This window comes from Shewanella sp. SM21 (assembly GCF_025654335.1).
Classification (GTDB): domain Bacteria; phylum Pseudomonadota; class Gammaproteobacteria; order Enterobacterales; family Shewanellaceae; genus Shewanella; species Shewanella oncorhynchi.
Genome location: NZ_JAKKRL010000012.1, coordinates 57,672 through 115,342, shown reverse-complemented (window position 1 = coordinate 115,342; position 57,671 = coordinate 57,672). Strand labels below are relative to the sequence as shown.

Sequence of the window (57,671 nt, the reverse complement as noted above, 5' to 3'; positions counted from 1 at the left end):
CGCAGAGTTTTTGTGAGCATCTGGCTGAAACCTATGTCCAAGCGGCGGCAGATAAACACTCAGTGAGAATCGTCAAACTAGCTGAGCTGAATTTTGACCCGAATCTGACCTACGGTTATCGTCAACCTCAGCCACTCGAAGCCGATTTGCTAGCGTTTCAAGCGAATATCCAGTGGGCGGAGCATGTGGTGATTATCACACCGATTTGGTGGGGCGGTATTCCTGCTAAGTTTAAAGGCTTAATCGATAGGACATTTTTATCTGGATTTGCATTTCAATATGAGAAAGGTAAATTGATACCCGCTAAGTTGCTGCGCCATAAAACTTCGCGAATTATCATGACTATGGACACGCCGCCTTGGTATTACAAGTGGTTTCAAGGCGCTCCCGCGCTCAAACAGCTTGATACCGCCACCTTAGTATTTAGTGGTTTTAAGCGGGCTAAGTCCAATATGTTGGGGCCAGTGATGAGTGCTAAGAAGCCGCAATTGCAACAATGGCGAGCGTTGGTGCAGCGGCTGGGGAATTTAGGTTTATAGAATCTAGCGAAACAAGGAGTGGGCGTGATTAAACAAGTGGGCAATACTCTTATTCAGCCAAAACACAGAGCGTCTTGCCATTGCGGTGCCGTGGTATTGGAGTTGTCATTGCCTAATGGCATCGAAAATCCACGCCGTTGCGATTGCTCTATCTGTCGTCGTAAAGGGGCCATTGTTGGTTCTGTGCCACTGGCGGGGATTAAGATCCTCAAGGGTGAGGATGTGCTGAAACTCTATGAATTCAATACCAAAACTGCCAAACACTACTTCTGCTCTATCTGCGGTATTTACACCCATCACCAGCGGCGTTCCAATCCGCATGAGTATGGTTACAACATTGGTTGCCTCGAAGGGGTCAATCCATTCGATCTCGAAAATGTGCCCACGAATGATGGCGTTAACCATCCTGCGGATCGTTAGATTATGAACATAGGTCAGTTTGCTGTACTCACAGGGCTGTCGGCGCATACGCTCAGATATTACGAGAAAATTGGCCTACTGCAGTCTGTCGTTCGAAATGGCAGCGGGCATCGTGATTATGCGGCGAAAGAAGCGGAATGGATTGGGTTTATCAATCGCTTAAAAGAAACGGGCATGCCGTTAAAGCAGATATTGACCTATGCCGAGTTGCGTGTCCAAGGCGATGCAACCGCTGGCCAGCGACAGCAGTTGCTCGAGCAACATGCAACACAATTGGCTGAGCGTATTCGCCAAGAGCAGGAGCATTTGGCTGCCCTTAAGCAAAAAATTCACTATTACCAAACTCATTTTTAGTGGCTAAGCTCAGTCGCTAACATTTGTGGTTAAATGCTAAAAAGCTAATATTATTTACTTTTCTATTTGCTTGCGCCTCTAGCCGGCGAGTTAAACAGAGGGTTAGTTTTACTGATCCGCCTTGCCTGTGTCATCCATCAATGAACCATTGACTTAGAGTTAACTCTAAGGTTTAGGCTGCTTGCTGTGATTTAATCCAACAGGAGCTAAAAATGAGTAATCAAAGATATGTGCAGGGCCTCGCTAAACTGACTGAAATCGACGGTGAGGTGGGTGAGAAAGTCATCCGCAGTCTTGCCGATATTTGCCCTGACTTAGGCAAGTACATTATTGAATATCCTTTTGGGGATATTTATCAGCGTGAAGGGCTCGACCTTAAGACGCGGGAGCTAGTGACAGTTGCCGCACTCACGGCGCTAGGGCATTGCCAGCCACAGTTAAACGTACATATTAATGGCGCATTGAATGTGGGTTGTACGCCGCAGGAAATTGTTGAGGTGATATTGCAAATGTCGGTTTATGCTGGCTTTCCTGCTGCACTTAATGGCATGTTTGTCGCTAAAACCGTATTTTCTGAGCGGGAGTTAAGCGTCGTTTAGTTAGTCCTGAGTCAGGTTTATCGATTTGCAAAAGTGACCATAAGGCCGCTTTAATTTCCTCTCAAGTTCATTTTAGTTAGATTTAAACTGGCGATGGGGTGTTGCAGGGCTTTCATTCGACTCTAAACAGAACATTCGACTTTGGCTAGAGATAGCCAAAGTTACCAATGTACCGAGATTGAGTGGCACAGTTGCCATCACTGTGCTTTGCACATTACAGTGGCAAATGTTGCCCGTCTTACTATTTCAATGGAATGTAAAAGAATAATGAATTTAATCGGTTACATTGGTTCGGCTCGCCAATACTTGCGAAAACTCAGCTTACCATCACTGAGTGAAATCCGTTTAGGTGTGGGCAAGTTCTGGCGTTGTCTTATTCAAGGGGTTGCTAAGTTATCCTTTGCGCAAAAGCTGTATCTTATTGCTTTGATATTGGCTTTTAGTCGCGAGTTAATGGGGTTGGTCGCTGTGATTGCCGTAATCGCTATGGCCATCGAGTTTTGGCCTGTGTTCGAGCGGGTTTGGCATAGTTTGGCGGGCAAAGCTGTGTTGTTGCTGTTTTATGCGATGATTGCCAACTTTGCTTTGGGCTGGTCTGGCGCGATAGTTAACGAAGTGGTTGGGGTCTCAGCAAGCGATCTCAATTACACCCATAACTTAGCGATTTTACTCTATATGCCCGCTTGGTTTTTGATGGTAAGCGCGATCGTGCTGTTGGCATTACAGTTGATTATTCCTATCTATTTAATATTGATCTTTTTGCTTAAACCTTTAGGTGTCAAATCGTTACGGCTTACCTCGCATACTTCATTCCGTAAAACGACTTTTTTGATCCGTATCGTGCTAGCGACTGTGGTTTTGTATCACTTGAGCCTGTTAATTGATTTAGAGACTCGCATTGAAACCTCGTTTGGCAACTTTATTACCTCTCCCCAAGAAGCCGCTAAGCATGCGCCTCGCGAGCCTAAATCGGGACGGTTGCCGGATGCGACCGATGTGCTGACGGTACCGATTGTAGAGCTAACTCAGACTGCTCTTGACTCTGAAAGCGATAAATCAAGCAAGGCTGAGAATAGTAATGATGATAGCGAGCTGGAAGAGGAAGATCGCAAAAAGGCCTACGCCTCGGTGCGAACTCAATATCAGTACTTAGTGCGGCAATGGCTAGCTACGTTCGCATTTTCACTTGAAGCCAATGGCCGCTCGCGTTGTAAAAAGCCTGCCGAGTCGAATGTGATTGAATTAAATGATTACGAGATTTTGCTGATCACACCCGATAAGAATGCGGATTATGGTTATCGTTTTGAGGTGGAAAAATGTATCTCGGCCGCGTTTCCGCTAGCGGTTAAGGGTAATTGAGCCAATTAATAAAAAAGCGACCACAAGGTCGCTTTCGTTTTATCGGCTAAATCAGCTTGAACTGACTATCGTGTTATTCAATAATCGCATTATTCAATCAGCAGCTCATCGAAGCTGCTGATTTTGCGGAACTCGCCAGTGCGTTGCTTGCTGTCGCGAACCATTTGGCAGGTCATCATACCCGCAGCGTCGGCAGCCTTTAATTCTTCAATAACATCAGACACAAACAGCACTTGTTTGGGGCTTAAACTGATGGTGTTGAGGATATTGCAGTAAGCCTGCTTATCTAATTTGTTGCCCGTACGGGTGTCGAAATGGCCGTTAAACATTTCAGTTAAATCGCCGCCGTCACTGTGGCCGAACAACAGTTTTTGCGCGTCGACAGAGCCGGATGAAAAACTGTAAATACGTAGATTTTGTGCGCTAAAACGTTTCACTGCTTCAATAAAGTCCGGGAAGATATGGCCCTTAAATTCACCGTGTGCATAGCCTTGCTTCCAAATTAACCCTTGTAAGGTTTTAAGTGGCGTAGCTTTACGGTCTTCGTTGACCCACTGTTGCAGGATCTCAGTTACACGCTCTAAGTCAGCCTCGGGCTCTAGGGCGATATCTTTAGTGTCACAAATACAGTTTTCAACCAATACATTGTGTTGGTTCTGTTCTAAAAAGTCTGGCAAGGCTTTGACAGAATAGGGGAATAGTACATCTTGGATAAAGTTTAGGTCTGTCGTGGTGCCTGCTGTGTCTACGACTATGGCTCTGATACCCATAATGTTTTGATACTCCACAATATGTTGGCTAAAAAATGCAACTCCGATCCTAAGCGTTATTGGTGAAATTGGCTAGTCTATTTCACCCAAACACATGGGCAAATTGTGGGTGATATCACTAAGCGATAAGATTGAAATTTGATTAATCTAGTAATTTTAAAAGCTTATCCACTGATTATCCGAGAAAACACTAATTTGATACTGGATTTCATCTCGTTTATTGCGCACAAGTTTGTGGTAGACATAAGACTATGGTCTTAATAGCTAAGGGAAATTTAGGCTGCTATTGTAGTTAATGTCTCTTTACTCCTTTATACCTTGCATGCTGTGGTTTTCGGGAGACGAGATAGCATATTTCACCTGCGAATAGAGAGACCTTACATGAAATATTTACCCGCACTTGGCTTTGGTATCTTATTAGCTTTATTGAGTTTTATCAGTTTCTCATTAGTCGCGAGCGCGGGTTATATGTTGGACATGTTGAGTGCGGTGCCTCACATCTCGCATAACAGTGTGGAGTATCTTTTGTTAGCGGCTCATGATGCGAGTTTGCTGATATTGCTTGCAGGTTTAGTGCTTTATGCTTACCACAGGATCTTTCCTAAACTTCCCTTCGATTGGTTTACCGCTGTGCTTATCCAAATGCCGCTTGGCTTGGCGGTACTAGTGTTAGATGGTTTTACTGTAAACCTGTTTTCATTCAAAGGTTTTGCTCTAACGTTGACCACTTTAGCCGCTTCATTTGGGGTGTTAAGCCTCTTTTGGTTGCTTCAACGCAGAGCTAAGCGTTTCGAGGCGAGGTTGAGTAAATAAAGCAGAATTTATAGAACATAGCGTAGGCGCAGTGCCGTTTGTTCAACAGGGGATAACGCGAGCCACTGTTCTCGGATTTCCACGGCTTCCTGCGGATAGTCGGTAATGAGCACATCGGCTCCCAGCGCCAACATGCGCAGCATTTGCCGTGGATTATTTACTGTCCATACATGCACTTGCTTACCTCCTTTGTGTGCTCTGGCGATAAATTTTTCGTTAGTAATCGATTGATTGACCGCTAAGAATTGTGTATTCGCCTTAATGGGATCGCCAATGGATTGAGTGACGATAAGGCCAGTGTGAATGGAAGGGTCGAGTCGTTGCACTTCTTCAATGGCTCTTGCTTCGAGCGATGTAATCACCACTTGTTGTGTCATTTTCTCTTGTTGCAATAAGGCGACAACGGCCTGCGCCAAGCTGGGATCGGCTTGATTATATTTAAGCTCAATGTTCAAACCGATTTTGTTGCGTGCCTCATTAAGCATCTCTAGTAGTGTTGGTACAGATTCCCCTGCAAAAGCGGCACTGTGCCAGCTCCCCGCATCAAGTTGTTGCATTTCACTCGCATTGAGGTTGGCAACTCGCCTTGGATCGCCCGCTATGCGCATCAAATCAGCATCGTGCAATACCATTAAGGTGCCATCGGATGCCGTTTGCACATCGATTTCGGCATAGTCCGCCTTTTCTGCAATCGCTAAACGCAAAGCCGCAAGGGTATTTTCTGGTGCCCTAGCTGCGCCAGCACGGTGTGCAGTAATCAGGATGTCATCCCTTTGTGGTTCACTATTGAGGGCATATACCCCTAATCCCAACATGATTAAAAAAGTACCGACTAACACCCCGCTTATTGTATAAAGCGACAGTTCAGACGTTCTTTTTACCGTTTGTCGCCCAAGGCGTTCTAACCCTGCGGGTTTTTCTCCCAGTTGGCGGTATAACAGTAAGATGATAAAGGCTTCCCCAAACATGCCGAGTAAGGACCATGCCGCACTGAGCATAAAAATCAGTGCAGAGACGAGGGCCAAAATGGCTAATTCTGCCGAAAGTGTCAGCGTAACCCTATCGAGTAAGCTATCGGTTCCCCAGGAGATCAGCAGTATTAAGGGATACGCCAAAGCACCTATCCTCAACCACCAACCCGCAGCGTGCCACATAATCGGGCGTTCATTGCCTACGCTTAATTGCCAGCTGCGTTTGAGTGCCGTCAAAGCATCGGTCGTTTCACTCACAATAATCGTCAGTGAAAAGGCCGCTTTGGCCCACAGATATAAGGCAACAAGGACATAGATTATCGCTAAGAACGCCATACTCGTTAAGGCGAGGTACCAGTCTATAGGCTTGAAATACAAGTAGTAATTAATATCGTGTCCCTGTAGAAACACGCTGAAAATCAGATATCCTAACCCGATAAAAGGTACGCTGAGCAGCAGTAAGCAAGCCGCATAAATGCTACCAAGGCGAATAAATACGGGTAAGCGCGCTGTCGCGAAAATCAGCGCCCGCACTGGGCCAATGGGAATATCGTATAAGCCAGATGCTGCGAGAATAGTGACTCCAGCACGTTGGGTAAAAAACACGGTAAAGCTGCTGAATAGAGTAATGACCATAAACAGCAAGCCATAGGGAGACATGGCAAAGGCGATTAAGTCGTAATTGGTAATGGTGACATTGCCCGTTTTGGCAATCAGATGGCGCAGTAGCCAGCCAAAAGACGGGACGACAATACCCGCCGACACTAAGGTGAATAACAGTTCAAATTCAATGAGTTTTCTACCGCAGCGACGAATGGCTTTAAGCGTGTCATGCCAGTAACTGTGTTCAGGATTGAGCATGCAGCTTCCTTAATCGTGCGAGTTAGGACTGTAATTTAGCAGCGTTTCAGGTTTAAGGTTAGCCATCGAATTTATTACCTTGGGTAAGATGATGATTTATGCCTGTCTGTTGCTTTCGGTGGTGTGCTTTGTAAAACAGATAATTACACTCAATAGTGTATGCCATATAGGGGTACGAACCTTTATAATCCTGATGGATGTAGGGATAACAGGTTGATAGGGACAATGAGTAAGTTTTTTTGGGTACTGATGGCATTTTCATTACTGGCAGTGTTGATTGTGCTGAATTCTACGGGAGTGATAATCCATATCCCAACATCTCGAGTTTTGAATAATATTGCACATATTGCCTCCCCTTTGCTGCTGGTGATTTCTATTGTTGTTGCCAATATTGTGGGTATCGGGATCTTTATCTATTTCAAACATTGGGTATATGTGGTTGTGAGCACGCTGATGGTAATACCTTCTATTTTGTTTTTATGGTTGATTTTTAATATGTTTTAGCCCGTTGCTTTTAAAAATGTTGAGAGGTAAGTCATCGATATTTGCAACCGATTGCTAAATCTCCCAAGATGAAATGCAACCATCGTTAATTCGGCGCGAAAAATGAGTGCTAGCTCAAAGGTTTGTGCATTTGTGGTGGATTGGGATGATATTTGCTGAACTTCGGTGGTACAGGATTATCAGAGGATTAAGCAAGCCTCTGATTTTTATGTTAGCCAAGGAGTTATTGATGAGAAATCCCGTACTTTCAAGCCTTGTTCTTGCCCTGTTTTTGGGGGCTCCACTGGCGAATGCCAATATAGAATCGATCGAAAATCTTCAGGGTATTCGTGCATTACAACAGCAAGCGCCGCAGTTATTAAGCTCAGGTTTACCAAATGAGCAGCAATTTTCACTGCTTAAACAAGCTGGTGTGGATGTGGTGATCAATCTTATGCCGGACAGCAGTAAAGATGCCCACCCTGATGAAGGTAAACTCGTGACTCAGGCCGGAATGGACTATGTGTATATTCCCGTGGATTGGCAAAATCCAAAGGTCGAAGATGTGGAAGCCTTCTTTGCGGCTATGGATCAGCATAAGGGGAAAGATGTATTAGTGCATTGTCTCGCTAATTATCGAGCCTCAGCGTTTGCTTATTTATATCAGTTAAAACAAGGCCAAAATCCCAACATGGCACAGACCATGGCGCCATGGAATGATGAGTTAACGATTTACCCTAAATGGCAAGCGTTACTTACGGAAGTGAGTGCTAAATACGGACATTGATCCTTGGCGACACGCCCTATAATGTGATGGCGCTAATTCGAGGAAGAATGGAATAGCGCCAAAACATAATTTTTATTTGAATTCACTTATCGTCCTAATACAGAATTAAATTTTTTGCCGTTTAGCAAACATTGACATTTAAAGGAAAAATATCAGTGGATATAACACCATTTCTTGATAGGCCTGAATCAGTAAAGGGCTGGATAGATAAATGTATTTCTAATCGAGGTCTCGGATATTGGCTTGTTTATGAGGACACTTCACAGAATGATGATATTCAACTCACGACAACTTTATTACCGATAGTGGGTAGTACCAATAACTTTTCGGATCAAGAATTTGATGAGTTTGAAAATAGCCTGTTTAAAAGTGGCTATTGTTACTTCTTGAATATGGATCAAATCGAAGATGTCATTGACAACTACACAATGCAAAAAGCGCAATGGACAGATAGCGAATTACTTGAAGCTATTCTTTTTTATTTTGAGCGAGACGCGTTTATTTGCCTCTAAAGCGTTAATGAGTGATAGGTAAGGTGACGCATGAGCATTACGGAATGGAATAAAGCTTCGATTTATAATGTTGCATCGTCATAATTGTTTAACGCTAGCCGGTATAGTTGACACAATCAACTAATCTCGATATTGTTGATACAGTCAACTATATCGAGAGCCTTCTATGCCTTCATTGTCACTCAGTGAAACCTTGCACAGATTAGTGCAAGCCTACAAAAAGCAATTGCGTAGTGATATTGCTGCACAAAAGATTGATTTACCTGTCACTCATATCCGTGCCTTGAAGGGGGTTTGTCGTAATCCTGAATCGACGGCCCAGTCTATCGCCCTGCGTATGCAGCGGGATAAAGCACAAATTACCCGTGTTCTTAATGAGCTACAGCAGAGTGGGTTGATCACTAAAATCGATAACCCTAAGGATGGCCGCAGTCAGTTGCTGCGACCCACGGCTGAGGGGGAAAAGATCATGACTCAGATCAATGCCTCAGAACGTAAAACCGTGGCGCGCATGACGCAGGCGCTCAGTTCAGACGAAGTCGATACTTTTATTAAACTTGCCAATAGGATCAGTAAAAGTGTGGATGATGCCGCTGCCGCCAAAAGTGAAACTGATTGCCTTACTCAAAAAAGACCATCTAGTAAGCCAAAAGATACGGCTGGAAAAGGAGCCATTGAGTTGCGCTTAACGGCAGAAAACGCAATAGGAGAAAATCATAATGAATAAACCTGCACCACGTGAGCTAGAAGTGATCCGCTCGACTTATATCACTCCGCATATGTTACGCATCACCTTAGGCGGTGCGGGATTGGCTGGGTTTCCTGCCGATCAAGAGAGTGCCTATATCAAGTTGTTATTCCCACAAGCGGGTGAGCGTCCATTAATGCGAACTTACACTATCCGTCAGCAACGCGATGATGAAATCGATGTGGATTTTGTGCTGCACGATACCGACGGCCCCGCATCGAGTTGGGCGAAAACGGCGCAGGTGGGCGAACTCATTCAAATTGGCGGACCCGGACTTAAAAAACTGATCAACTTTGAGGCGGATTGGTTTTTACTCGCAGGTGATATGACAGCCTTACCCGCCATTAGCGTGAACTTAGCGCAATTACCAAAGGATGCCGTGGGTTATGCCGTGATTGAAGTATTGAGCGAAGCCGACATTCAACCTCTCGTGCATCCTGAACATGTCGAGCTGCATTGGGTGATCAATCCTGAGGCCGATCCCGAAGGTCGCCCTTTGGTTGAGCGAATAGCCCAATTACCTTGGCTTGCTGGCGAGCCTGCCGTATGGATTGCCTGTGAATTTAATAGTATGCGCGCGTTAAGAAGACACTTTAAGCAAGCGCATGCATTGCCTAAGAGTCATTTTTATACCTCGAGCTATTGGAAAATAGGCTGTAACGAAGGTGAGCATAAGCTGGTAAAGCAAGAAGATGAGCTGTTAGAAAATGGGGCCAGTGTTTAAATTCAGATAAGGTCGCCAAGTTTGATTGAGCGACCTTATCTAACCTTCGCTTATGCCGTTTATGCTGCTGATGCACCTATTATTGATGGATCTATGCTACTGGTGAACTAGCTTGCCATTCTTCACTACATCTTTGCAGGGATTGACGCCGTAGCTGTAGGCCAACTGTGCAGGCGTGGCGATATCCCACAGACAAAAATCGGCTTGTTTGCCAACGACTAAACTGCCGACCGTGTCTTCAATTCCGAGTGCTTTGGCGGCATTTAAGGTGAGTCCAGTTAGGGCTTCTTCTGGTGTTAAGCGGAACAAGGTGCAGCCCATATTCAGCATCAACAGGGTTGAGCAAATGGGGGATGAACCTGGGTTGAAATCGCTGGCGAGCACCATAGGTACGCCGTATTGGCGCAGTAAATCGATAGGTGGTTTTTGGGTTTCCCGCAAAAAGTAAAATGCGCCCGGCAGCAGTACGGCGCAGGTGCCACTTTCACTTAAGGCTTTAACGCCTGCTTCATCTAAGTACTCGATATGATCCACAGACTTAGCGCCAAGACGTGCGGCCAGTGCGCTGCCGCCCATATTGGTTAGCTGCTCGGCGTGGAGTTTAATCTCTAAGCCCGCCGTTTTGGCTGCGCTGAGTACCCGTTCGGTTTGCTCAAGGTTAAAGGCGATATTTTCGCAGAATACATCCACTGCATCGGCAAGGTTCTCAGCGATCACTGCGGGCAGCATCTTATTGATAATTAGGTCGACATAGCCGTCGCTATTGTCTTTATACTCAGGCGGAATTGCATGGGCGCCGAGGAAGGTGGTCTTCACATCTACATGGTGATGCTTGCCGAGCTCGCGGGCGACACGCAGAATTTTCAATTCAGTTTCAGTATCTAAGCCATAACCCGATTTGATCTCAACCGTAGTCACCCCTTCTTTGGCGAGCGCGTTTAGGCGCTGGCGGCCCAGTTCAAATAATTCTGCTTCATCCGCCTCGCGGCAGGCTTTAACGGTTGAAATAATGCCGCCACCTGAGCGGGCAATTTCTTCGTAACTCGCGCCTTGTAGGCGTAACTCAAATTCATTGGCGCGATTACCGGCAAAGATTAAGTGGGTGTGGGCATCAATCAATCCTGGAGTGATCCAGCCGCCTTTGCCTCTGTAAACGGGAATGGACAACACATCGAAGGCCGGCAGTTCGCTGCGGGGGCCAAGCCAAGCAATTTTACCATCTTTTACTGCGATGGCCGCATTGGTGATCGCACCATAAGGTGCTGATATGGAAGGGTCCATTGTGGCTAAGTTAACGTCTATCCAAACTTGATCCCAAGACATGTATTCCCCTCGCTGTGCTGGCAGATGTTAACCAAGTGATTAACGGTTTATTAAATTTATGTGAGCTGGCTTGTATTTACTTGTATATACAAGCTAGGATTGTAGCCGCAATTTTGAACGTTTGAAAGAGTGAATAGTACCTAGATTCTAGCGCTCTATATTGAGGAAATGTTTTGGCTACTCCTAAGTTTGCAGAAATTAAGCAATACATTATCTCCTCTATCGAGTCGGGTGAGTGGGAAGAACATGCTCGCGTGCCTTCTGAGAATCAGCTTGCCGATTTGTTTACCTGCAGCCGAATGACGGCGCGACGTGCGCTAACCGAGCTGACGGATAGCGGTGTGCTTGAGCGTTCTCAAGGGCTAGGCACTTTCGTCGCAGGGTGTAAATCCCAGTCGTCTATGTTGGCGATCCGCAATATTGCCGATGAGATAAAAGACCGTGGCCACGGCTATAGCGTACAGCAATGGGCGTTAGAGCAAGTCGCGGCGAGTACGAGTATCGCAATTTCCCTTGGACTTGAGCACGGTGCGACAGTATTCCATTCGATCTTAGTGCATTGCGAGCAGGGCTTACCGTTGCAAGTCGAAGAGCGTTATGTGAATCCCGAGTTGGTGCCCGATTATTTATTGCAGGATTTTACCCAGCAGACACCCCACGAATATTTGTCCCAAGTGGCACCGCTGACCGAGGCGCATCACACGATTGAAGCGATTATCGCCAGTGAAGCATTACAGCAAAGGCTCGAAATCCCCGCCACTGAGCCCTGTTTACAGATTTTACGCCGCACTTGGTCACGCCAAGGCGTCGTGAGTTTCGCAAAATTAGTTCACCCAGGTAGCCGTTTTAAACTCGGCGGCCACTTAACCTTTAGCAAGTAACGTTAGGTGCAGATTTAAATCAGTAACCTTAACAGCTTTACCCTATTAGATTATTTCGACAAATAGATAGATAAAAACACAATAAAAACAATAGTGCTAACCCGTATTAGCGACTTAGCGAATACGAGTTAGCACCACAGGTTGAAAGAGGAAAATTCAATGGATAAGCGCCACGACCCAAGCCGCCGTATTATTGCACCGCATGGCACACAATTAAGCTGTAAGAGTTGGCTCACAGAAGCGCCAATGCGCATGTTAATGAATAACTTACATCCCGATGTCGCCGAGCGCCCAGAAGACTTAGTCGTCTACGGCGGTATCGGCCGCGCCGCCCGCGATTGGGATTGTTATGACAAAATTATCGAAATCTTACAACGCCTCGAAGACGACGAAACCTTATTAGTGCAATCGGGCAAACCTGTGGGCGTATTTCGCACCCATGCTGATGCACCGCGCGTGCTGATTGCTAACTCAAACCTAGTGCCACATTGGGCGAACTGGGAACATTTCAACGAGTTAGACAAGCTAGGTTTAGCCATGTACGGTCAGATGACGGCTGGTTCTTGGATCTATATCGGCACTCAAGGCATAGTCCAAGGCACTTACGAGACCTTTGTGTCGGTCGCAAAACAGCACTTTGAGGGTGTCTCCAAAGGCAAATGGATCCTCACTGGCGGGCTAGGTGGCATGGGCGGCGCGCAAACGCTGGCGGGCACTATGGCTGGCTTCTCGGTGTTAGCCTGTGAAGTCGACGAGACCCGCATCGATTTCCGCCTGCGTACTCGTTATGTTGACAAAAAAGCCACTTCGCTCGATGAAGCATTAGCCATGATTGAAGCGGCGAACCAAGCTGGTAAGCCAGTATCAGTGGGCTTATTAGCGAATGCCGCCGATGTGTTTGCTGAATTAGTTAAACGCGGCGTTACCCCAGATGTGGTGACCGACCAAACCTCTGCACACGACCCATTAAACGGTTATCTGCCGCAGGGGTGGACTATGGCTGAGGTTGCGGCCATGCGTAAAACTGATGAAGCGGGCGTAGTGAAAGCGGCGAAAGCCTCGATGGCGGTGCAAGTACAAGCCATGCTCGACCTGCAAACCGCGGGTGCAGCCACGCTCGATTACGGTAACAACATTCGCCAAATGGCGTTTGAAATGGGTGTTGAAAATGCCTTCGATTTCCCAGGTTTTGTACCTGCTTATATTCGCCCACTGTTCTGTGAAGGCATTGGCCCGTTCCGCTGGGTGGCGTTATCTGGCGATCCCGAAGATATCTACAAAACCGACGCTAAAGTCAAAGAACTGATCCCAGATAATCCACACCTGCACAATTGGTTAGACATGGCGCGCGAGCGTATCGCCTTCCAAGGTCTGCCAGCGCGTATTTGCTGGGTTGGCTTAAAAGATCGCGCTCGCTTGGCGTTAGCTTTCAACGAAATGGTCAAAAATGGCGAGTTGTCGGCGCCCGTGGTAATTGGTCGCGACCACTTAGATTCTGGCTCTGTTGCCAGCCCGAACCGCGAAACCGAATCTATGCTGGACGGCTCAGATGCAGTATCCGATTGGCCATTGCTGAACGCGCTACTCAACACCGCCAGCGGTGCAACTTGGGTATCTTTGCACCACGGCGGCGGCGTCGGCATGGGCTTTAGCCAACATTCGGGTGTGGTCATTGTGTGTGACGGCACAGATGCGGCGGCAAAACGGGTTGGCCGTGTACTGTGGAATGACCCCGCGACAGGCGTGATGCGCCATGCCGATGCGGGCTACGAGATTGCGAAAAACTGCGCCAAGGAGCAGGGCCTCGATTTACCTATGCAAGACTAGCCGATGCTAACGACTCAATAACAATAATAACTAAAAGCTTGGAGCTAAAAATATGAAATCTGTGAATCACTTAGTGTTAACGCCGGGCAGCTTGAGCCTAGCGCAATTGCGCGAAATCAGCCGTCATAAGTTGACACTGGAACTCGCACCTGAGGCCATTACTGATATCAACACCAGTGCGCAAATCGTGCAGAAAGTGTTGGATGAAGGCCGTACCGTTTATGGCATCAACACGGGCTTTGGCTTGTTGGCCAATACCAAGATAGCGCCCGAAGATCTGCAATTGCTGCAACGTTCTATCGTGTTGTCACATGCCGCTGGCACGGGGCAATACATGCAAGATGCCACAGTGCGCTTGATGATGGTGTTAAAAATCAACTCGTTAAGCCGTGGTTTTTCAGGCATTCGTTTAGAAGTGATTAACTTCTTAATCAGCTTAGTGAACGCCGAAGTTTATCCCTGCGTGCCAGAAAAAGGTTCAGTCGGCGCCTCGGGTGACTTAGCGCCACTGGCGCACATGTGTTTGCCTATGCTGGGTGAAGGCGAAATGAGCTATCGAGGCGAGTTAATTTCTGCTGCCGAAGGTTTAGAAATCGCTGGTCTCAAGCCAATCGATTTAGCGGCCAAAGAAGGGCTGGCTTTGCTTAACGGCACACAAGCGTCGACTGCGCTGGCGCTGGAAGGGTTGTTCCATGCCGAAGACTTGTTCGCAGCAAGTTCAGTGATCGGTGCCATGAGCGTCGAAGCCGCTATGGGCAGCCGTAGCCCGTTTGATCCTCGCATCCATGCGGCGCGTGGTCAGAAAGGTCAAATCGATTCGGCCATGGTCTTCCGTCATCTACTGGGTGAAGAGTCTGAGATAAGCTTAAGTCATGCTAACTGTGAAAAGGTGCAAGATCCTTACTCACTGCGCTGTCAGCCACAGGTGCTGGGGGCTTGCTTGACCCAAATTCGTCACGCTGCCGATGTGTTAGGCACAGAGGCCAATGGCGTAACCGATAACCCACTGGTGTTCCAAGATACAGGCGATATCATTTCTGGCGGTAACTTCCACGCCGAACCCGTGGCTATGGCGGCGGATAATCTGGCGATTGCGATTGCTGAACTGGGCTCCATTGCCGAGCGTCGTATTGCACTGCTAATCGATTCTAGCCTGTCGAAACTGCCGCCATTTTTGGTGAAAAACGGCGGCGTCAACTCAGGTTTTATGATCGCTCAAGTCACTGCGGCAGCTTTGGCGTCCGAGAACAAAACCTACGCTCATCCGGCATCAGTTGACAGCTTGCCAACATCGGCTAACCAAGAAGATCACGTCTCTATGGCGACCTTTGCTGCCCGCCGCTTGCGCGATATGAGCGAAAATACCCGTGGTGTACTGGCAATTGAATTGTTAGCGGCGGCTCAGGGTTTAGATTTCCGCGCTCCTTTAGCCCCAAGTGCTGCAGTGGCTAAGGCTAAAGCCGAATTGCGTGAAGTCGTCGCCTATTACGATAAAGACAGATACTTCGCGCCAGATATCGAAGCCGCGACAGATTTGTTGTATACAGCGAGCTTTAACACTTATTTGCCAGCAGGAACGCTAGCCAGCTTTTAGGCGTTTGTTTTAGTTTAATGGCTGAACAGGTGTTTACTCCGCGGGAATAGGCTGCACTGAGGTGCTTTTGTTATCGCGCCCAGATTTTGCACCTCAATGTGCTAAAAATAAGCGTTAAAAGGCAAAATTTAAGGTGCAGGCAGATTGCTTGTGCCTTTTTCTTTGGTTTTTATCTGCTTTTCCTCGATCTTTGTCTTTGCCATTTTGGTGTGTTTAACACCGCAGACTCTGCACTTTTTGCCCTAATCTTTACATTGTCAGTTTTTGTGGCTGTCTATCCCTCTAGAAACCGTTACCTTTGTGTTTTTATCCGCCATCATTATGCATATTTGAATGCATATAATCATTTTTAATAACCATAACCCTATGATGTGGGACAATATGGGGTTGTCATGTTGGACAAATTGTCTTTTACAGTTTATTGGTTTTTAATTCCTATTTTTGTGCTTTTATCATTGATAAATGGTCTTTGATACTTTGTTGTTAATGTTTTTTGGAGTTAAGTTCTGTGGTTGTTTATTTGAGATCTTGATCTCATGTCATTATTTGTTATCTATTTCTTCTTTGGGGATAATCTTAAATTAAGTGTGGTCTTTAGTAGGACTCACTCAATCGGTTGCCATTTTTACCACAGCAACCACTAGACTCATAACGACAAGAGTGTGAGAGGACGCAATGAACAGACGCCAGTTTTTTAGACTGTGTGCTGCCGGAGCTGCCACCTCAGCAATTTCAGCGTTGGGATTGATGTCCGAAAAGGCCTATGCGGCCGTTCGAGAATTCAAACTCATTAGCGCGAAAGAAACCCGCAATAACTGCTGCTATTGCTCAGTGGGTTGCGGATTGCTGATGTACAGCAAAGGAAGTAACGGCAAAAACGCCGAACAAAGTATTTTCCATATCGAAGGGGATGCAGACCATCCAGTCAACCGCGGGGCCTTGTGTCCTAAGGGTGCTGGTCTAGTGGATTATGTGAACAGCCCTAATCGTCTTAAATATCCTGAGTACCGTGCGCCAGGCAGTAATGAATGGACTCGTATCAGCTGGACTGAAGCTTACCAACGCATCGCCCGTCTGATGAAGAATGACCGTGATGCTAACTTGATTGAAAAGAATTCTGCTGGGATGACGGTTAACCGTTGGCTTAGCACTGGGATGATGACCTCGTCGGCGATGCCGAATGAAGGCGGCTATATCACCCAGAAATTTGCACGGGCACTGGGCCTAGTTGCAATCGATACTATTGCGCGTAACTGACACTCTCCAACGGTAGCAAGTCTTGCTCCGACATTTGGACGTGGTGCCATGACCAACCACTGGATCGATATTAAAAACTCTAATTTGATCATTATTATGGGCGGTAATGCTGCAGAGGCTCACCCTGTCGGATTCGGCTGGGTTACAGAAGCTATGCAACATAACAACGCTAAACTTTTGGTGGTCGATCCTCGCTTCACCCGTAGCGCCGCTGTGGCCGATTACTATGCGCCGATCCGCTCGGGCACAGATATCGCCTTCCTGCTCGGGGTGATCCGCTATCTTATTGAAACCAAACAAGTGAACTACGACTATGTGAAGGCTTATACCAATGCCAGTTACATAGTGCGCGAAGACTTCTCCTTTAGTGAAGGTCTGTTCAGTGGTTTCGATGAAGAAACAGATAGCTACAATAAAGAGTCTTGGTATTACGAGTTAGACGAACAGGGTTACGCGAAAATCGATCCTAGCTTCGAACATCCACGCTGTGTGTGGAACTTAATGAAGCAACATGTAGAACGCTATGACTTTGAAACAGTTAGCAATATTACCGGTACGCCGATTGCGGACTATGAGATCGTTTGCCAACAAATTGGTAGCACTCATACCCACGATAGAGCCGCGACCTTTATGTATGCCTTAGGTTGGACTCACCACAGTAAAGGGGCGCAGAACATTCGCTCTATGGCCATGGTGCAGTTGCTGCTGGGTAACATTGGGGTGTTGGGCGGTGGTGTTAACGCTCTGCGCGGACACTCGAACGTGCAAGGCGCGACCGATATGGGTTTATTGTGTCAAAGCTTGCCCGGTTACCTCAAGTTGCCGAACGAAAAAGACATTAATCTTAAAACCTATCTCCACAACTATACCCCTGTCGCTCTGCGTCCGGGTCAAACCAACTATTGGCAAAATTACCCTAAATTCTTTGTTTCGCAAATGAAGAGTTTTTGGGGCGATAACGCCACGGTTGAAAATGACTTTGGTTATGACTGGTTGCCGAAATGGGACAAGCAGTACGATTTTACTAAACACTTAGATATGGCTTTCCACGGCGAAGTGAATGGCTACATTATCCAAGGTGTTAACGCCATTAACTCTATGCCAAACCGTAATAAGGTACTCAAAGCCTTGAGTAATCTTAAGTACATGGTGGTGTTAGATGCCTTGGCAACGGAAACTGCAACCTTCTGGCAAAATGCCGATGGCTTCAATGAAGTCAATCCCGCTGAAATCATGACTGAAGTGTTCCGTTTACCTACGACATGTTTTGCCGAGGAAGAAGGTTCCATCGTCAACTCTGGCCGTTGGATGCAGTGGCATTGGAAGGGAGCTAACCCGCCGGGTGAAGCCAAGCCAGATGCTGAGATTCTCTCTGGCGTCTTAATGGCAATGCGTGAACTGTACAAACAAGAGGGCGGTAAGCTGCCTGAACCAGTGCACGCGATGAGCTGGAATTACCACAATCCTCACTCACCGCACGCTGAAGAAATCGCTCGCGAGCTTAACGGTAAGGATCTCGTGACTCAACGTCAGCTCAGTAGTTTTGCTGAACTGAAAGCCGATGGTAGTACCGCCAGCGCCTGTTGGATTTATGCGGGTTCTTGGACCGAAGAAGGCAACTTGATGGCTCGCCGTGACAACCATGATCCTTCCGGTAAAGGTGTTACTCCGGGTTGGGCATTTGCTTGGCCAGCAAACCGTCGTGTGCTGTATAACCGCGCTTCTTGCGATATCAACGGCAAACCTTGGGATCCAAAACGCACTATCGTCGAGTGGGTTGACGGTAAGTGGCACGGTATCGATGTGGGCGACTTCAATATGAAGTTAACACCACAGGAATCCGCTGGCCCCTTCATCATGCAACCCGAAGGTGTGGGTCGTTTCTTCGCCCTTAAATTATTGGCCGAAGGTCCGTTCCCTGAGCACTACGAGCCGATGGAGTCGCCTATTGGGTTGAACCCGTTACACAAGGTCACCAGTAACCCTGCGGTACGTATGTTACCGGGTGTGAAGGAAACCTTAGGCTCCCATAAGGACTTCCCTTATGTGGCAACTACGTACTGTGTAACTGAACACTTTAACTTCTGGTCTACGCATGCTCGTTTAGCTGCGATTTCTATGCCTGAAACCTTCGTCGAAATCGATGAAATGTTAGCGGCAGAAAAAGGTATCGCCAATGGGGATTGGGTCACTGTCAGCTCTAAACGCGGCAGCATTGAAACCAAAGCCTTAGTGACTAAACGGCTACAGCCGTTAAAGGTAAATGGCCAGTTAGTCCATACCGTCGGGTTACCCCGTCACGGCAGCCATAATGCACTCACTCGTAAGAGTTACTCCTGTAACGTACTCACCACGGAAGTGGGGGATGCAAATACACAGGTGCCTGAGTTCAAAGCATTTTTGGTTAACATCACTAAAGCGGAGGGGATCTGATTATGGCATCACAAGACATTATCCGCCGCTCCGGTACTTCAGCGGTGACGCCTGCGGCAAAGGGGCGTAATTCATCAGAAAAGGTCGCCAAGCTGTTCGACGCCACTAAGTGTAATGGCTGTAAAGCCTGCCAAGTGGCGTGTTCTGAGTGGAATGATTTACGGGAAGAGGTGGGCACCTTCCAAGGCAGTTACCAAAACCCTATGTCGCTATCGGGCCAATGTTGGACCCTGATGGAGTTCCATGAGGTGATGGAAAGCAACAAGCTGCGTTGGCAATTTACCCACTCGGCCTGTATGCACTGTGCTGACCCTGCCTGCTTAACGGCCTGTTCGACCTCGGGCGCGATTATCCAGCACGCCAATGGTGTGGTGGACTTCGATTCGGACAAATGTATCGGCTGCGGTTATTGTGCCAGTGCTTGTCCCTTTGATGTGCCCAAAATAGATCCTAAGGATAACAAGGCCTACAAGTGCACTATGTGCTCTGACCGTTTGGCTGTGGGATTGGAACCTTCCTGCGTTAAGTCCTGTACCACAGGGGCGCTGCGTTTTGGCACCCGTGAGGACATGTTGTTCTACTCGCAAAAACGGGTCGAAGAACTGAAGGAAAAGGGCTTTGCTAAGGCAGGACTGTATAACCCTGAGGGTGTAGGTGGCACGGGTATGATGATGATATTACACGATATCAATCAGCCCGAAAGCTACAACATGCCTGATAACCCGCAGATCCCACTGTCACTCACTCTGTGGCAGGACTGGGTCAAACCTTTAGGTACTATGGGCATTCTTGCCACTGCCGCCGTCGCTTGTCTGCATAAGATCACCGTCGGTCGCAACATAGTCGAAGAAGACCAACCGGGTTATCAACCGCCAGAGGAAGAGGCTAAGCAGGAAGAGGGGGCCGACAAATGAGCAAGCATGATAAGCAAGAAATGATAGTGCGTCACAAGCTGTTCGATCGCATCTGTCATTGGTTCATTGTGGCGGTTGGCCTAGTGACATTTCTCACTGGCTTTTCCTTCTTCTATCCGTCGTTTCAATGGCTTGGGGCGATAGCGGGCACACCGCAATTGGCGAAGTTTATTCATCCCATTGCGGGCTTGATGATGTGCTTACCTCTGATGTTGATGTTGGTGCGTTACTACAAACACAACAAATGGGAAAAGCACGACCTCGCTTGGATGCTCGCCATTAAGGATGTGATGTTCGAGAACGAGGAGAAAATCCCGCCTATCGGCCATTACAACCCTGGGCAAAAGGTATTGTTTCGCGCCTTCGTGCTGACATCTATCACTTTAACGGTGACGGGAATCATCATGTGGCAGCCTTACTTTGCGCCCTATTTCTCAGCCACTGTGGTGGGTTGGGCCATTCTGTTGCACGCCATTTGTGCGCTCATCATGTTGATTTTTGTGATGGTACATTTTTGGATGGCGACATGGGTGGAAGGGTCGGTTAAGGGCATGCTTTACGGCAAAGTCTCTAAGGCTTGGTGCCGCAAACATCACCCTGTGATGTTGGATGAACATTCGGACGTGGAGAAACATTAATGAGTCATACAGCCGAGATACCTCTGGCCCAAGGCAGCGAATCGCCGCTGGAACTTAAACCGTTAAAAGCGGCAGATCCCCAAGCTGTGTATCACAGAAGGGCGCAGCGTTTGCTGTCATTGGCCAAGGACTCGCCGCTGGCTGATTACTTTGAGCTATGTCGCCGTTTGGTCTCTATACAGGCCAGGTTAGCGCAGGAGGCTGACTTCGGTAAGCTTCTCGCTTGGGGGGAAGATGAGGCGACTCCGCTTTCTCTGTTGGGCTCAGAGGCAGATAGCTATTGGCAAGGACTGCTACAGCAACTGTTAAGTGATTTGTTGCCGCAGGTGGATGAATCCATAGCTCGGGTAGTGCGTTTGCTGATGCAGCAATCGCCCGAGCAACTGAGTTCTTGGGGGCGTTCACTACGCCAAGGGCATGTCAGTGAAGTGCCTGCCCGTTTTAGCTTATTCATCTGGGCGGCGATGGGCGTTTATTGGTCGCATTGGGCACCTATGGTCATCAAGCGGATGGAGCCGTGCAAGGTGACGCAGCAGAGTATGTGTCCCGTTTGTGGATGTCATCCGGTGGCGAGTGTGATTGTCGATCAGCCCCGAGCTGGTTTGCGCTACCTGCATTGCAGTCTGTGCGAGAGCGAATGGCATTACATTCGTGCCCATTGCACCAGTTGCGGTCAGGACAAAGAGATGACGATTTGGTCGCTAGATGATGCCAAGGCTCAAGTGCGGATCGAAAGCTGCGATGAATGTCATGGCTATACCAAGATGATGTTCGTCGAAAACTCGCCGTCTATGGATGTGGCGGCAGACGATCTCGCAACCTTGATGTTAGACAGTGAGCTAAATGCTAAGGGCTTTGGTGCAACAACACTGAACCCACTGCTACTGGCCCACGAAACCACGTAAGCCACATAGCTTAAACAAATGCGGGAGGGAGTCGGGTTGCTGATCCCTTCCTGCTTTTTATAAACCAATGGCAATAATATAAACAAAATGACACAGATGATGACCCAAGCACCTGAAACACTACAAGTTCTGTACCGAGCTTTGCCTTCAATGGATAGCCTACTTGCAGAGCCTAGTTTTGTGGTATTGCAGCAGTCCTACGGCAAAGCGGCAGTAAAGGCCGCACTGGATACCCAGTTAAAGGCGGCGCGCAGCTTAATCGGCCGTGAGCACTGTTTGCCGACATGGTGTGGCGAGCTTGCGCAATTGCACAGATGTTTGGTTGATCGACTGTCTAATGATTACAGCCACAGCTTAAAACCTGTATGGAATCTCACTGGCACCATATTGCATACCAACCTTGGCCGAGCGCAGCAGTCAGAAGCGGCAATTCGAGCCGTGACTTCTGTTATGCGCTACCCCACACCGCTGGAATTTGAGCTTGCGGCAGGTGAACGTGGTCACAGGGATAATGCAATCAGTGCTTTAATCCAGCGCTTAACGGGGGCCGAGGCTTGTTGTGTTGTGAATAACAATGCCGCAGCTGTGTTGTTGATGCTGTCAGCGGTGGCTGCGGGGAAAGAAGTCATAGTCTCCCGTGGTGAGTTGGTGGAAATTGGCGGCGCGTTTCGCATCCCTGACATTATGCGCCAAGCGGGTTGCACCTTAGTCGAGGTCGGCAGCACCAATCGGACTCACCTTAAGGATTATGAGCAGGCCATTACTGAAAATACCGCTGCGATAATGAAGGTCCACACCAGTAATTATCATATTAGTGGTTTTACTGCCGCAGTGGAGGAGGCAAGGCTGGGTCAGTTATGCCGTGAGCGTGGCATATCACTCATTTCAGATCTTGGCAGCGGTTCACTGACGGATCTGCGCCGCTTTGGCCTAAAACAAGAACCTACGCCCCAAGCCATGCTAGCCGATGGTGTCGATTTAGTCAGTTTTTCCGGCGACAAACTATTGGGTGGCCCTCAGTCTGGTTTGATCGTTGGCAAACAGTCGCTGATTAAGAAGTTACAGAGTCATCCACTAAAGCGCGCCCTGCGTTGCGATAAGCTGATCTTGGCGGCGTTAGAAGCGACATTGATCCACTATCTTAACCCTGAAACCTTAGACATTGAGCTGCCTATTATGGCGAAATTTGCCCGTAGCCAAGAGACGTTATGGCAGATTGGTCGTCGCTTACAGCAAGCTTTGGTTCCACACTTTGAACCTTGTTATCGCATTGAGTTAGTCGAGTGCCAAACACAGGTCGGCAGTGGCTCGCAGCCCGATACTTTTTTACCCTCAGTGGCGTTGTGTTTTACCGCACTCAATGGCGGCAGTTTAAGCCTATTAGAGCAACATTTTAAGCAGGCGGCACGGCCTATCATAGGTCGCATGAGTCAGGACCAACTCAGATTAGATCTGCGCGGTCTTGATAGTGAAGCCGAACTCCTCGCCGAGTTGAGTACGTTAGGTGTGCAGTTGTGATCATTGTGACTGCGGGTCATGTCGATCATGGCAAGAGTACGCTTATTCGCGCTTTGACTGGGATGAATACCGATCGTCTGCCGGAGGAAAAACGCCGCGGTATGACGATCGATCTCGGCTATGCGTTTATGCCGCTTATGGATGGTTCGCGCCTTGCTTTTATTGATGTGCCTGGGCATGAAAAATTTATCAACAACATGCTGGTGGGCGTGAGTCATGCTCGCCATGCCTTACTCGTGCTGGCCTGTGATGATGGCGTTATGCCACAAACCCGCGAACATCTGCAAATCCTAGCGCTCTTACCGCTTCACAGTTTGACCTTAGTACTGACTAAGCGGGATCTGGTTGGTAGTAGTATGGCTGAGCAGCTTGTCGCCGATGGCTTAACTTTGCTGGCCGAGTATGGCATTGAGGCCAGTGGTGTTTTTCAGGTGTCGGCAAGTGAAACTGCCGACTTAGCATCCAATGGTGTGGCCGCGCTTAAGGCGCATATTCTTGATTTAGCTGAACAGGAGTCTAAGCGGGCTGAGGATGCCAGCAGTTTTAGGATGACGCTCGATCGCGCCTTTAGTGTGAAGGGCGCAGGTTGTGTGGTTACGGGTACAGTGATCAGCGGCAATGTGTGCGTGGGTGATAGTCTTTTTAGCTCAGGGCAAAAGGCCAAACTCAGAGTGCGAGGCATACATTGTCAGGGACAAGAAGCCCAAAGGGCTGTCACGGGTACACGCGTAGCACTCAATTTAACGGGTGTCGATAACCATAGGGAGCCAGAGCGTGGCGATTGGCTGAGCAGTTTGCCTCAAGCCGAGCTCTGTAGCCGCCCTGTAGTGCATATTCGAGCCTTCGATTTTTTAGGCTGTGAGTCATTAGTGCATTGGCAAAATGTCCACTGTCACCATGGCGCCGATCATACTTTAGGTCGAGTTTCCCTGTTAAATGAAGCTGATGAAGAAGGCTTCTGTCTGGCGGAGTTGGTACTCGAAAAGCCACTACTCCTATGCCAAGACGATCGAATTGTCCTGCGACACATTGGGGGTAAACAGACTTTAGGTGCGGGGCGAGTGTTGGCGCTGAAAGTCCCTAATCGTAAGAAACGTACGCCTGAACGAGTCGCGAGATTACTGCAATTAGCACGCTTGGATAATCCTGCCCATGTGGTGGCTTTACTCGGCCAAACTCAGGCGCTAGAGCTTGATGAAATCGCGTGGCGTTGGCAATTAACCGACGAAGGGCTGGCAATGCTGTTAGCCCAAGCGGGTTTAGTCCGTTTTGGGGCATTTGCTGTAGCGACAAGTTTACTTGAGCAAGAAAAACAACAGTTTATTACTTTACTTAGCGAGTTCCATCAACAGCATCCCGACCAACTTGGACTTGGGCGTAATCGCCTGCAGCGCATGAGCCATAGCGCTTTGCCGCCCGAATTAGCCAATAAAGTGCTCGACACGCTTTGCCAAGAAGGTCGCATGGTGCTGCGTGGTGCCTTGTTGCAGCTCGCTGAACACAAAATAGTGCTAGATGCTGAGGCTCAGCATTGTTGGCAGGCGCTTGCGCCTTGGCTGGCACAGCAAACTGCCCCTGTATGGGTCACCGAAATGGGCGAATACCTTGCGCTAGAACCTGCCAAATTAAGGTTGTTGTGTTTCCAGCTGGTGCAGCAGGGGTTTATTACTGCTGTGGTGAAGGACAGATATTTGCTCAGCGAGCAAATCTGTTACTACGCCAGCTTAGTGCGTACTCATATTGCAGAACATGGCAAGCTCGAAACGGCAGAATTTAAAGACATGGTTGGGCTTGGGCGTAAGGTGAGTATTCAACTGCTTGAGTTCTTTGACAGAAGTGGTTTTACCCGTAGGAAGTATCGCAGTAATAGTCGAGAAGTTCGGGATGCCGAGTTGTTTTTTTCCCATGAGAATTGGCGGAAGAACATAGGAGTCGAACCTACCCAGGACTGCTGGCAGCCCTACCCGGATTTGAAATCCGGACGCCTCACCGGAGACGACGTTCTTCCAATAGAAGACTTAGGGATAGTAGAAAATGCGTAAGGATGATTCAAGGCGATTCTTATTTAGTTTATGGGTTTGTGATACAAGTCTTAAATTGTCATCAAACTAATTGTTTTTATTTGGTTTTATAGTTTTAAAGGGGCGCTATGGAATATCATTCACATGAAGTGGTGACAGAAAGAAACGTGATCTTGTTAGAACATGGGCACGCATCTGAGCTGACTGACTACTTAGCTAATGAAGTGCGGGTTGCACTGGTCTATAACGGCATAGCGCATACCGTGATGTTGGCGAGCCCTCAAGATTTAGAAGCCTTCGCTATTGGTTTTACGTTATCTGAACGTATCGTTTCCCATATCAATGATATCAAAGGGGTGGAGCTCGAGTTCACCAGTGAAGGCGTGTTGATCCAAGTGGAAATCAACCAACGATGCTTTATGGAACTCAAGCAACAAAGGCGCAATATGGCGGGGCGCACAGGTTGTGGATTGTGCGGTGTTGCCCAGCTCGAAGAGGCCGTCAAGCCTGTGATGCGGGTGGACTCAGATGCCAGATTCAATATCGAACACTTACAGGTCGCACTTGGGCAAATTCAAGATAATCAACAACATTTTAAGCTGACGGGCGCCACTCATGCGGCCATGGGGCTTAACCATCAAGGACAGATCATCGCCGCCTATGAGGATATAGGCAGGCATATCGCACTAGACAAGCTAATTGGCGCCTTTTCCGCTCACAATGTGGAACGTCCAGTGGCCGTATTGCTCACCAGTCGCGCGAGTTTTGAGATGGTGCAAAAGGCCGCTAGTGCCAATATCCAAATTCTGTTTGCTATGTCCGCCGTGACTTCACTGGCGTTGGAATTAGCAGAGAAAAGCAATATCACGCTTATCGGTTTTTGCCGCAATGGCAGGGCAACGCTCTACACCCACGGTTATCGACTGTTGGGACAGCACTGCGCTAGCTTAGCTAAAGCCATTTAAGCGTGAGGCCACTTGAGATTGAGGTTGTCGAACGACTTCAATCATTCTGGCACACAGGTTATAAGCGCATTGCGCTTATTTTTTATAGTCTCGTTCATTAGGGTAATGACATGACATGGCAACAATTTAAACAAGAATATTTGGTCCGTTTTTGGGCGCCTATGCCAGCGGTTATCGCTGCAGGTATCCTTTCTACTTACTATTTTGGTTTGACCGGAACCTTCTGGGCTGTTACTGGGGAATTCACTCGTTGGGGTGGTCATTTACTGCAGTTTTTAGGTGCAGATCCAGAAACTTGGGGTTATTTCAAAGTGATAGGTCTGCAGGGCTCTCCTCTAGATCGTATCGACGGCATGATGATTATCGGTATGTTTGGTGGTTGTATTGCTGCTGCGCTTTGGGCCAATAACGTCAAACTGCGTATGCCACAGAGCCGTATCCGTATTGCTCAGGCACTGATCGGCGGCATTATTGCTGGCTTTGGTGCCCGTTTAGCTATGGGTTGTAACCTTGCCGCCTTCTTCACGGGTATTCCGCAGTTCTCTTTACATGCTTGGTTCTTTGCTTTGGCGACTGCGGCAGGCTCTTACTTTGGTGCAAGATTTACCTTGCTGCCGATGTTCCGTATTCCGATAAAACTGAAAAAGGTAAATAAAGCGACTTCAATCAAGCAGGACGAAAACCAAGCTAGACGTCGTTTCCGTATCGGTATGTTGGTGTTTGTAGGCATCGTCGGTTGGGGGTTATTGACTATGTTCAATGCGCCAAAACTCGGCATTGCTATGCTCTGTGGTGTTGGTTTTGGTTTATTAATCGAACGGGCCCAAATCTGCTTTACCTCAGCGTTCCGCGATATGTGGATCACTGGTCGTACTCACATGGCGAAGGCGATTATCTTAGGCATGGCGGTCAGTGCGATAGGTATTTACAGCTATGTGCAACTGGGTGTGCCACCTAAGATCATGTGGGCTGGCCCTAATGCGGTGATCGGCGGCTTACTGTTTGGTTTTGGTATTGTACTGGCTGGTGGTTGTGAAACGGGTTGGATGTATCGTGCAGTCGAAGGCCAAGTGCATTTCTGGTGGGTGGGCTTAGGTAACGTGTTGGGTTCAACCTTACTGGCGTATTACTGGGATGATATCGCTCAGCCATTAGCAACGAACTGGGACAAAGTTAATTTACTGACCAGCTTTGGCGATAAAGGCGGATTATTGCTGACCTATGTGCTGCTGGGGCTCTCCTTTGGCGCTATGTTGCTGTGGGAAAAACGTTTCTTTGCTCGCAAGGCGAAGCGTGATGAACAATTGCTAGCGGAGGCGGCGTAATGGCTCAATATATTCCAGATTATCAACTCGATATGGTGGGTGAACCTTGCCCTTATCCCGCAGTGGCTACTCTTGAGGCTATGCCAAAGTTAAAGCCCGGTGAAATTCTCGAGGTGATTAGTGACTGCCCGCAGTCTATTAACAACATTCCCCTCGATGCTAAAAATCATGGTTATAAAGTGCTGGAAATTGAGCAGAATGGTCCGACTATTCGTTATCTGATCCAGCGTTAATCACTGACTTTCGCGATTATGAAAACAAAAAAGCACAAACTTATGTTTGTGCTTTTTACTATTTCCTCAGGAAATACAATTAGCTTCCTCAGTAAAAGTTTCTTTCAGCTAATTGGGCAAATTCAGGATTAGCCTTGGCAATCTACTGGCAGATATTCATCCGGAATACCGTTGCTGCTGCAAACCCAAGTGATATTATTTTGCTCATCAACTTGAGGCGATAGATAGACTTCATAGCCTTGATAATCCCCGAGTGCTTCGCTTCCTATAAAACCGACTATGCCATCTGTGTACAGATTAAATGTCGCAATCTGCTCGTCCGTGAGTCCAAGCACATCCAATTCGGTTGGCCAAGCTTTGTTGGTTTGATAGTAACCGACTAAGATGTCAGTGATCGGTGCCAGTGCTTGATGTTGCTGGTCGATACTGGCAATGGCCAGTGCCGCATCGGGTACATTCAATGCTGCTGGTGTGGCTTCGGTCGTGGTTGGCGCCTCATAACTCGTGGCGGCACCCATCTTCTCTTGATAGTCCTTATACGCTGGCAACGCGACTGCTGCAGCAATACCAATAATCGCAGCGAAGATTATCAATCCACCGCCTGCTGTGCCTAAACGTGGCATAAAGAAGCTGAGTACATAGGCCCATGCACTGCGTGATGGCGGTGCATATTCCACTCCTTGTGCTTTGGCTTGGACTCTCGCCATGCGCTTGGTCAACCAAGGATAGCTGCCATTAAGCTCGTGCAGCGACATCCAAAAACCACTCGACTCACTGGCTTGGCGGATATATTGATCCACATTCATACGTTTCCATTGCTCGACACCAGCGGCTAACACAGCAACGGCATTTGTGGCTGAACGTAAGCTGTTGCAGCAACGTAATCCGTGGAGATCGCAGGTATATTCACAGGCGCGAGAATAAGCCGCACCCACTAAAGGTAACCAAGTGGCGAAGACTAAGAAGGGCGCTTTACCTATATGATTGCGGCGAATATGGCCTAACTCGTGACCGATATAGAAGTTGAGCGCATCTTTATCTGACTCAAGCGCATCCACAATCGATGAAAATAGCACTATATAGTTGCGACCGAGGAAGCGTGTCGCCAGTGCGTTTAACATGCCATCAGCTGCCAATAAGTAAGCGCGTGGTGGCTCGCGCATTTCTAAACGTTCGCAACACGCTAAATATTGTTTATGTAATTCAGGAAATTGCTCTGCATTGATTTCGACAGCCGTGCCTTTTAAGTAGCTGATAAAGGCGGAGTGGCTAAAGAGATAAATAATAAAAAACATCAACACATAGAGCAGCGCCATGCCAAAAGTGCCTATGATCAATGCCGCCCAGACGATCCCAGAAATAATAGCTAACAGAGTGAACAGCGATTTTTCCTTCGAATAGACAATATCTGTCATTTGAATGGGATTCTCGTTCCCTGCGGTAATAACTTGTTCCATGTTGATCCTTTTCCTTGTGAAGAGACAAACGGCGTGAAAATAGTCAATTTTACTCGAAAATTCAACCACTATCGCGTGCAAAGCAAAAAATTAACCGTTTTGTCATTAGTTTAATCAGCTATGCACAAATTGGAGTAAGTCAATTTCGCCAGGATTTTGTGGTTTTTTAGCGCTAAAGAGTCCGATTATGCAGGCGGACACAGATTGGTAAGTGGCTCTTAGTCTCTGGGCATTTTCCTCGCAGCGCACTAGAATTAGGTGTTTTCGCAGCATATCGGCTGAGGGTTAAGTCTTAAGTTAGAACCGAGATAAAAGTAAATCACATCACTATGAGTGCACTTTAAGGCATGGTTCTTCAAGGCAGAGTGCTTTGAGTCAGGCTCGGTTAAGCCTATATAGGGTTAGCTATGGCAAGCGTTGAAACAAACCACAGAAATACAAAGGAATTGAGATGGCTAAGTTAACAAATAAGATGATAAGTAATCGATTGGGTTTCAAATGGTACTGTGCCGCAGGCGTGATGGTTAGCGCGTTAAGTGCGGGAGTAATGGCGGCTAATGCACCTTCTTTTGACTGCACGAAAGTGAATGCTGGCAGCATTGAAGACATGGTCTGTAAGGATGCAGGGCTGAACCAACTTGATAATCAGTTAGCTAAGGTCTATAGCCAAGCGCTTGAAAAAGCGAAGAATGAACAACCTCCTACTTTAAAGGCGATGCAACGTGGTTGGGTGAAAGGCCGTAATGAATGCTGGAAGAGCGACGATAAGCACGCGTGTATTGAATCTAGCTATCAAACCCGCATTGCCGAACTGCAGGCACAATATCGTTTAGTAGAAATGACCGGCCCAGTGTTTTATGCCTGTGACGGCAATCCTGCTAACGAAGTGGTCGTGACTTATTTTAAAACCGAACCTGCCACCCTGATTGCTGAACATGGTGATAGTACTTCATTAATGTTTGTGCAACCCAGCGGCAGCGGCGCTAAGTATCAAGGTCGTAATGAAAGTCTTTGGGAACATCAAGGCGAAGCGAAAGTGGTTTGGGGCTACGAAGCACCAGAAATGACCTGTAAACTGGTGACCAAATAGGATTGATTTAAGGTCGCCATGAAACAAGCTCTAGTGCATATCGCCTTAGTCGTAAGAGATTACGACGAGGCGATTGATTTTTATGTGAATAAATTAAAATTCGAATTAGTCGAAGACACTTATCAAGCCGAGCAAGATAAGCGCTGGGTCGTTGTTGCCCCACCGGGTTCTAAGGGCGCTTCTATCTTGTTAGCGCGGGCGTCTAAACCTGAGCAGTTCGATTTTATCGGTAATCAGGCGGGTGGTCGGGTGTTTTTATTTTTAAATACCAATGACTTTTGGCGTGATTATCGCCGTATGGTCGCCGATGGCGTGGAGTTTGCGCGCGAGCCGCAAGAACAAGACTATGGCACAGTCGCTGTGTTTAAAGATCTCTACGGTAACTTATGGGATTTACTGCAATTGAACCCGAATCATGTCATGGCTAAGCGAATGAGTTAAGATTCAGTATTTCGTATGAATTACCGCGCAAGCTATTTAATGGGGTCAAACACTGGGAATACTCTTTGTGTTTGACCTCTGTTAAGTTCGTTTAAAATTCTCAGTTATTGATCATTTTTATTGGGAATTCACTGTAAATTTCAATTTATTCTTGTGGAACGGATAGATTTTATAATGGATCGGCCAATGCCATTATGTTTTTATTCAAAATTAAATATCTATCGAATAAATTATTCTTTGGTTTTTATAATTACCCATTCACTTTTTTCGTACTTTAGTATTTAACTCACATTTAAATTAATGAGCGTCAGTTTTTGTTGACAGTTTTATACGTCACTTATTTGCATAGGCGATTATTGTCACTTAGCTTCTTTAATGTTCTCTAGCTATAAAAATTTAGTCGTGAATATCATTACGTCTAAAGCAAGCTGGCATTTGAAAATAATATTTAATCTGAGTGACTTACTAAAGGAATCTGATAAGTATGAATTTTTTTAAAATACGTTGCACGGCATTATGGATAGGCCGCGCGTTAAGTGTCTCCGCGATAATAGCGTTACCATCGTTCGCATCTGATATGCCAACCAGTCAGTATCATATTGATGCAGAAGAAATGAAAATGGTAGATATGCCTAGTGTGTTACTGCCATTTAATAATCTGATGTTTTTATATGGCGTAGATGCATCGCAGTTTGATTTAGCTGACTTTATTTACGTCAATGTTCCTGATTTAATCGATAAAGAAGAGGCGATTACGCATTGGGCTGGATATTATAGTATTAACCCCAAAGTCATACTGACTTTGATGGAAATGCAATCTCAGTTAATTTCGTCTCCGACAGCTGAAGCGCTTAACCGACCTTTGGGAACATTATCGGATAAACAGGGTTTTGAGGAACAACTCCAAGATGTATTGGCTCAGCTATCACAACGTTTTTATGCCTATGAAGAGTCTCAATTAAAAGGCCTATACCCGCCAAGTACCTACGCAGTTAACGCATCGAGTTTCGCATTATTGGCTTTGTTAAACGGTCGTAGGATAGAGCAACAGCAAGATGCCGTTATGACGGGTGAGCACGCTTTGGGATTGGACCCATTCATTGAGCAGTTTAGATTATTATTTGGCAATACTGACCGTGAGTTGTTAATGAGTTCAGTTGCTAAAAATCCGCTTGTAGCTGATTCAATTCAGTCGATGCAACAAGTCGTCCCATTGGCGAATATTACCGCGAGTAGTCTGCCACCCAGTAACATGCTGCAAATGCCTTGGCGACAGGGATATTCATGGCAATCCAATGGTGCTCATTCGCATACTGGGTCTGGCTATCCGCTATCATCAATCGATGTATCCTACGATTGGCCACAATGGGGGAGTCCGACTTATTCGGTTGCTTCCGCACATGATGGGACTGTCAATGTGTTGTCTCGCTGCCAAGTACGGGTGACAAATGCTAACGGTTGGGCGACTAACTATTATCATATGGATCAAATTACAGTGCGTAATGGTCAATATGTAAACCAGAATACCGTGATGGGCATTTATGCAAATAATAAAAATGCAGCCTTGTGTGAAGGTGGGAGTTCAACTGGGCCACATTTGCATTTTTCTTTATTAAAGGATGGCCGCCATGTGTCGTTGCAAGATGTACATTTTGGACAATATAGAATCAACATTGGTAGTTATAACTATGACAATAACTGTAGTCGTTTCAATCTGTTTGATGTAAGTAACAATCGTACAATGTGCGCTTGGGCGCCGCTGTATAATGCTGGAAGTCTCTAATCAATGATAGAAAGCCCCTCAATCGAGGGGCTGATATAATGCGAGGAAAACCGTTGCTCGCTAAGCTAGCTGAATCCTCAAATTGTTTGGATATCCCTGTTTAAATTCTTGAATACCGGTGGTTTTTGGCGGGATTGTCAACGTATGGTCGCCGATGGCGTGGAGTTTGCGCGCGAGCCGCAAGAACAAGACTATGGCACAGTCGCTGTGTTTAAAGATCTCTACGGTAACTTATGGGATTTACTGCAATTGAATGATGAACATCCTATGGCTCACAGGTTAGCGTATCGGGAGCCAGGATTAGAAGTTAACCCCTAATCCTAAGGTGTAGCTGGTATCTCTCGTATTGCCTATCACTGTTTTAGTGTCGTTGAAGTCATATTTAAATGACAAATAAATCCGCTGAGTTAGCAGATATTTAAGTCCTACTGTCGAGTTTGAGATGTAATCAATCGAAGGCATATCTGGGAAGGCAATTTGCAGATCGGCATAGGACTCTAAAATGCCACCAAACCAATATTGTTTATAGTTAAGTGAGGCCGCCCAAGCATTTAGTTCTAGTTTAAAGGACTGTTGTTCAAGCCAAAAATGGTTGTAGGTTACGACGAAGTCTAATTTATCGCGCCCAGCACCCCAAAAGCGATAACCAGGACCGAGCCCCGCATAATAACTATGGCTATCGATGCCGAGTTTATCTTCTTCATAAAAATCTTCCTGACGTAACAGCCAATGCTCATTGAGCAGATAGTCTAATGAATAATGTCCTTCGAGGGTGTTGCGCTTCGTCACGTCATCTTCGGTTTCGTAGCGCACTTCGGTCTTGATATTATGTCGCCATTGCAAGGTTTCCGCTGTGATATCGCCTTTGATATGTAGCTTCTGACTATTTTTCTTGTTTTTGGTGACATCAAGTGTGGTTTCTACACTACCGTTAAAATTCCAATCTGAGTTTGCATAGTGCTGCGAGAATCTCAACTCACTCACGGGAGTGTGCTGGTTATTAATTAATACCATGCCATGTTCATTAGAGGCTTGAATACTTATGTCCTGTATGGAACGACTGACACTCCAAGGTCTAGTATCTGTGACTTCGAGGCTGAGAATAGCACTGCGTTGAATGGTAATTTTAGGGGTATAACTGGTGTTGATGATGAGATTTTGATCGTTAAACTCTTTAATTTCACCGCTAATTTTATCGCCATTGAGCAAAAAAACTGTGTCGGCATAACACAAGGGGCTGACACTACAGAGCGTAGCAACAAGGTACAATGCTGGATTGGATATCAGATTATGCATCTTGCTCGTGGGCTCAAAATAAAGGGAGAGTAAGTGTTGTCATTCTACTCGAACACAGGCTCTACAAAGCAATAACATTTGATAAAAGTGTTGATAAGGGATTGAAAACGGGTTCGCAATCCCTTACTTCTTTGCCTGTTAGCGTGAGTTAATTTCGGTTATTTTGAGGTTAATGAGCTGCTTCTGCCATTGGGATTTATCTATGCCTTCGACCCAAATGACGCTGCTTTTACGCTGTTCGCCTTTGCGTAGATAGGTCTCAGGCATGCGGAAAATGGCTTCCCACACTTCGAGTTTTTCGGTTTTGAGCAAAGTACCATTATCGGCGAAGAAGCTAGCTTCAACTTCAACTAAGGTAACGTGTTCATTGCTGGTGCTGGCGAGATCGAAGCTGAGTCCGAGTTTGTCGCCTTTCCATTGACCTTCAGCAAAGCTGACTTTGATCCCATCTTTTGCCGTTGAGCCTAATAGCTCAGGTTGGGTAATCGCAGTGGCGGTCAAGGTGGTGACTGGCGCAGCAACAGTTTGAGTGGTAACTGCGGCACTTGGGACACTGGCAATATTGCTCGATGCACTTGCTACGGCTGCAGTGGCTAAGGCATTGGGCGCTGCTTTGGTTTCAGTGATCACGTATTCCCAGGTAAAGTCGTCTTTGAGTCTGACTTGGGCGCCATTTTCTAGGGTGATATTGGCTACGTCGGCCGCCATAACCGATGATGTTAGCAATAACAATGAGCTAAGTGCGCTAAGGCGTAATGAAGTGTGCATTAATTTTCTGGCTCCGATATCCGTCTGAGTCAATATTCTGCCCTAACATAAACAATTTGCCGCATGTTAGTCACTGTCTAAGTCGTGTTTTGATGAATAAAGTGGATTAATGGCGAGATTTTAACGCTAGTACAGATTGAGCTAGCTGACTGTGGCACTATTAGATAGGTGTACATGAGCGGTATGCTCAATGAATAAAGTAACAGGAGATTAAGATGCAGATGAAACATGGAATTTATGGCTTAGTGATTGGATTGGCATTTAGCACTGTCACTTTGGCTGCTGAAGCACCGAAAGTGGGTTGCGCGGCGAAATTAGATGCCATTAGTGCCGAACTTGCCCAAGCAAAAGCGGCAGGTAATAAGCATAAAGTCGCGGGACTTGAAAAGGCCTATGACGAAGTTTCAACCCATTGCGACGATGATAGCTTATACGCCGAGCGAGTCGCTAAAGTTGAGGCTTTAGAGGAAAAACTCACCGAGCGCCAAAACGAATTGGCCAAAGCCATAGAAGAAGGTCGTTCTATGGATAAAATCAACAAGAAACGCAATAAAGTCGCCGAAGTCGAGGCTGATCTTGCTAAGGCGCGAGCCGAGCTAACGCAATAAATAGCTCAAGCCCAATCGCTAGGAGCTTAGCCCGCGTAACCTATGCTTAAAATAGTGGATTCTGTGCTGGAGTTATAACCGGCACTCAGTATGAAGTGCTCAGTGATTCGATATCTTAACCCAGCTTCTGCGCCCCAACGGGTCGTTTTATCTTCTTCCCATGTGGGTTTGCCATCGACAATTTTGGGTGAAATGTTATTCGTGTAAGACACTGTGCTGATATAGCCACTGCCGCCGGCATAAAAGCTTAAATCTGCCGTTAAGCTGTAGCTTAAGCCTAAGCGGAAGAGGCTTTCTTGGCGATAGGACTGCGCGGGTTCTGGCACGATAATATCGGTTTCACGACTGCGGGCATAGCCTAGGTAATAACCCCATTGTTGGTAATTATTATCGAAATGATAGGGGGCGATTGTAATGCCATAGAGATTATCTGTGGCGGGAATATAATCGAGCATAAGGGCGATATAAGGTGCATTGGCAGTTTCGTCTGATTTATCTGGCCTAACTAATTGCTTAGAAGTGCTATATTCGGCCGCTTGAAGCGGTTGGCATAGGCTCAGGAGTCCAATGCTAAGACAGGCTAGCGTATATGAATGACGACACATGGGATGGTTTCCTTAGGGATAGGGGAAATATTGTTCATTTTCCTGTGTGCGGGGTCAATTCAAAATGCTAAAATCTCTTTTAAAATAAGTATTTGTAAATATTTTGTGTTTTGATTTGAGTGTTTTCTAGGGTGGCATTTAACCGAGGTCAACTCGGCAGTTACCTTTGTATGGGTTTGTTGCGCTAGCGCCTACGTTGGAGTGAAATTGTGGATCAGGAAATAAGGCTCGAAATTTCGGCATGGTTAGCGGGCTTTGGGATTGATAGCCAACCCTCTGATGGAATATCGACCACAGTTATGGTCATTGCTTGCTTACTGTTAGCGAGCATCGCTTATTTTATTGTCCGACGCGTGGTGATTCGTGCGGTGAATATGGTAATCCTGCGCTCTAAGGCGACGTGGGACGATGTATTCATGCGTTATAAGGTGCTTGAAAAGCTGGCCATGCTTGTGCCCGCTATCGTACTTAATCTATTAGTGCCAATCGCGCTGACTGAGCATCCACTGCTAAGCGGGCTAGTCGACCGATTACTGAGTATTTGGTTAGTGGTGCTGATTATCCGCGCTATGTATGCAGGTATGGATGCGGTTGATGAAATTTCAGATGTGAATCTGGTGAGTCGGCGCTTGCCTGTTAAGAGTTTCGTACAGTTAACTAAGCTATTTTTATTCTTTGTTGGGATTATCGTTTCTATCTCAATCTTGGCCGATCAATCACCTGTGTACTTCCTCAGCGGCTTAGGTGTGGCAACGGGTTTTGTGATGTTAGTGTTCCGCGACACTATCTTAGGTTTTGTGGCGGGCATTCAGTTAGCGGCTAACCGTATGGTGAGTAAAGGCGACTGGATCCAGATGGATAAATACGGCGCCGACGGTGCGGTAGAAGAAGTCTCGCTGACCACGGTGAAAGTGCGCAACTGGGACAAAACCATCACTATGATCCCTGCTTATGCCTTAGTGTCGGATGCGTTTCGCAACTGGCGGGGTATGTCTGAGTCGGGCGGTCGCAGGATCAAACGCGCGATCAATATCGATATCAACAGCATAAAGTTTTTGACCGAGGAAGAGCGCGAACGTCTCAGTAAGATCAATTGCTTAAAAGAATATTTCCCCGCAAAAATAAACGAAATTCGTGAGTCGAATGCCAGAGTGTCGGATCTCGATATGAAAGTGAACGGCCGCCATTTGACTAACGTCGGCACTTTCCGCGCTTATCTGCAGGAATACCTACAGCGTCACGATAAAGTCCACAAGGATATGACCTTAATGGTTCGCCAATTAGCGCCGACCACAGAGGGTCTACCGATCGAGATTTATATCTTCACTAACGACACTCGCTGGGCATTTTATGAAGCGATACAAGCGGATATCTTCGACCATGTTTTTGCAATATTGCCTGAGTTTGGTCTGCAGGCGTTCCAAGCGCCAACAGGCAATGATATTCGCAGTTTAAAGTCGGTTAAGGTCGACTAGTTTGATGACTGTTGATTTAGTTTCGAGAGACAAGAATCGCGGCTAAGGTGATAAATACACCGCCGCTGGTTCTGTCAAACCAATGCAGCTTGTTGCTCGCCTTTAGGCTGGGCGCAAGTACATTGGCCATGCAGGCATAAATCATCACAAAGCTAAAATCCACCACGGCCCAAGTGACGGCAAGAATGGTCAGTTGCGGTAATTGCGGCGCGGCAAGATTGATAAATTGCGGAAATAACGCGGCAAAAAACAGTAAATCCTTCGGATTACTGATCCCCACTAGAAACGCCTGCTTATAAAGCTGCGCAGGCGTACCTTTGCCCTCTGACGGGCTAACTTCAAGGGCTTGAGCTTGGTTTTTCGTCAATAACAGCTTAATACCTAAAAATACTAAATAGGCCGCGCCGCACCATTTGAGCAGGGTAAAACCGTATTCTGAGGCGCTAATAATCGCCCCCAGTCCTGCCGCTGACGCCATCATTAAGATTAAAGCGGCGCTAACACTGCCAAGGCCTGTGGCTATGCTGCGCATCTTGCCGAAGTGGATCCCATGGGACATAGACAACATAGCGATAGGACCGGGTGAAATCCCAATCAATACAATGGCAAATAAATAGAGTAACCAGGTTTCGGGTTGCATATTTGCTGCTCTAAATGGAATAAATGTTAATATTTGGCACTCGCTATAAAATCAGGGATCACCTTGGGATGACGGCCTTTAATGGTGCGATAGAAGCTCAAAATCTCTTGCATGTCGGTCACGATATCGTCACTGGGTTGCAGTGGTGTGCGGATAACGACAGTGCGGCGGCTAAAATCTAAGCCAACGGGTGTAATGGGTACTTGGGCCTTGCTGGCGATATGATAAAAGCCGCACTTCCAGCGCGTCACTGGGCCGCGGGTGCCTTCTGGCGCTAGCGCTAACTTGTAATCGGATTTTGACTCAAACAGCTGCACGGCGGCATCGACTAAGTTGTTGTTCTTGCGCCGATCCACCGGACTGCCGCCAATGGCGCGGAAAAACCAGCCCCAAGGCGGGATAAAGAGTTGGTGTTTGCCGAGAAAGTGAATGCGGATACCTAGGGCGCCACGGGCTAAAATGCCGACAATGAAGTCCCAGTTACTAGTGTGCGGTGCAACTATGATGATGTATCTAGCACAGTCGGGCAGTTGGCCTTCTATCTGCCAGCCTGAAGTGTTAAGTAGCCAACGGCAAAGTGGTGTAAACATAGTTCGGTGCCCAGAGTCGAAAAATTAATAATATCATCAGCTTTTTTAGATTTTAAACTGGCTTAAACAAGATAGTCTGTACTGAATTCGGTATAGTACAGTTTAACCTGATTGATTGTGGGGGAACGATACTATGTTGAAAAATGGACTATTAAACAAGGTTATCTGGCAGCGTGTTTTTGCGGCACTGTTACTCTTGCTGACTTGTCATGTTAATGCGGTGCCGACGGATGAAATTACGCAGATGCTCAAAGGCCAAGAAGACGCCTGGAATCGCGGCGATCTCGATGCTTATATGCAAGGCTATTGGAAGAGTGATCAACTGCGTTTTGTCTCTAATGGTAAGTTTCGTTTTGGCTGGGAAGAAACTCTCGCTGCCTATAAGAAAAATTATCCAAATAAAGAAGCGCTTGGTGAACTGAAGTTCACTATCAAAGAAATAAAAATGCTCAGTAATTACGCCGCTATGGTTGTTGGGCGCTGGGATTTACGGCGGATAAAAGATGCCCCAACGGGCGTGTTTACTCTGTTGATTGAAAAAATCGACGATCGTTGGGTGATCACTATGGACCACAGTTCAGACTAAACCGTGTCCTTTACACTCAGTGCTGCACAGCAGTTCAAATTAGATTTGCGATAATAAACAGTCTGGTTTGGTGGGCGGCTCGGCAGGCAGAGTTAAATGGAAATCCTGCTGTCCAAGCTGTCTACCTTTGCCATCGTATCTCACTTCGGTGAAATGCATACCGCCCTCAGCATCTTCAAGCAGAATGCTGGTGGAGCGGGTGCCATAGTCGGGGTGACGAATATAAATCGCAGCTAAACGCCGTTCCCACTCGATCCCTACTCCCGTATTAGGCAGCTCATTATCTTGCGGCTGGGAATCGTCTTTCATTAGTTGTAACAGTACTTGCACTTCTATACTGCTGGACTGGCTGATTGCCGCTTCTAACGCCTGCTGTCCCTTCGCCATTTTCGGCCAAATATCATCGAGTGCACCATTGCTAATGGCATGAAATCCATCGGCAAGTTTTACTGTGTCTTTATTGATACTGTTAAAACAATATAAGTCTGTACCTTGGCCGAAGATGAGATTGAACGGCTGATAATTGTCGCTATGTTCAACGAGCCAATTAGGGCACACGAGCGATCCTGAGTTGAGCGTCATAGTAATCAGCTCGCCACGACTCCGCATGGCTTCAGGGTTCTTTTGCGGAACGCGCAGATTGGTTACGCCTGCGATTTGTCCTTGTCTATTGATGCCAAACCAAGTGCCACCGGCCTGCAGATCTTTACCCGCGAGTATGTTTTCTTCCGGCGGCCAAAAATGCGCTGGCACAGTTGGTCTATGATGAAACTCATCGCGGTTGGCACAGATGATTAAGGGATACTTAGGATGGGCATTAATGGCGACAAAGAGTATGCACATAGCAGGCTAAATTAATCCAAAGGTAGATTAACTTAGCCTGTCTGCTCACAAATGAACAGCGTTAGTGGTGCGAGTGCTTATCCGTTTTTGCGTGTTCATGTGCATGTTTATCAGCACTAGGTGTCACAACAGATTTCTGCTCGTCTGTGTGCGAAGCGCTAGATTCATGAGTATGTGTATTCTCGTGGGAATGGCTATGGGCGTGGCTGTGCGAATGACTATGCGCATGAGCTACCGGTTTGCTGAGCATTAAGCGGCGTAAAAATTTACGTGGACCTAAGCGCAGTAAGCTGGCAGCAAACAACCCTGAGAGGATCAGTAGTGCAATTAAGTTCACGACTTCAGGCAAGGTAAATAAGGAGAACCATAGTGGTAAGCGTAAGGCTGCGGCTAAACTCAGCGCAATAATACTCAGTAATATCGCCCTTTGCGTCCATGTCATTAACTTAAGCTGAGCTATGTTGAGCACAGGTGCTGCAATCAGCGGCATCATAATCGCGATAGGATTCCAACCACTATAAGCCAGTGCAAGAGCGAGTACGGCGGCGCCTAAGTTGCAGAAACGCATTGGTAAAAATACAAGCAATAGCACAACAACCTGTAGCAATGGATTGCTTAAGGGCATTGAAGGGTGGCCAATTAAATTCACTAATACTAGGCTAAGTAAAATCCAAGGTGCGCTGCGATCGACTAAATGAGCAAAGCCGAAACGCAGTGAATTGCTGGGTAATTTAGTGTGTGGATCGGTAATGGTGACGTTAGCATGGCTTAAATACGCACTCAGAATAAACACTACAAGCAATTGGAATAACGCTAACCAAGGACCGAGAAGTAGAGCTGTGATCACTAAGGCTTCAGGCCCTGCTAAGCGTTGGAACCAGCGGCGGGCTAAACTGCCATCCTGCGGCGTCAAACCTAATTTAAAGCGCAGCGCAGCCGCACCATAGCTTAGCAGCAACACGGGTGCGAGCTTTAATAGCCAAGTCATTAATTGCTCTGTGCTGTGATCATGGTGGGCATGTTCGTGGCCGCCTGAATCCATTAATAGCAATATCACGAGTAAACCGATGCCGAGCAAACTACCTATGCCAGCTTGGTATTCATATTTGCCTTGCGTATCACTTTCATGCTGACCATGGGGTTGATGTAGTACCACATGCAGAATTGTGCCAGTAATAAAGGCTTGTAAGTAGACAGTGTCATCGATATTTAAATAAGGAAGTAGTTGCTCACCGGCGAAATAGCCTATGCCTGTAAATAGCATCTGGGCTGCAAAGATCATGAGTGTCCAACGTGTTCCGAGATGGGGTTTTAGTATCCACCATACTGCAAAACCGACGGGTAATTGGTGGAGTATGACACCAAGAGCTAGCAGAATGGAGTTATCGTCTTGCTGCGCCAAAACCATAGCGGTGCCATCGGTGATGGTATGCAGTAATAAGCCACCAATACCCAAGAACAGCGTAAAATTATGGGTGACTTCTGAATAACGGTGAAATAGGCGTTCGCTGGCGGTAGGCCCCCAGATGCCGAGGAGTACAAAGATGATCGCAAGCATGCCACCATGCTCGAGTAATTCTGGCAAGATGTGGATCAGCACTAATCCGCCTAATGAGACGAATATAAAACCATCGAGCCCCTTTTGTAAGCCACTACTCGATGAGAAGTAGCGATAAAACAGAGGGCCAATTAAGAGTGCGATACAGCTAGCAAGAAGATAGAGCATGGATTCCACGGAAAATTTGCTGAAAAAACGCCATAGTATACCAGCTGTAAAGCAAAGTGAGCAGTGACTTGCAGGCAATTTACTCAACTGACATTTTATACTGTGTTTTGAAGGTGAGAATTTTATTCACTTTGGCCATTCTGCGGAGAAATTTTCAGATCTAACTCGAGAAAAGGTACTATACCCAAGCTACCTGAAGATACGAGTTTCAGAGTGCCTAGGGTGCTTCAATTCAAGGCGCATCAATGACAGAATGTCTGCCACCTTTTGAATTGTTGCAACACGGAAGTGGAGCTCCCTAGGCGCTCCGTTCCGGCGGGTTGTAACGTACTTTATGCCGTGTTGGTTATTTTTAACTTAGCCCACTAGGTCCGCAAATAACCGCAATCGCCATGGATGGCGTGAATGCCATTTATGCAGGAGCAATAAAGGGCCTTGCCTAAAGTGCGTTACATTCCCGCTGAATCCTGCATCTTCAGGTTGTTTGGGTATATAATATCGGCTTATGTTGGCTTGGGTGTTGATACGTTAAATGGATATATTTTCTGCTGCGGTAATGTTGTTTCTGATCATGGACCCTTTGGGTAATTTGCCGATTTTCGCATCGATTCTGCGACATATCGATCCCAAGAAACGTCGTAAGGTACTGATCCGCGAATTACTTTTCGCCTTAGTGATCATGCTGTCTTTCCTTTATGCGGGTGAGGCTATCTTAAGTTTCTTAAATCTTCGTTCCGAATCTGTGAGTATTGCAGGCGGGATTATTCTGTTTTTAATCGCGATTAAGATGATTTTCCCCCAACCCGGTGGTGTCGTTGGATTAGCCGCGGGAGAAGAGCCTTTTATCGTGCCTATGGCTATTCCCTTGATGGCTGGCCCATCGATTCTTGCAGCCTTGATTTTACTAGCGCATACCGATAGCTCACGTATGGGCGATTGGACCATAGCGTTAGTGTCAGCTTGGGGGGCGAGTGCGGTGATCTTAATGTTTTATAAACTTTTCACCCGTGTGCTGGGGGAAAAGGGGCTCACAGCAGTCGAACGTTTGATGGGTATGGTGCTGGTCATGATCTCAGTACAAATGTTCCTCGACGGTATTTCAAACTATCTGAAAACCGCTGGCTAACTTTATCTAGTTTGATCAAAACGAAACCGTATTAACGTTGTTAATGCGGTTTTTTTATGGCTGAGATTTGGCTTGGAATTGAGTCAGCACAGAGGTTTGCTGAATATTTGCTGACAAAAGTGCAAATCTTACCTGCGAACAGGTGTATCAAGTTGTTACTGAGGTGCAGTGCTGCTAATGTCGAAAAATCTGTCTCTATCACTTGAAGACGGATAAACCCTGAGTAGGTTACTAATTAAAGGTAATTTGTCTTAATGCAAAGAGACACTAGTCTTAATAAATAGAATGGCGTTGGCTGTTACAGAAGGATGTTAAAAATGCGAAGTACAAAAGGCGTAACAGCGTTTGGACTGATGTTGGCATTGATTAGCGGCGCGAGTATTGCAGCTCCGAATCATACACCTGCAGATGCGGGTGTGATTAATAAAGATCGAATTTTATATTGGTTGATTAAGCGTGGCGAAGTGGCCGCCGATGCCAGTGATAGCGTAAAGCAGGAGGCGATAGAAGCTTATATTCATCGCGCCACTTTGGCACAACCTAAAGCGCCACGCATCGAAGTTGAAGCTGAACATGCGCGTCTACAAAGAGCTAAATCATCGCAAATGATGCGCTCACCTGCACAGCGTTTACAGGCCGATGCGGATGTAAAGAAAACCGTTAAAGTGCTCACAGTATTAGTGGATTTTGCTGATCTAAAACATGATGACAATGGCTTAAAAGCGGGGGATACAGACATGTATTACCCGAGTTATCCTGCGTCCCACTACAAGGAATTACTCTTTTCGCCTACGGGCTTCAAAGGTCCACAGGGGCAGACGTTAGATTCGGGGTATCAATATTATCAAGCGGTTTCTGGGCAAACCTTCTCCTTTACTGGGGATGTGAAGGGCTGGTATACCGCCTCGCAAAATGCTGAATACTATGGTGTTAATGATCCAGATACCCGTAGTGATTCACAGGTCGAACAATTGGTAAAAGAAGCCGTATCTCAAGCTGTTGCAAATATGTCTGCAGCTGAGTTGGCGAGTTATGATGTTGAAGATCAAAATGATTTGAACAATAACGGTAATTACGATGAGCCCGATGGCATTATCGACCATGTGATGATTTTCCACTCTAGCGTAGGCGAAGAGGTCGGCGGCGGAAAACTAGGATCGAGTGCGATATGGTCGCATCGATATTATGTCGACCAAGCAACCAATGGTTATGCGCTTCCTGGTACGAACAAAAAAGTATTCGGTTATACAATCCAGCCTATCGATGCGGCAACGGGCGTGTGTACCCACGAGTTTGGCCATGATCTAGGTCTGCCTGATGAGTACGATACCTCTGAAAATGATAAGAAAGACGGCTCGCCTGTGGGGCTATGGTCTTTAATGTCTGGTGGTAGTTGGGCTGGTGCTATTCCTGGCGCTCAGCCGAGTGGTTTTAGTCCTTATGCTCGATCTTATCTACAGAAAAGATACAAAGGTAAGTGGTTGAATGAACGTGAAATCACCTTAGATAGCATTCCCAAATCAGGCATGGAAGTGACGTTGAATGAGGCGGTTAATCATCAGGCGGTTAATCAGATCTCTATTCCGCTCCCTCTTGTGTTAATTCCTTTTAAAACACCTTATCAGGGCAGTTATCAGTACTATTCTGGCCAAGGAAATATGCTGAATAACAGCATGAATTTTAATGTTAATTTACCTGCAGTAACCACAGATAAACTGATTCTGAGTATGAAGGCTAGTTGGAGTATTGAGCCTAACTATGACTACATGCAGGTGAAAGTGGATGGTGTGGCCATTGCGGGTAATTACACTAAGTCGAACAATGCAATGAATAGTGCTCGTCATATCATTACTGGTGAATCGTCTGCGCTTGCTCAGGCGGAAGGTCGCGATGCTTGGGTAACATTAGAATATGATTTATCAGTATATTCTGGAAAATCTGTTGCTGTCGAAATCAACTATGTCACCGATGATTATACCTCTGAGTCAGGGATCGCTATTGATAACATCAACGTTAAACAAAATACCACTGAGTTATATAGTGATAACGCTGAAGTCGCGGATAAAATGACGTTTAACGGTTATAGCCGGATTAAGGATTCTCGTCCGGATCCCAAATCTCAGTCTCGTTATATTATCCAGCTGCGTAGCCATAATGGTGTCGATGCGGGTTTGAAAGCAAAAAGCTTTGATCCCGGAGTTTTACTCTGGTTAGAAAATTTTAGCTACAGTGACAATAACGTTTCAGACCACGCTGGCCATGGCTTGATTGGGGTGATTGATGCTGACCAGAATATGATTGGCACTCGCTCTACCGACGTACAAATTCGTGATGCGGCCTTTAGTACAGTAAATCAAACCTTCTATTTGGAGGACAATCATCGCGATGCTGTCAGCCTGTTCGATGACAGCTTAGATTACAGCGCGCCACTACAGCCACAGTCAGGTATGGTGTTGCAGCAGCTAGGGTTGACAATGCAGGTACTATCTCAAGCCAGCAATAATGGTACTGCGGTTATTCGTCTTGCGAATGCGAACTCTGATGCTATAGCGCCGTTAACTGTCAGTTTTACTAATACTGTCAACCAATTAGCAGTAAGCTTCACCAGTAATATTGATGGCGGTATGGGAGTATTAACCTACGCTTGGGATTTTGGTGATGGCACGACAAGCACTGTCACGGCGCCAACCCATACCTATGCGAAGGCGGGCACTTATACTGTGAAGCTTACAGTGACAGATGCGCAAAATACTAAGGCGATTAGCAGTTCGACGGTAACGGTTGTTGCACCTGTTACGCCTCCAGTAACTCCGCCGGCCAGTGAGAGTTCAGGTGGCGGCAGCTTAGGTTGGTTAAGCCTTGCCTTCCTTAGCTTATTGACTTGGCGCCGCCAGTTAAATGTGCACTAAGTTAAATGTCCACTAAGTTGATTGTTTGAAATCCGAACAAAAATGCCTCTGATCTAGAGGCATTTTTTATCTGTCTTGAGGCTAAATTCTGACTAAGCTTTGGGTGAAATCTAAAGTTTATAACTGACGGATAGCTTGCTCGGCCGCTGGCAGAAAGATTTCGCTGACGATCATTTCATGCTCACCGTGATGGAAATAGCGGCGGCGTCCCCAGAGTGCATGTTCGACACTTTGATCTAAACTTTCAGCTAAGTGGGCAAGGCGACTACAGGTTTCGAAACTGGCAACTTCGATTCTACCGGGGATGAAGTTATCTTGGCTAAACAGTAATTCACCTAAGGGGCGAGTACCCAAACTAAGGAAATCCATTTTGCGCTCGGCCATTAATTTTTCAGGGATCAAGGTTCTGGCAAATACCCAAGGTATCGAGTCGAGGCAAAGCAAGACTTCACGGATCCATACAGCACCTTGCTGGGGATATTCGCCCTCTAAGGGAGCATGCAGTCCTTCGCCTAGTATCTTTACTTCAAATTGAGCGCAGCAAGTTTTGAGTTTTTGCGTTAGGCTGCCAGTGGCAAGCAACCATTCTTTCAAGGGCGATTTGGGGAGTTTGTCGGCTAGATCGGCTGAAAACCACTGAATAGATTCACCATAGGGAAAGCTTAAGCTAGTCACATTCATTAAATACTCGTTACAATATAAACAAACGTCGGCAGTCTAGCATGTCGCGACGCGAGCAGATAGATTGGGAAGTTTCTTCCATTACCATTATTGTTTTAGGGAGCCGTAAGTCGCTATGAAAAAATTACTCTCAGTCTGTCTTATCCTGTTTACAAGTGTTTTCAGTGTTTATGCGGCCGATGAAAAAGAAGCTGCACCAGCAGCAACCCCACCAACGGGTGAGTATGCCTACTATGGTTTCGAACCCGAAATTGTCACTAACTACATTTCTAATCGCAAGAAATTGGGTTTTGTGAAGATTAGCGTTGAGTTAATGGTAAAGAGTCCAGATGATCTAGTGACAATTGAGCTCCATAATCCATTATTGCGAGCCGCAATTGTTGAAGTGTTAGGCAATCAATCGGAAGAGAAGATTAAGTCACTCACGGGTCGTGAAGAGATTCGTCGAGAGTGCTTTGAAATGGTCAACAACTTGATCACCAAAGAAGCTGGTAAACCCTTGATCGTAAACTTATTGTTTACCTCTTATCTGTACGATTAATTTACTGCCCCATTCCATGGGCTGACTCAGGTCGGCCCATTGCGTTACAAGAGCTATTATGTCAAAACCTGCCGTGAAACCCGTCCAATTAGTGACTGCGAAACGCCTAACGAGTACAGCCAACATTGGTCATGCAAAAACTAAAGCACCAAAGCAGGCTAGAACGGAGGTGAAAGGCAAAGCCAAGTCGGTCAAAAACAGGCCTAGTGCTGAGATCAAAAAAGCTTTGCATCCTTGAAATGTACACTTGAACGGCTATGATTTTCCGGCGCTGATGAGTTCATTCCCTAAGCTAAAAGCCTTTGTTCGACCCACGCCTTATGGGGCTTTATCGGTCGATTTTGCCGATCCGTTAGCGGTTAAAATCCTTAATGCGGCGCTACTGAAACATCATTATGGGATTGAATCTTGGGATATTCCTGATGGAGCGTTATGTCCTCCTATTCCCGGTCGAGTCGATTATTTACATTATTTAGCAGACCTTCTAGCCGAAGGCGATGATGTATTTGCTTTGGATAAGACTAGGGTATTAGATATCGGCACTGGCGTGAACGGTATTTATCCCATATTGGGTTGCCAAGTATACACTTGGCAATTTGTCGCCTCGGATATTAATGCCGGTTCACTCAGTAATGTGCAGAGTATTATTGAGCAAAACCCAGTGCTGCAAGGGCAGATAGGTTTACGATTACAGCCAGATGACAAGGCGGTCTTCAAGGGGATCATTCAAGCCGGAGAATGTTTTGCGTTAACCCTGTGCAATCCGCCATTTCATGCCTCTATGGCTGAGGCGAGCGAAGGTACAAAGCGTAAGGTGAATAATCTGCAGCTCAATCGGGGTGGCTTGGCAAAGGTTGCACCTAAGCTGAATTTCGGCGGTCAAGCGGCTGAGCTTTGGTGCCAAGGCGGTGAACGACAGTTTCTAGCGACTATGATCCGTGAGAGCCAAATGTTTGCAGATCAATGCTTATGGTTTACCAGTCTAGTGTCGAAGAAGGAAAACCTGAAACCTTGTTATCAAGCCTTAGCGCAGTTGAAAGTCGATACTGTGAAAACGATTGAGATGCAGCAGGGTAATAAAATTACGCGGGTTTTAGCGTGGAGCTTCCAGTCAGCAGCTAAGCGCAAAATCTGGCGCGGTGAACACTTAGCCCGTTAAGGCTTTTTGGGTATGACCCAATTAAGTACTATTAACAAAACAGGCGCGAATGGCGCCTGTTTTTATTAAAGGTAAAAATAGCCACTGTTACTGCGGCTTTTCTTCCTTATGATCGCGACGGAATAACGCCCACTCTTCAATTGCTTCACCGCTGGGTAAGGTGCAGATCCCATGTTCACCTTCGGCGGTTTTCTCAATTGTTAATTTGCCACCAATGGAGACACAATACTCAGAGGCGGGATTGGCTATTTTTGCTTGTTCAGTATCACTGCATCCGACTAATACCAGACTCGCCAGAAGTGGAGCAGTAACAAGTAGGAATTTGATTTTCATAGACACTCCTTGGTGAGTTATTTTCGCCCTAAAATCCGCAGGATCCGTAGGAACAAGTTGATGATATCCATATACAAAGCGGCGGCGCTATCGATGGCATTATCTATAGTTTTAGGGATTTGATTCGCTCTTCCCCAGTCATAACCAATATAACCGCAGAAAATCAGCACTACTATCCAATCTAAAATGCCGTGGTGAGTATTAAAGATAAACACTTCAATCAGTTCGACGACGATAACGAGCAATAAAGCAATCGTGAGTGCGCCGGAAATTTTTTGGAAAAAGGCGGGGAAGAGTGTGCCTAAACACATCATGGCTATGGTCACTAGCCCTGTGATACGAATGGCTTCGGTCACCAATTCGGGATCGTATTGACTGACCACCATATTGATAATTAAGCCGAAGGGCACGACTACAAAGTTGTAGCCAATAAAACTGACAATGGGATTAGTCGATTTTTGGAACAGATAAATCCCAAAGAAACAGGAGGCGAAATAGCCGATAAAGAAAATCCAAGGATTAACACTGGCAATCGCCTCTGGGTCGATATTGGTGACCATCCAATAGTTAACTGCAAAACCCCAAATCAGCGTGAGGCCGATAACGAGGTTGTAAATACCTGCGCCAACTATGGGGTCGTCTGTGGTCATGCGGTCAAATACACTGTTTTCCGAATCCATATGTTTTCCTTGTGATTTCCTTATTTTAACGGGCCATTAAGCGTCATCAGTGTTGAGCTATATGACGGCAAATTAAGCGGTGGCAATTAAGCTAGTGTAAATAAAGCCGTTTTTCAAGCGAGAACAACCTAAGCCTCTTTAGTACCACAAACACTGCAGCGTGCTTGTTTCGGTAACTTCATCTCGCGAAACTCCATCGTCATCGCATCGATCATCAAAATGCGTCCTGCTAAGGTTTTACCCATGCCAGTAATCACTTTGATGGCTTCAACCGCCTGCAAACAACCTATCATGCCGACGACAGGGGCTAGGATACCCGATTCAACGCAGCTCAGTTGTTGCTCGCCAAATAGGGCGCTAAAGCAATGATAACAAGGCGTTTCGCTGTGATAATCGAACACAGTGACCATGCCTTCCATCCGAATTGCCGCGGCAGACACTAAGGGCACTTTATACTTAAAACAGCTGAGATTAAGTTGCTCGCGCACACTGACATTATCGGTACAGTCGAGCACTAGGCCGTGATCGGCGACTAGGGCGTCAATCTCATGATCATCTAATACAGCATTGATAATATTGATCTTAATAAAGGGATTGAGCTGGCTGAGGCTCTGTTTAGCCGATTCGACTTTAGGCTGGCCGACATTGGCATCTTGATGCAGCACTTGGCGCTGCAAGTTGGATAATTCAACTGTATCAAAATCGACCAGTGTCAGTTCACCAATACCCGCAACCGTGAGGTACTGGCTGGCGGCACAGCCCAAACCGCCAGCGCCTATCATGAGCACTTTGGCTTGTTTTAAGCGTTCTTGACCGTCGATATCCATAGCCTTGATGGATATTTGGCGGCTGTATCTTAAGAGTTCGCTGTCGCTGAGAATATCTTTTGGCACATTCATTGGGATTTTCCTAGCAAAGCACGCTGTTAAATGGCTCGACAGTCACTTGGGTGCCAGCGGGAGTATCACCTTGGAATTGCTCCAATAAAACGAAACAGTTTGCTAAGCTCATCGAAGTCAACATGCCAGAACCTTGGCTACCAGTAATGGCAACTTCAAGTTTACCTTGTGCATTACGGCTTAAAACGCCCCGTTGATATTCGACGCGGCCCGGTTGTTTACGTACAGGCGTGGTGAGCGTAGCGTCTAACATCAAAGGTGCAACTGGGGTTAACCCCTGCATCTTGTTCAGTATTGGCCAAACGAGTTTGTAAAACGTCACCATAGAAGACACGGGATTCCCCGGTAAACCACAGAATATCGCTTTGCCTATTCGGCCCATGGCAAAGGGCTTGCCTGGTTTGATGGCGAGTTTCCAGAAGGTAATTTTGCCTTCCTCATCAAGAATTTGTTTAGTGAAATCCGCTTCACCGACCGACACGCCACCCGAGGTTAATACCATGTCGGCTTGGCTGGCAGCATGGCGAAATGCCTGACGTATGGCTTCAGGATCATCGGCTATTACGCCTAAATCGAGCCATTCCACATTAGCGCGGCTGAGTAAGCCTTGGATCGAGTAACGGTTTGAATCGTAAATTTGTCCTAGGGCTAATTCGCTGCCAACGGGACGCAGTTCATCGCCAGTGGAGAAAAAGGCCACTTTAAGCTGACGATAAACTCGCACTTGGCTAACGCCAATCGTGGCCAACACCCCGAGTTCGGCGGCACCAATTTGAATGCCAGCACTGAGCACTTTAGTGCCTTGGGTGAGTTCTTCACCGCGGCAACGCACATTGGCGCCTTGGGCCCTAGGGTGGCGGATATGAATAATCTCTCCTTCAACCTCGGCTTCTTCCTGCATTTGCACTGTGTCATAGCCTGTAGGCACAGGCGCGCCCGTCATGATCCGCACGCAGGTATTAGGTTTGGCTTCACCTTTAAAACCATGGCCAGCGAAGGAATTGCCGATAAGGCGCAATGCGGTCTGATTGGTTTGCGTATTTAAGTCGACAAAACGGAAGGCGTAGCCGTCCATAGAGGAGTTGTTAAAGGGCGGCAGGTCGATGCAGGAAGCTAAATCTTCTGCTAGGACGCGGCCAAGGGCATGGGGAAGCAATACGACTTCGGTGTCTGACACTGGGCTAACTTGCTCGAGCAAAAGGGGAATAGCTTGATCTGGATGCATTAAGCTAGGTTGCGAACAAGGATCGGCTGTTACGGACATTAGGGTCTGCCTTATATGCAATGGGTCGTAATGACGCTGAATGAATTTCCACCTGATTATGACTGGCTATTATGCCACGGTGATCTGGGATGGCTATGATTTGCATGTGAGTTTCTGTGATAGGCCAGTCAGTTTTTTCTGCCACTTTGGGCGATAACCTCGCTAGACGTCACACAATTTACTGCGCTAATTCGAGGGTTGAACGCGAGTCGATGAACAAATGAAAATCATTTTTATCAATGAATCATTAACTTAGCAAGAAATCCAAAGGTAAATTTTGTTGCTTTTGTCGACCCCCTTGATGACAATGTCCCCCATGATTCAGTTCGAATGCAAAAGAGGATTTACTATGCTGTCTGCAACTATGATCGAAAAGTTGAATGAACAAATTAATATGGAGTTCTTCTCCTCAAATTTATACCTGCAAATGAGTGCGTGGTGTGAAGATCAGGGATTTGAAGGCGCAGCTAAGTTTATGCGTGAGCACGCGGATGAAGAAATGGGCCATATGCGTCGTCTGTTCACGTATGTGAGTGAAACCGGTGGCTTACCTTTGTTAGGTGCGATTGCGGCGCCGCAGTCACAGTTCGATTCTTTACTGGCGTTGTTTGAATTAACCTATGAGCATGAGCAGCTTATTACCCGTCAGATCAATGCCTTGGCCCATGCCGCATTTTCGAATCAAGATTACTCAACCTTTAACTTCTTACAATGGTATGTCGCTGAGCAGCACGAAGAAGAAAAGCTGTTTAAGTCGATTGTCGATAAGATACGTTTAGTGGGCGAAGATGGTAAGGCACTGTTCTTTATCGATAAAGATTTAGCTAAGCTAGCCTCTAAGGGTGGCGAAAGCATAATGAACGGTCAAGGCCAACCACAGGCTTAAACCCGTTTTATTTGCCACAAAAAAAGCAGCCTAGGCTGCTTTTTTGTTCTTTATCGTTTTATTTTTTATAAGCTTAGATATTCACGCATTTATCTTGATAGCCATCATTCAACAGCGCTGTGTGCTTGATGCGTAGCAAGGGAGTGATCTCGTTAAAGGGGAGCGGTTTGGAGATCAAATACCCTTGAGCGAAGTGACAACCTAAATCTCGTAGGAAGTGCCACTGTGCTTCGGTTTCTATGCCTTCAGCAACTAACTCCATTTCTAGGCTTTGCCCCATCATGACAATCGCTTTGACTAAGTTGGCGTTCGAGTTATTTTCGAGGGCATTTTCCACAAAGCTGCGGTCGATTTTAATCACTGAAATCGGGAATTTTTTCAGATAACTCAGGGAAGAATAACCCGTACCAAAGTCATCGATATAGATTTGCGAGCCTAAATGACGAATAGACTCGAGCGTGCTCAAGCAATGGCTGGCATCGCCCATCAGCATGCTTTCAGTGATCTCAATATGCACATTTCGTGGGTTAACGTGGTGGCGGTTGAAGCACTCTTGCAACACTTGGTCGAACCCCATACCGCGTGTATTGATACATTGGCGGCTGGAAACATTAATCGCGACATTGATATTTAAGCCACTTTTCTGCCATTGCCTCAGGTCATGCATGGCTTGGTTGAGCACCCATTCGCCCATAGGCTCTATCAATCCAGTCTCTTCGGCTAATGGGATAAATTGATCCGGCGGGATCAACCCAAGCTCGGGATCTTGCCAGCGGATAAGGGCTTCGACGCTGCAGACACTTCCGGTTTGCATATCCACGATAGGTTGATAATGCAGGGCAAATTCATTTTGTGCCACGGCACGGCGTAGACGTTGTTCTAACTCCATCCGGGCGAACATGGCTTGATTCATACCCGCGGTGAAGTATTTAAAATTGTTCCGCCCTGCGTCTTTGGCTTGATACATGGCGGTTTCGGTATTGCGGGTGAGTGAGCCGGTATCTAACCCATCTTCGGGATAGACGCCAATACCAAAGCTGGCCGAAATCTGGATCTCGCGGTCATTTAAGTTAAATGGCATACCTAAGGTTTCAATGATTCGGGTTGCCATGTGTTCGATGGCGAGTTCGTTGGTCAGCCGTGGCAAGATAAGCACAAACTCGTCGCCACCGATACGTGCGATAAAATCGGTTTTCCCCGCAATGCCTTCTAAGCGCTTTGCGACATCTTTAAGTAATAAGTCGCCAGTGGCATGACCTTGTACATCATTGATATATTTGAATTGATCCAAATCAATCAGCAAGATAGCCAGCTTGCGAGAGTCATGCTGCGCCACATGGATTTCGTGCTGTAGTCGTTCATTGAACAGCTTACGATTAGGCAGCCCAGTTAACCCATCGAAGTTGGCCTGATACCAAAGATCCTGCTCATATTGCTTACGCTTACTGATATCCATAAATAAACCAATATGTTGGATTATTTTACCTTGCTCATTTCGCACCACAGTAATCGCTAGATACTCGGGATACACTTGGCCATCTTTGCGTTTATTCCAAACTTCACCCTCCCATTTCCCTTCTTTTTGTAGTGACTCCCACATGGCGGTATAAAAGTGTTTAGGATGACGGCAAGAGCTGAGTAGGGAGGGACTGCGGCCTTTTACTTCTTCCAATGAATAGCCCGTAATGTGGCAAAAAGCGGGGTTGACCAGTTCGATATGGTTGTCGGCATCTGTCACCACTATGCCTTCGGCAGAGTAGTCAAACACAGCTGCAGCACGGCTTAGGGCGTGGTTCGCTTTTTGCCGTTCGCTAATCATACGGTTCATGGCACGGGCCATGCGGGCGAGTTCATCTGTGCCTGAGACTTGGATATTAATATTGAGCTGTGGATCTGCTGCCATTTGCTGCATGTCATTAGCAATCTTAGTGATCTTATCCATAAAATTGCGGATGATCTTTTGTCCAAGCCAAAGTGTGATGGTCGCGGTGAACAAAGCCGAGAACAAGTATAAGCCGAGTAAGATTAAGGTGTGGTTTTGTTGATATTCGCTCTGCTGCGCCATGTTCTTGGTGATATTTTGCGCCAGCAAATGTAGTTGATTGATACGCTGAGTGGTGAGATCCCACCACTCCTGGCTATCAATTGGATGTGGCGGCATTAATAGTTGGCTCATCGCTTGGCTTAATTTGTCCTCGCTGGCAGGGACTTGCGCGATGGCTTTGATCTCCGTCATCGGCAAACCTTGTTGCTGCAGTTGCTGCAACTTGACCATGCTGAACTGGTATTGATTTATGCTGTCTTCAATGGTTTTCAGCGCTGCCTTAAATTCGGGCAGAGAACGAGTCTCGTGACTGAGTTCATCCAAATTAAGCTGAATCGTCGCAAGTGCTGCATTAAATTTTTGCAGTGAAATCTCATCGCCCTTAAGCAAATAGTCCTGAAAACTGCCCATTAAGCCACCGTAACCTAAGTAGGCATTAATATTTTGTGCCAGAGCGCTAATGCGAGTTTGTTGTTCAATTTGCTTGCTGATTTGCAGAATGCGTTGATTTTCTGGTGAATCTTGTAGGTTTTGTAGTAAGGACCTTCTATCGGAAATTGATGCATTACTTGCGTGCATCACGGCTCGCTCATATTCATACATGAAGGAGATTATGGTGCGGTAATCATTAATATTGAGTGATTTGCTGAGCAGTAATTGATTGATGGCACTTCGTTCTTTTACGGCCAACTCCTGCACCATAAGTAGGTTCAATAGATCGGTATAGGCACGGGACTGACTGATTTCGTTGGTTTGTAACTGTAATAACTGAATGAGCTGCAAAAGCTGAGTGTGGAATTGATTATAGAGTTCCGTAAACTGACTCAGTGTTTCGTCTGTGTGGTTTTGGTGAACGTTAGCGAGTTTGTTGCCTGTAAGTTTGAGCGCATCCAACAATGCGTTCATTTTGTTTGCTTCAATACTTTTAGGGTCGAGCGCCTCCAGAAGATGCTCTAAAGGCTCACTGTTCAGTAACGCATCGAGTGCTTTTGACCTAGTTGCTTGTTGCTGTAATAGCACTTCATCGGTTGGTCGCTGATTTGTACTTAGACCATATTCGTTTTGCAACTGATAGAGTAGCTCAGTGATTTGTACCGTCGTTTGTACCGCAAGATGGTTGTGCTTGGCCGAGTGTGATTCCTTTATCAAGTCATGCATGCGCGTCAGAATGAAAAAGCTCATCATTAATAATGGGACTAACGAAAACAGAATGAGCTTTTGCTTCAAACTGAGATGGTGTAGCGCTGACGGCATTAAAGATCACTCCACTCGTTCACCTAGGCAGAAAAAGAAAATTCAACGTAATAACGTTGAATCCGAGTTACAAATAGGACTAGGCACAGGGTGAGGATATTTAACATAGGCGGCCAGCCACCGCGACCTTTAGTTTATGGATATCTAATCTAGGTCACGAAATTAAGCAAATTGTTATATATCATGCTAAGAGACTATTTTTATTAACCTATTTTGCACCTATCAAACAAGCATTTGCTTTGTCTGTGATGTGAAGCAGTATTTCATCATTCGAAAGAATGACTTGTTTAACTTTACCTTTTATCGGTTTTTTAGTGCATTAGGTGGAACGCGATTGTTAACGGTAAATCTACTTAAATAAAAAGGACGTTTGCCGCAGCTAAACGTCCTTCTATTTAAATCAATGCCCTAGATTCAGGCGATTGGCATGTTATCTAGCCGACATTAGCCAGCAATGATTTGCGATAAACGACAATATCTTCAATCGTTAATACGGGTATATTGTGCAGCGCACCGAAGGCAATAATTTCGGGCAAACGCGCCATAGTGCCATCGGTGTTAGTGACTTCACACAATACGCCAGCGGCTTTTAAACCCGCGAGTTGCATTAAATCAATAGTGCCTTCAGTGTGACCACGGCGGGTCAACACCCCACCCGGTTGGGCGCGAAGTGGATACACATGGCCAGGACGAGCGAGATCACTTGGCTTAGCGCCATCGGCAATCGCCGCTTTAATGGTGGTCACGCGGTCTGCAGCAGAAACGCCAGTCGTCACACCGACTTTAGCTTCAATACTCACAGTAAACGCCGTGCCGTATTGGCTCGAGTTGTTTTCCACCATAGGGGGCAACTCGAGGGCTTTGACTTTTGCATCGGGTAAACACAGGCAAACAATACCGCTACATTCACGGATGAGCATGGCCATTTGAGCGTTAGTCAGCGTCTCGGCAGCGAAAATTAAATCGCCTTCGTTTTCTCTATCTTCGTCATCGACAACTAACACACCTTGGCCTTGACGCAGGGCATTAAGACCCGCTTCAACGCGTTCGATAGCAGTACCAAAAGGAGCAAGTAAAGACTGATTCATGGTTAATATCCTTAAATAAACGACATTGGAATATCCAGAATCAGGGCGTGCAGAAATACAACGTAATCAAACCAAAAGGCTCGATTTTGCTGTAGCAATATCACTTCACTTGGTGTGAAGTTATTGCAAAACATGAGGCTAACACTGAGATACACAAGCGCGTTGCACTGAGATACCACAATGTTGTCTTACATTCTCTTCCATCCGGACTCAGCACTGTCGCCATTAAAGCAAAACAGTCCATTACCGTCGGCTCTGGAATAGTCAGTTTTGCACTAGGCAAAATCTAAGGCACCAGATCTGCTGACCCCGAAAGTGATTTCGGGCGCTCGCGGGCTTTGGGTGTCGCTCAGCAAAATAATCACTTAGTCGTTACCCATTTACCGCCGGTGGGGAGTTTCACCCCGCCCTGAGAATTTGCTTTTGAGCCATTTGCGCTCAAAAACGCGGTTATGTTGCTCTTATTTACCGCGAATGGCAACTTCTCGCGTTCAATGTTTGCGCTAGTGCACACCTGACCACTATCATACTGAACACATAAGCTAATTGACTTGCCGTCGCATTCTTCGACGGTCGTTATGGACGTCACAAGGACGTATAAATGCGCTCTCTGCTACTCACTTTAGGTATTGTTATGCTGTTATCCGCTTGTTCGACCTCCAAAGGGCAAGTACCTGCCCCGGTTGCTGAAAAAATTCCCCATGTGATGACTTTACATGGCGTAACGCGTACCGATGATTACTATTGGCTGCGTGATGATGAGCGCAAAGATCCTAAAGTGTTGGCCCATCTCAACGCTGAGAATCTCTATACCGCTGCTTATTTCAAGCCATTAAAGCCATTGCAAGATGGTCTTTATAAAGAGTTAACCGAGCGTTTAGTCGCCGATGAGTCGAGCGTGCCGTACCAATGGCATCAGCACAGCTATTATCACAGATACCAAGAGGGCAGCGAATATCCGCTGATCAGCCGTAAGGGCGCCGATGGTGTTGAGCAAGTGATGCTCGACGTTAACGAGCGAGCTAAGGGCCATGAGTTTTATGGTTTAGGTGGCGCGAGTGTGAGCCCAGATGAAACCATGTTGGCCTTTGGCGAAGACGTCCTCAGCCGCCGTGTATATCACAT

Annotated in this window: 51 protein-coding genes, 1 tRNA gene, 3 pseudogenes and 1 riboswitch (2 of these 56 cut by a window edge); of the genes and pseudogenes, 36 read left to right on the top strand and 19 right to left on the bottom strand. The window is 46.6% G+C overall.

The window, feature by feature from the left end:
* The 5 genes from L5L94_RS16520 to L5L94_RS16500 form a co-directional block, all read left to right on the top strand.
* On the top strand, positions 1-539 hold the 3' portion of the coding sequence (locus L5L94_RS16520; RefSeq protein WP_263164129.1) for an NAD(P)H-dependent oxidoreductase. Its footprint begins 40 nt before the window's first position; the window shows 539 of its 579 coding nt (coding positions 41-579); the start codon falls outside the window, past its left edge; the stop codon is at positions 537-539.
* A gap of 24 nt (positions 540-563) precedes the next feature.
* Complete coding sequence (locus L5L94_RS16515; protein ID WP_263164126.1) at positions 564-959, top strand: GFA family protein; 396 nt, start codon at positions 564-566, stop codon at positions 957-959.
* Between the two features lie 3 nt (positions 960-962).
* Positions 963-1,313, top strand: a complete 351-nt coding sequence (locus L5L94_RS16510) for a MerR family transcriptional regulator (protein ID WP_105250933.1) — start codon at positions 963-965, stop codon at positions 1,311-1,313.
* Between the two features lie 212 nt (positions 1,314-1,525).
* Positions 1,526-1,912, top strand: coding sequence for a carboxymuconolactone decarboxylase family protein (locus L5L94_RS16505; protein ID WP_263164122.1), 387 nt, complete (start codon positions 1,526-1,528; stop codon positions 1,910-1,912).
* Between the two features lie 267 nt (positions 1,913-2,179).
* The gene (locus tag L5L94_RS16500; protein WP_263164120.1) at positions 2,180-3,271 is read left to right on the top strand and encodes a hypothetical protein; all 1,092 of its coding nucleotides are present in this window, start codon (positions 2,180-2,182) and stop codon (positions 3,269-3,271) included.
* An 89-nt stretch (positions 3,272-3,360) separates the two neighbouring features.
* Here L5L94_RS16500 and mtnC read toward each other — a convergent pair whose 3' ends face one another.
* Positions 3,361-4,041 (bottom strand): acireductone synthase, encoded by a 681-nt coding sequence (mtnC, locus tag L5L94_RS16495; RefSeq protein ID WP_263164117.1) that lies wholly within the window; start codon positions 4,039-4,041, stop codon positions 3,361-3,363.
* Between the two features lie 381 nt (positions 4,042-4,422).
* Between mtnC and L5L94_RS16490 the strand changes: the two genes are divergently transcribed.
* Positions 4,423-4,854: a hypothetical protein gene (locus L5L94_RS16490; RefSeq protein ID WP_263164115.1), complete on the top strand. Its 432-nt coding sequence runs from the start codon at positions 4,423-4,425 to the stop codon at positions 4,852-4,854.
* 8 nt (positions 4,855-4,862) lie between these two features.
* On the opposite strand, the gene L5L94_RS16485 is transcribed toward L5L94_RS16490, so the two are convergent.
* Positions 4,863-6,686: a glycerophosphodiester phosphodiesterase gene (locus L5L94_RS16485; protein ID WP_263164112.1), complete on the bottom strand. Its 1,824-nt coding sequence runs from the start codon at positions 6,684-6,686 to the stop codon at positions 4,863-4,865.
* 225 nt (positions 6,687-6,911) lie between these two features.
* Here L5L94_RS16485 and L5L94_RS16480 point away from each other — a divergent pair, with 225 nt between their 5' ends.
* The 5 genes from L5L94_RS16480 (at position 6,912) to L5L94_RS16460 (ending at position 9,940) form a co-directional block, all read left to right on the top strand.
* Positions 6,912-7,190, top strand: a complete 279-nt coding sequence (locus L5L94_RS16480) for a hypothetical protein (RefSeq protein WP_263164109.1) — start codon at positions 6,912-6,914, stop codon at positions 7,188-7,190.
* Positions 7,191-7,419: 229 nt separating this feature from the next.
* Complete coding sequence (locus L5L94_RS16475; RefSeq protein WP_014611817.1) at positions 7,420-7,956, top strand: protein tyrosine phosphatase family protein; 537 nt, start codon at positions 7,420-7,422, stop codon at positions 7,954-7,956.
* A 155-nt stretch (positions 7,957-8,111) separates the two neighbouring features.
* A complete protein-coding gene (locus tag L5L94_RS16470; RefSeq protein WP_263164106.1) occupies positions 8,112-8,468 on the top strand; it encodes a hypothetical protein in 357 nt (118 codons plus the stop codon).
* A 166-nt stretch (positions 8,469-8,634) separates the two neighbouring features.
* The gene (locus L5L94_RS16465) at positions 8,635-9,195 is read left to right on the top strand and encodes a MarR family winged helix-turn-helix transcriptional regulator (protein ID WP_263147165.1); all 561 of its coding nucleotides are present in this window, start codon (positions 8,635-8,637) and stop codon (positions 9,193-9,195) included.
* Positions 9,188-9,940 carry a siderophore-interacting protein gene (locus L5L94_RS16460; protein WP_263147162.1) on the top strand — a complete coding sequence of 251 codons (753 nt, stop codon included), beginning with the start codon at positions 9,188-9,190 and terminating at the stop codon, positions 9,938-9,940. Before L5L94_RS16465 ends, L5L94_RS16460 begins: the two co-directional genes overlap by 8 nt.
* A 96-nt stretch (positions 9,941-10,036) precedes the next feature.
* Here the strand turns inward: L5L94_RS16460 and hutI are convergent, their stop codons facing one another.
* Positions 10,037-11,263 carry an imidazolonepropionase gene (hutI, locus tag L5L94_RS16455; RefSeq protein WP_263164103.1) on the bottom strand — a complete coding sequence of 409 codons (1,227 nt, stop codon included), beginning with the start codon at positions 11,261-11,263 and terminating at the stop codon, positions 10,037-10,039.
* A gap of 173 nt (positions 11,264-11,436) precedes the next feature.
* Between hutI and hutC the strand changes: the two genes are divergently transcribed.
* From hutC to selB, 9 genes and pseudogenes are all read left to right on the top strand, one after another.
* Complete coding sequence (hutC, locus tag L5L94_RS16450) at positions 11,437-12,144, top strand: histidine utilization repressor (protein WP_263164100.1); 708 nt, start codon at positions 11,437-11,439, stop codon at positions 12,142-12,144.
* A gap of 159 nt (positions 12,145-12,303) precedes the next feature.
* Positions 12,304-13,971 carry a urocanate hydratase gene (gene hutU / locus L5L94_RS16445; RefSeq protein ID WP_263164097.1) on the top strand — a complete coding sequence of 556 codons (1,668 nt, stop codon included), beginning with the start codon at positions 12,304-12,306 and terminating at the stop codon, positions 13,969-13,971.
* Positions 13,972-14,023: 52 nt separating this feature from the next.
* A complete protein-coding gene (gene hutH, locus L5L94_RS16440; RefSeq protein WP_173242519.1) occupies positions 14,024-15,565 on the top strand; it encodes a histidine ammonia-lyase in 1,542 nt (513 codons plus the stop codon).
* Between the two features lie 675 nt (positions 15,566-16,240).
* Positions 16,241-19,255, top strand: a complete 3,015-nt coding sequence (gene fdnG, locus L5L94_RS16435; RefSeq protein WP_173496974.1) for a formate dehydrogenase-N subunit alpha — start codon at positions 16,241-16,243, stop codon at positions 19,253-19,255.
* 2 nt (positions 19,256-19,257) lie between these two features.
* On the top strand, positions 19,258-20,169 hold the full coding sequence (gene fdxH / locus L5L94_RS16430) for a formate dehydrogenase subunit beta (RefSeq protein ID WP_168826883.1): 912 nt from the start codon (positions 19,258-19,260) through the stop codon (positions 20,167-20,169).
* Positions 20,166-20,807 carry a formate dehydrogenase subunit gamma gene (locus tag L5L94_RS16425; protein WP_105250947.1) on the top strand — a complete coding sequence of 214 codons (642 nt, stop codon included), beginning with the start codon at positions 20,166-20,168 and terminating at the stop codon, positions 20,805-20,807. The genes fdxH and L5L94_RS16425 overlap by 4 nt, the downstream gene beginning before the upstream one ends.
* Entirely contained in the window at positions 20,807-21,712 is a 906-nt protein-coding gene (gene fdhE / locus L5L94_RS16420; RefSeq protein ID WP_263164093.1) for a formate dehydrogenase accessory protein FdhE, read from the top strand. The genes L5L94_RS16425 and fdhE overlap by 1 nt, the downstream gene beginning before the upstream one ends.
* 96 nt (positions 21,713-21,808) lie before the next feature.
* Positions 21,809-23,230, top strand: coding sequence for an L-seryl-tRNA(Sec) selenium transferase (selA, locus tag L5L94_RS16415; protein ID WP_263164158.1), 1,422 nt, complete (start codon positions 21,809-21,811; stop codon positions 23,228-23,230).
* A pseudogene (gene selB, locus L5L94_RS21885) lies at positions 23,227-25,074 on the top strand (selenocysteine-specific translation elongation factor); the annotation flags it as partial. The gene selA and the pseudogene selB, both read left to right, overlap by 4 nt.
* 69 nt (positions 25,075-25,143) lie before the next feature.
* Here selB and L5L94_RS16410 read toward each other — a convergent pair.
* Positions 25,144-25,238, bottom strand: a tRNA-Sec gene (locus tag L5L94_RS16410).
* Between the two features lie 141 nt (positions 25,239-25,379).
* Here L5L94_RS16410 and fdhD point away from each other — a divergent pair.
* The 3 genes from fdhD to yedF all read left to right on the top strand — a co-directional run bounded on the left by fdhD (position 25,380) and on the right by yedF (position 27,774).
* Positions 25,380-26,216, top strand: a complete 837-nt coding sequence (gene fdhD, locus L5L94_RS16405; RefSeq protein ID WP_263164091.1) for a formate dehydrogenase accessory sulfurtransferase FdhD — start codon at positions 25,380-25,382, stop codon at positions 26,214-26,216.
* 110 nt (positions 26,217-26,326) lie between these two features.
* The gene (gene yedE / locus L5L94_RS16400; RefSeq protein ID WP_263164090.1) at positions 26,327-27,541 is read left to right on the top strand and encodes a selenium metabolism membrane protein YedE/FdhT; all 1,215 of its coding nucleotides are present in this window, start codon (positions 26,327-26,329) and stop codon (positions 27,539-27,541) included.
* Positions 27,541-27,774 carry a sulfurtransferase-like selenium metabolism protein YedF gene (yedF, locus tag L5L94_RS16395; protein ID WP_107946196.1) on the top strand — a complete coding sequence of 78 codons (234 nt, stop codon included), beginning with the start codon at positions 27,541-27,543 and terminating at the stop codon, positions 27,772-27,774. Before yedE ends, yedF begins: the two co-directional genes overlap by 1 nt.
* Before the next feature lie 128 nt (positions 27,775-27,902).
* Here yedF and L5L94_RS16390 read toward each other — a convergent pair whose 3' ends face one another.
* Positions 27,903-29,231, bottom strand: a complete 1,329-nt coding sequence (locus L5L94_RS16390) for a M48 family metallopeptidase (protein ID WP_113941250.1) — start codon at positions 29,229-29,231, stop codon at positions 27,903-27,905.
* 451 nt (positions 29,232-29,682) lie between these two features.
* On the opposite strand from L5L94_RS16390, the gene L5L94_RS16385 reads away from it, so the two are divergent.
* The 4 genes and pseudogenes from L5L94_RS16385 to L5L94_RS16370 form a co-directional block, all read left to right on the top strand.
* Positions 29,683-30,321, top strand: a complete 639-nt coding sequence (locus tag L5L94_RS16385; protein WP_263164089.1) for an MliC family protein — start codon at positions 29,683-29,685, stop codon at positions 30,319-30,321.
* 18 nt (positions 30,322-30,339) lie between these two features.
* Positions 30,340-30,762 carry a VOC family protein gene (locus L5L94_RS16380; protein WP_263164088.1) on the top strand — a complete coding sequence of 141 codons (423 nt, stop codon included), beginning with the start codon at positions 30,340-30,342 and terminating at the stop codon, positions 30,760-30,762.
* Between the two features lie 484 nt (positions 30,763-31,246).
* Positions 31,247-32,545 carry a M23 family metallopeptidase gene (locus L5L94_RS16375; RefSeq protein WP_263164086.1) on the top strand — a complete coding sequence of 433 codons (1,299 nt, stop codon included), beginning with the start codon at positions 31,247-31,249 and terminating at the stop codon, positions 32,543-32,545.
* A gap of 96 nt (positions 32,546-32,641) precedes the next feature.
* Positions 32,642-32,863, top strand: a pseudogene (locus L5L94_RS16370) (VOC family protein); the annotation flags it as partial.
* Here the strand turns inward: L5L94_RS16370 and L5L94_RS16365 are convergent.
* A complete protein-coding gene (locus L5L94_RS16365) occupies positions 32,846-33,841 on the bottom strand; it encodes a DUF481 domain-containing protein (RefSeq protein WP_105250958.1) in 996 nt (331 codons plus the stop codon). The pseudogene L5L94_RS16370 and the gene L5L94_RS16365 sit on opposite strands and share 18 nt — an antisense overlap.
* A gap of 138 nt (positions 33,842-33,979) precedes the next feature.
* A complete protein-coding gene (locus L5L94_RS16360) occupies positions 33,980-34,609 on the bottom strand; it encodes a DUF3157 family protein (protein WP_105250959.1) in 630 nt (209 codons plus the stop codon).
* A gap of 215 nt (positions 34,610-34,824) precedes the next feature.
* Between L5L94_RS16360 and L5L94_RS16355 the strand changes: the two genes are divergently transcribed.
* Entirely contained in the window at positions 34,825-35,217 is a 393-nt protein-coding gene (locus L5L94_RS16355) for a DUF1090 domain-containing protein (protein ID WP_105250960.1), read from the top strand.
* A 26-nt stretch (positions 35,218-35,243) separates the two neighbouring features.
* Here the strand turns inward: L5L94_RS16355 and L5L94_RS16350 are convergent, their stop codons facing one another.
* Positions 35,244-35,822 (bottom strand): porin family protein, encoded by a 579-nt coding sequence (locus L5L94_RS16350; RefSeq protein WP_219235484.1) that lies wholly within the window; start codon positions 35,820-35,822, stop codon positions 35,244-35,246.
* Positions 35,823-36,031: 209 nt separating this feature from the next.
* Here L5L94_RS16350 and L5L94_RS16345 point away from each other — a divergent pair, with 209 nt between their 5' ends.
* Positions 36,032-37,297: a mechanosensitive ion channel family protein gene (locus L5L94_RS16345; protein WP_105250962.1), complete on the top strand. Its 1,266-nt coding sequence runs from the start codon at positions 36,032-36,034 to the stop codon at positions 37,295-37,297.
* A gap of 16 nt (positions 37,298-37,313) precedes the next feature.
* On the opposite strand, the gene L5L94_RS16340 is transcribed toward L5L94_RS16345, so the two are convergent.
* Together L5L94_RS16340 and L5L94_RS16335 are read right to left on the bottom strand one after the other, a co-directional pair.
* Complete coding sequence (locus L5L94_RS16340) at positions 37,314-37,937, bottom strand: LysE family translocator (protein WP_105250963.1); 624 nt, start codon at positions 37,935-37,937, stop codon at positions 37,314-37,316.
* Between the two features lie 26 nt (positions 37,938-37,963).
* A complete protein-coding gene (locus L5L94_RS16335; protein ID WP_263164079.1) occupies positions 37,964-38,527 on the bottom strand; it encodes a lysophospholipid acyltransferase family protein in 564 nt (187 codons plus the stop codon).
* A 133-nt stretch (positions 38,528-38,660) separates the two neighbouring features.
* Here L5L94_RS16335 and L5L94_RS16330 point away from each other — a divergent pair, with 133 nt between their 5' ends.
* Positions 38,661-39,113, top strand: coding sequence for a YybH family protein (locus L5L94_RS16330; RefSeq protein ID WP_105250965.1), 453 nt, complete (start codon positions 38,661-38,663; stop codon positions 39,111-39,113).
* A 39-nt stretch (positions 39,114-39,152) separates the two neighbouring features.
* Here L5L94_RS16330 and L5L94_RS16325 read toward each other — a convergent pair whose 3' ends face one another.
* Together L5L94_RS16325 and L5L94_RS16320 are read right to left on the bottom strand one after the other, a co-directional pair.
* The gene (locus L5L94_RS16325; RefSeq protein WP_263147131.1) at positions 39,153-39,956 is read right to left on the bottom strand and encodes an NRDE family protein; all 804 of its coding nucleotides are present in this window, start codon (positions 39,954-39,956) and stop codon (positions 39,153-39,155) included.
* A gap of 61 nt (positions 39,957-40,017) precedes the next feature.
* Complete coding sequence (locus L5L94_RS16320; RefSeq protein ID WP_263147276.1) at positions 40,018-41,682, bottom strand: metal transporter; 1,665 nt, start codon at positions 41,680-41,682, stop codon at positions 40,018-40,020.
* A gap of 532 nt (positions 41,683-42,214) precedes the next feature.
* Here L5L94_RS16320 and L5L94_RS16315 point away from each other — a divergent pair.
* Together L5L94_RS16315 and L5L94_RS16310 are read left to right on the top strand one after the other, a co-directional pair.
* A complete protein-coding gene (locus tag L5L94_RS16315; RefSeq protein WP_011848195.1) occupies positions 42,215-42,808 on the top strand; it encodes a YhgN family NAAT transporter in 594 nt (197 codons plus the stop codon).
* Between the two features lie 317 nt (positions 42,809-43,125).
* Positions 43,126-45,717, top strand: a complete 2,592-nt coding sequence (locus L5L94_RS16310) for an immune inhibitor A domain-containing protein (RefSeq protein WP_263164078.1) — start codon at positions 43,126-43,128, stop codon at positions 45,715-45,717.
* 117 nt (positions 45,718-45,834) lie between these two features.
* Here L5L94_RS16310 and L5L94_RS16305 read toward each other — a convergent pair whose 3' ends face one another.
* Complete coding sequence (locus tag L5L94_RS16305; RefSeq protein WP_131525672.1) at positions 45,835-46,398, bottom strand: chorismate--pyruvate lyase family protein; 564 nt, start codon at positions 46,396-46,398, stop codon at positions 45,835-45,837.
* A 115-nt stretch (positions 46,399-46,513) separates the two neighbouring features.
* On the opposite strand from L5L94_RS16305, the gene L5L94_RS16300 reads away from it, so the two are divergent.
* Positions 46,514-46,939 (top strand): flagellar basal body-associated protein FliL, encoded by a 426-nt coding sequence (locus tag L5L94_RS16300; protein WP_263164077.1) that lies wholly within the window; start codon positions 46,514-46,516, stop codon positions 46,937-46,939.
* Positions 46,940-46,997: 58 nt separating this feature from the next.
* Positions 46,998-48,098, top strand: a pseudogene (gene rlmF, locus L5L94_RS16295) (23S rRNA (adenine(1618)-N(6))-methyltransferase RlmF).
* 87 nt (positions 48,099-48,185) lie between these two features.
* Here rlmF and L5L94_RS16290 read toward each other — a convergent pair.
* The 4 genes from L5L94_RS16290 to glp form a co-directional block, all read right to left on the bottom strand.
* The gene (locus L5L94_RS16290; protein WP_263164076.1) at positions 48,186-48,431 is read right to left on the bottom strand and encodes a DUF333 domain-containing protein; all 246 of its coding nucleotides are present in this window, start codon (positions 48,429-48,431) and stop codon (positions 48,186-48,188) included.
* Positions 48,432-48,448: 17 nt separating this feature from the next.
* Positions 48,449-49,111 (bottom strand): Bax inhibitor-1 family protein, encoded by a 663-nt coding sequence (locus L5L94_RS16285; RefSeq protein ID WP_263164074.1) that lies wholly within the window; start codon positions 49,109-49,111, stop codon positions 48,449-48,451.
* 128 nt (positions 49,112-49,239) lie between these two features.
* On the bottom strand, positions 49,240-50,010 hold the full coding sequence (gene moeB, locus L5L94_RS16280; RefSeq protein WP_263164073.1) for a molybdopterin-synthase adenylyltransferase MoeB: 771 nt from the start codon (positions 50,008-50,010) through the stop codon (positions 49,240-49,242).
* A gap of 10 nt (positions 50,011-50,020) precedes the next feature.
* On the bottom strand, positions 50,021-51,274 hold the full coding sequence (glp, locus tag L5L94_RS16275) for a gephyrin-like molybdotransferase Glp (RefSeq protein ID WP_263164070.1): 1,254 nt from the start codon (positions 51,272-51,274) through the stop codon (positions 50,021-50,023).
* Between the two features lie 349 nt (positions 51,275-51,623).
* On the opposite strand from glp, the gene ftnA reads away from it, so the two are divergent.
* Complete coding sequence (gene ftnA / locus L5L94_RS16270) at positions 51,624-52,160, top strand: non-heme ferritin (RefSeq protein ID WP_105250975.1); 537 nt, start codon at positions 51,624-51,626, stop codon at positions 52,158-52,160.
* Between the two features lie 73 nt (positions 52,161-52,233).
* Here ftnA and L5L94_RS16265 read toward each other — a convergent pair whose 3' ends face one another.
* Together L5L94_RS16265 and ribB are read right to left on the bottom strand one after the other, a co-directional pair.
* Positions 52,234-55,458 carry an EAL domain-containing protein gene (locus tag L5L94_RS16265; protein WP_263164069.1) on the bottom strand — a complete coding sequence of 1,075 codons (3,225 nt, stop codon included), beginning with the start codon at positions 55,456-55,458 and terminating at the stop codon, positions 52,234-52,236.
* Positions 55,459-55,892: 434 nt separating this feature from the next.
* Positions 55,893-56,546 carry a 3,4-dihydroxy-2-butanone-4-phosphate synthase gene (gene ribB, locus L5L94_RS16260; protein ID WP_263147110.1) on the bottom strand — a complete coding sequence of 218 codons (654 nt, stop codon included), beginning with the start codon at positions 56,544-56,546 and terminating at the stop codon, positions 55,893-55,895.
* Positions 56,547-56,734: 188 nt separating this feature from the next.
* Positions 56,735-56,967, bottom strand: a riboswitch (FMN riboswitch).
* Positions 56,968-57,147: 180 nt separating this feature from the next.
* Between ribB and L5L94_RS16255 the strand changes: the two genes are divergently transcribed.
* Positions 57,148-57,671, top strand: the start of a protein-coding gene (locus L5L94_RS16255) for a S9 family peptidase (protein WP_263164068.1). It continues 1,612 nt past the right edge of the window; only the first 524 of its 2,136 coding nucleotides appear in the window; it begins with the start codon at positions 57,148-57,150; its stop codon lies off the right edge, out of view.

What these genes read in the sequence shown, in the direction of transcription:
- L5L94_RS16510 (WP_105250933.1), top strand. Translation starts at nt 963, where the DNA reads ATGAACATAGGTCAGTTTGCTGTACTCACAGGGCTGTCGGCGCATACG.
- L5L94_RS16505 (WP_263164122.1), top strand. Translation starts at nt 1,526, where the DNA reads ATGAGTAATCAAAGATATGTGCAGGGCCTCGCTAAACTGACTGAAATC.
- L5L94_RS16500 (WP_263164120.1), top strand. Translation starts at nt 2,180, where the DNA reads ATGAATTTAATCGGTTACATTGGTTCGGCTCGCCAATACTTGCGAAAA.
- mtnC (WP_263164117.1), bottom strand. Translation starts at nt 4,041, where the DNA reads ATGGGTATCAGAGCCATAGTCGTAGACACAGCAGGCACCACGACAGAC.
- L5L94_RS16490 (WP_263164115.1), top strand. Translation starts at nt 4,423, where the DNA reads ATGAAATATTTACCCGCACTTGGCTTTGGTATCTTATTAGCTTTATTG.
- L5L94_RS16485 (WP_263164112.1), bottom strand. Translation starts at nt 6,686, where the DNA reads ATGCTCAATCCTGAACACAGTTACTGGCATGACACGCTTAAAGCCATT.
- L5L94_RS16480 (WP_263164109.1), top strand. Translation starts at nt 6,912, where the DNA reads ATGAGTAAGTTTTTTTGGGTACTGATGGCATTTTCATTACTGGCAGTG.
- L5L94_RS16475 (WP_014611817.1), top strand. Translation starts at nt 7,420, where the DNA reads ATGAGAAATCCCGTACTTTCAAGCCTTGTTCTTGCCCTGTTTTTGGGG.
- L5L94_RS16465 (WP_263147165.1), top strand. Translation starts at nt 8,635, where the DNA reads ATGCCTTCATTGTCACTCAGTGAAACCTTGCACAGATTAGTGCAAGCC.
- L5L94_RS16460 (WP_263147162.1), top strand. Translation starts at nt 9,188, where the DNA reads ATGAATAAACCTGCACCACGTGAGCTAGAAGTGATCCGCTCGACTTAT.
- hutI (WP_263164103.1), bottom strand. Translation starts at nt 11,263, where the DNA reads ATGTCTTGGGATCAAGTTTGGATAGACGTTAACTTAGCCACAATGGAC.
- hutU (WP_263164097.1), top strand. Translation starts at nt 12,304, where the DNA reads ATGGATAAGCGCCACGACCCAAGCCGCCGTATTATTGCACCGCATGGC.
- hutH (WP_173242519.1), top strand. Translation starts at nt 14,024, where the DNA reads ATGAAATCTGTGAATCACTTAGTGTTAACGCCGGGCAGCTTGAGCCTA.
- fdxH (WP_168826883.1), top strand. Translation starts at nt 19,258, where the DNA reads ATGGCATCACAAGACATTATCCGCCGCTCCGGTACTTCAGCGGTGACG.
- L5L94_RS16425 (WP_105250947.1), top strand. Translation starts at nt 20,166, where the DNA reads ATGAGCAAGCATGATAAGCAAGAAATGATAGTGCGTCACAAGCTGTTC.
- fdhE (WP_263164093.1), top strand. Translation starts at nt 20,807, where the DNA reads ATGAGTCATACAGCCGAGATACCTCTGGCCCAAGGCAGCGAATCGCCG.
- selA (WP_263164158.1), top strand. Translation starts at nt 21,809, where the DNA reads ATGATGACCCAAGCACCTGAAACACTACAAGTTCTGTACCGAGCTTTG.
- fdhD (WP_263164091.1), top strand. Translation starts at nt 25,380, where the DNA reads ATGGAATATCATTCACATGAAGTGGTGACAGAAAGAAACGTGATCTTG.
- yedE (WP_263164090.1), top strand. Translation starts at nt 26,327, where the DNA reads ATGACATGGCAACAATTTAAACAAGAATATTTGGTCCGTTTTTGGGCG.
- yedF (WP_107946196.1), top strand. Translation starts at nt 27,541, where the DNA reads ATGGCTCAATATATTCCAGATTATCAACTCGATATGGTGGGTGAACCT.
- L5L94_RS16390 (WP_113941250.1), bottom strand. Translation starts at nt 29,231, where the DNA reads ATGGAACAAGTTATTACCGCAGGGAACGAGAATCCCATTCAAATGACA.
- L5L94_RS16385 (WP_263164089.1), top strand. Translation starts at nt 29,683, where the DNA reads ATGGCTAAGTTAACAAATAAGATGATAAGTAATCGATTGGGTTTCAAA.
- L5L94_RS16380 (WP_263164088.1), top strand. Translation starts at nt 30,340, where the DNA reads ATGAAACAAGCTCTAGTGCATATCGCCTTAGTCGTAAGAGATTACGAC.
- L5L94_RS16375 (WP_263164086.1), top strand. Translation starts at nt 31,247, where the DNA reads ATGAATTTTTTTAAAATACGTTGCACGGCATTATGGATAGGCCGCGCG.
- L5L94_RS16365 (WP_105250958.1), bottom strand. Translation starts at nt 33,841, where the DNA reads ATGCATAATCTGATATCCAATCCAGCATTGTACCTTGTTGCTACGCTC.
- L5L94_RS16360 (WP_105250959.1), bottom strand. Translation starts at nt 34,609, where the DNA reads ATGCACACTTCATTACGCCTTAGCGCACTTAGCTCATTGTTATTGCTA.
- L5L94_RS16355 (WP_105250960.1), top strand. Translation starts at nt 34,825, where the DNA reads ATGCAGATGAAACATGGAATTTATGGCTTAGTGATTGGATTGGCATTT.
- L5L94_RS16350 (WP_219235484.1), bottom strand. Translation starts at nt 35,822, where the DNA reads ATGTGTCGTCATTCATATACGCTAGCCTGTCTTAGCATTGGACTCCTG.
- L5L94_RS16340 (WP_105250963.1), bottom strand. Translation starts at nt 37,937, where the DNA reads ATGCAACCCGAAACCTGGTTACTCTATTTATTTGCCATTGTATTGATT.
- L5L94_RS16335 (WP_263164079.1), bottom strand. Translation starts at nt 38,527, where the DNA reads ATGTTTACACCACTTTGCCGTTGGCTACTTAACACTTCAGGCTGGCAG.
- L5L94_RS16330 (WP_105250965.1), top strand. Translation starts at nt 38,661, where the DNA reads ATGTTGAAAAATGGACTATTAAACAAGGTTATCTGGCAGCGTGTTTTT.
- L5L94_RS16325 (WP_263147131.1), bottom strand. Translation starts at nt 39,956, where the DNA reads ATGTGCATACTCTTTGTCGCCATTAATGCCCATCCTAAGTATCCCTTA.
- L5L94_RS16320 (WP_263147276.1), bottom strand. Translation starts at nt 41,682, where the DNA reads ATGCTCTATCTTCTTGCTAGCTGTATCGCACTCTTAATTGGCCCTCTG.
- L5L94_RS16315 (WP_011848195.1), top strand. Translation starts at nt 42,215, where the DNA reads ATGGATATATTTTCTGCTGCGGTAATGTTGTTTCTGATCATGGACCCT.
- L5L94_RS16310 (WP_263164078.1), top strand. Translation starts at nt 43,126, where the DNA reads ATGCGAAGTACAAAAGGCGTAACAGCGTTTGGACTGATGTTGGCATTG.
- L5L94_RS16305 (WP_131525672.1), bottom strand. Translation starts at nt 46,398, where the DNA reads ATGAATGTGACTAGCTTAAGCTTTCCCTATGGTGAATCTATTCAGTGG.
- L5L94_RS16300 (WP_263164077.1), top strand. Translation starts at nt 46,514, where the DNA reads ATGAAAAAATTACTCTCAGTCTGTCTTATCCTGTTTACAAGTGTTTTC.
- L5L94_RS16290 (WP_263164076.1), bottom strand. Translation starts at nt 48,431, where the DNA reads ATGAAAATCAAATTCCTACTTGTTACTGCTCCACTTCTGGCGAGTCTG.
- L5L94_RS16285 (WP_263164074.1), bottom strand. Translation starts at nt 49,111, where the DNA reads ATGGATTCGGAAAACAGTGTATTTGACCGCATGACCACAGACGACCCC.
- moeB (WP_263164073.1), bottom strand. Translation starts at nt 50,010, where the DNA reads ATGAATGTGCCAAAAGATATTCTCAGCGACAGCGAACTCTTAAGATAC.
- glp (WP_263164070.1), bottom strand. Translation starts at nt 51,274, where the DNA reads ATGTCCGTAACAGCCGATCCTTGTTCGCAACCTAGCTTAATGCATCCA.
- ftnA (WP_105250975.1), top strand. Translation starts at nt 51,624, where the DNA reads ATGCTGTCTGCAACTATGATCGAAAAGTTGAATGAACAAATTAATATG.
- L5L94_RS16265 (WP_263164069.1), bottom strand. Translation starts at nt 55,458, where the DNA reads ATGCCGTCAGCGCTACACCATCTCAGTTTGAAGCAAAAGCTCATTCTG.
- ribB (WP_263147110.1), bottom strand. Translation starts at nt 56,546, where the DNA reads ATGAATCAGTCTTTACTTGCTCCTTTTGGTACTGCTATCGAACGCGTT.